We start from the raw sequence: 44,218 nt of genomic DNA on the forward strand, positions 1-44,218 counted from the left end.
GGGCATCGGAAAATGAAAAACTCAAAGTTACCGTTACCGACCACGGTACCGGGTTTGATTACAACAACCTTCCCGATCCCACCAATCCGGAGAATCTCGAAAAGCCGAACGGACGTGGCGTATTTTTGATGCGCAACCTGGCCGACAACATTGAGTTTTTTGATGAAGGCCGTACCGTACAGCTTGAGTTCAACCTGAAGGCGTAATATGCCCCCGCAACCGAAGCAGATTCTTTTCTTCTCAGACGGAATTCCCTTTGTGCTTCCTGCCAAGGCCGAAACCCGCGCCTGGCTAAACCGCATTGCCCGTAAGCATAAAAAGCAAATCGGGCAGCTTACGTATGTGTTTGTGTCTGATGAGCAGCTTTGGAAAATGAACAAAGACTTTCTGCAACACAACACCTATACCGATATTATCACCTTCGATTATTCAGAGAAGAACACGGTGTCGGGTGAGTTATATATCAGTATTGACCGTGTGCGCGACAATGCGAAAAGTTTCGGTGTGCCAGTGCGCGATGAGTTACACCGCGTAATGGCGCATGGCCTGCTTCACCTCTGCGGCTTTAAAGATAAATCCACAAAAGAAGCAGCAGTTATGCGTAAACAGGAGGAAATGGCCCTGGCGCTGCGTTAAGCTCTTTTTGCTTGTTGACGAGGTATGTTTATGCTACATTTACAATTACGCATAAACCAACACCCATGAAACACCTTCGCTCTCTTTTTGCCTCTACCCTGCTCCTCGCGGCCTTTTTCTATGCTAATGCTGAGCCTGCACAAACCGCAACAAAGCCCGTGCAAGCCACGCAACCTACGGCCAAAGCCAAGGCCCTTTATGGTACGTGGACATTCATCGGTTCCGAAACATTTTCTATGCCGCAGGATCCGAACGACAAGCAAAAGACCGATGTACTTGTGCTGAATGCCGATGGCTCATTCAGGTTCGTAATGGATGGTGTGGAGCATCAGGGCAAGTTTATCATTGATGCCGCCGCCACATGGATTACCCTCACCGATGCAACTACAAACGAAGTATTCAAACTCAAGGTGATTGAAAAAACCGCCACACGGCTTAAGGTCGATTATCGCGATAAGGACGATGTACACAATATCCTTATTTATCAAACGAAGTAATTACAACACCTAAATAAGTAAAACGCCGGACTATTGTGCACGGCGTTTTTATTGTGAGAATAAGTCGCTTTGTATGGGTTTTGTGTGAGGTTGATTTTGTGTATGCTCCTCCCCTGTTTCTTCTACCGGGTTTGAAAGTTTTCGTGTAATCCGCCGGGCTTCGTTTTTGTAATTTACTATAGCGCGTATAGCAGTGAGGCGTTGTTTAGCTTCGCGTAATGTGGTTTCGTGATTTACCAATGGTAATGGATATGTGTTGCCGGGTATGAAATTGTATTCTTTTTGTTCGATTTCTGTGAGCTTCCACGGTTCGTGAATGAGCTGAGCGGGTAATGCAGCAAGTTCAGGAACCCATTTGCGGATAAAGGCCCCATCGTCATCCTGCTCAAGCGATTGTTTAACTACGTTGTACATGCGCAGCGTATGTGTGCCTGTAATGGCAGCCTGCATTTGTATTTGCGGGTAATGAATACCCGGTTCATAATCAAGAAACTGACGGGCAAGGAAAATGGCGGCATCTTTCCAGTGCTGGTTGAGGTTGTGTACAAAGAACGATACAACCATGGCCCGCATCCTGAAGTTGATCCAGCCCGTAGCGCATACACAACGCATACATGCATCCACAAGAGGATACCCGGTTTGGCCGTTTTGCCAGGCTGTTATCCAGGCCTCATTCCGTGCAACATCATCATACACATATGCCCTGTTTACCGGGCGGTTTTCCATTTCACACTCCTGCTCAAACTTCTGTATGAAATGGCTCTGCCACCTGAGCCGTGTAAGGAAATTGCCCAAAGCGAATTTTGTAGTTGGATTGTCAATGATGTGCTGCTGAGTGTACTGATACACCATACGAACTGACAAACACCCATAAGCAATATATGGCGACAACCTGCTGCAGCTTTGCCGGCTTAATCCTGGTTTTGACAAATGCCGGGAGTAGTTTCTTGACCGAGTACGAAGAAACGATTCAAAGTATCTCCACCCATAGCTTTCGCCTCCGGGTTGAAACATAGGATTTATGCTTTTCAACTGTCGTATTAGTTCATCAGGTATTGCAAACGTCTCCTCTATTTCCTCATCAACAATAATATCCTTCCATCGCCCCTCTCCTATTATCAGCTGCGCATCGGCCATGAATGTGTCAAAAGCTTCAATCCAGCCATTCCTGTTTTTCAGCTTACGCGTAATAGGCAGTTGCCTCTCTTCTATCCAGGGCAATTGTTCCCCGTGGAACAATTTGGTTATTTCACGGTCACGCGCAAAGCTTAATGCATTTCCGGTTTCCTGATGTGAATACACCGCGACAACATTGTACCGCTTAAGTATCCATCCAAATACGTTTGCTGTTTTTCCACAACAGAAATACACCCGTTTTTGATATTTCTCTAGTTGCCTGTTGATATCTGCTATTGATTCATATATAAACCGGTGATGTCTGATGTCTGCATCTTCTGCCTCTATTAAGTCCGGGTCGATTATGTATATGGGTAAAACGGCTATTTCACTCTGCAGGGCTCTTGCCAGTGCATAGTTGTCGTGCAAACGCAGGTCGCGTTTAAACCACATTACCACTACCCTGCTTTTCATGCGCTAAATTTGTTCCGGCTGTTTGTTTGGTTTCGCATAGCTGTAGCGTGCTATGCGTGTTGTGGTGTGGTAACTGTCGAGGTTGCTGCTTGTAATGGTTTGTAATTGTTCAATGTCTATGTACCCGTCGTTCTTTATCGCCAGCTCATCAATCCACACTTCTTCCACTTTTCCAATTATCATTACAGTCCGGTTTAGTTTTATTTCTACTTCTTCAGCAAAACGGCAACCTATCCTCAAGCGGCTCTCGGCCACATACGGCGCATTAATTATTGGCGTATGCAATGGTGTTAACCCAACGGCATCAAACTCTGACGTGTTTCTGTTGTAGCGTGCAGCTGTTTGGTGCGCCTGTTGCGTAATTTCGGGATGTATATGGTTGAGGGTAAACCAGCCTGTTTCTTTAATATTCTCATATGTATGTCGTTCTGTTTCCGGTGGTCTAATAATCATTCCCACCAAAGCCGGATTAGCCCCGAGGTGAAACACCTGACTGAATATGGCAAGGTTTGTTTGCCCTGCTGCGTTCTGTGTGCCCACAAGGTTTACACTTTTAAATCCCCAAAGGCTGTTTACGAAGTTGGTGCGGAATTGCTTTTCGAATGCTTCTATTTCCTGTTGGTCTATTTTTCTCATACACTACATTAACCATCATTCACAGCCTATTGTTTACAGGTGTTTCACGTGGAACAGCATTTCACATTGCTATTACCTACCTTTGCATAATATTTCTAATTATCATGCTTCAGGATTATGATGTAATTGTGGTGGGGGCTGGTCACGCTGGCTGCGAAGCTGCTGCTGCTGCTGCAAATATGGGTTCGCGCGTGTTGCTGGTGACCATGAATATGCAAACCATTGCTCAAATGAGCTGCAATCCCGCTATGGGTGGCATTGCCAAAGGCCAGATTGTGCGTGAGGTTGATGCCCTGGGCGGTTACTCAGGCATTGTAAGCGATAAAACAGCTATTCAGTTTCGCATGCTTAACCGGTCTAAAGGTCCGGCTATGTGGAGCCCACGTGTGCAGAGCGATCGTTGGCGTTTTGCCGAGGAGTGGCGTCTTATGCTTGAACAGACTCCGAATCTTGATTTCTGGCAGGATATGGTCTCGCGCCTTTTGATTAAAGATAACCGCGTAGCGGGAATTGTTACCGGTATGGGTATTGAGATACGTGCAAAAGCAGTGGTACTCACTAACGGTACGTTCATGAACGGTATTATTCATGTGGGGGAGAAGCAGTTTGGTGGTGGTAGAATGGGGGAGAAGGCCTCCACAGGCATTACCGAACAGTTAATTGATATTGGCTTTGAGTCGGGAAGAATGAAAACCGGAACACCGCCGCGTGTAGATGGTCGTTCACTCGATTATTCGAAAATGGAAGAACAGCCTGGTGATGAAAAACCGGAAAAGTTCTCGTTTGATACAACTGTAGAGCCAATTACCACTCAGCGTTCCTGTCATATAACCTATACCAGTGATGAAGTACACGATATCCTGCGAACGGGGTTCGAGAAATCGCCTATGTTTCAGGGACGTATTCAAGGGCTTGGGCCACGTTACTGTCCTTCAATAGAAGATAAGATTAACCGTTTTGCCGATAAAGACCGCCACCAGCTGTTTGTTGAGCCTGAAGGATGGAACACCGTTGAGGTTTATGTGAATGGTTTTTCTACTTCGTTACCTGAAGAGGTACAGTACAATGCTCTGCGCAAAGTGGCGGGCTTTGAAAAGGTAAAGTTCTTCCGTCCCGGCTACGCCATTGAGTACGATTATTTCCCGCCCATGCAACTTGATTTAACGTTGCAGACTAAGCTTGTGGAGAACCTTTATTTTGCGGGTCAAATAAACGGGACTACCGGTTATGAAGAGGCAGCCTGTCAGGGAATAATGGCAGGAATAAATGCTCACCTGAAGATTAATGGAAGTGGGCCGTTTATTTTACAGCGTTCTGAGGCCTACATAGGCGTGCTGCTTGATGACCTGGTGACGAAAGGCACTGAAGAGCCTTACCGGATGTTTACCTCACGTGCTGAATACCGTATTCTGCTTCGTCAGGATAATGCCGATGTGCGGCTTACGCCTAAGGCGCATGAGATTGGTTTGGCAAGCGGGGCGCGTTACCAGCGTGTGCAGGAAAAAATTGCTAATTCACGGGCAATTACCAAGTATTTTAAAGATTACAGCATTGAGCCTGCCAGGGTAAATACCACACTGGAACAGCTTAATTCTTCACCTATTTCTCAGAAGGTTAAATTGTTTGGTTTGTTATCGCGCCCTGGGATTTCTGTGGCTGATTTAGCCGGGAGTGATGCAGAAGTGAAGGCCTTTCTTTCTCGGTTTGATGCGGAGACGATTGAGCAGGCCGAGATTCAGATGAAATACGAAGGCTACATTCAGCGTGAAAGCGAAATGGCCGATAAGCTCAGCCGGTTGGAACATATTCAGCTCGATAGCGACTTTAACTACAAGCAGCTTACCTCTTTGTCTATGGAGGCCCGCGAAAAACTGTCGCGTATCCGTCCGCTTACACTCGGGCAAGCATCGCGAATAAGCGGAGTAAATCCGTCTGACATTTCCGTTTTGCTCGTGTATTTAGGGCGCTAGGCAATTCCCCAGTTTTCTGATCAGGGCTTCTCATCATCGGGAGGCCCTGTTTGTTTTATGAGATTTCGTTTCACGTGAAACGCGCGGAGTAAATAACCAACGTTTTGTCAGGGCTTGCGTTCATCATTTTCCGCCTCTTGTCACCGTACATAAATCAGCCTTAATTTAAAAACGACTTGCCTATGGCTTATTTAGCCAGCTACTAACCCTTTTGTCGTTTCGCATTATTCAATCCTATTCAGTTTTCGTTCGTGCCTTCTGTTTTTATTAAACCCATTTTACAGTCAATTATTCCAGCCTATTTCTTTCCGGTCATCATTAGAATTTAAGCCCAAGCACCTCGTTTTTTTCTTTTTCGATTTTCACCCGACTCCCTTTTGAATAAATAACTCAGGCCCTCATCTTTTTGGCTTAATACCAACCGCTCGCCTGGGCCATAATTTCATAATCAGCCTTTTTCAGTTCTAACTGTTTCACGTGAAACCATATTTCAAAACTTATTTCGCACCTCAACCAGGCTTAAACCATCTTTTCAACAACAGCCTGTTCCTTGCTTTCCACCCCGGCATGTTCGAAACATGTATTCACGAGTCAGATTTCGAGCCAGCCAATCGAGTAGCTTTAGTCCTGTGCCTTAACGATACTGTCTGCTATATTTTGGAATTTATCAAATTGGCAAAAATTATGAAATACAGATAGTTACACTAAAATTAAACAACAATTTATGATAGAATCTGCCATATTTATGTTTCACGTGGAACAAATCAAATTTGTAGAACATCTTTGGACAATATTCTTCAATAAGAAAATCGTAAAACACTGAAAAACATAGATTAACAAAACTATTTAAAATATTGTTTCACGTGGAACAACAGAACAACATCAAAATAGAGGCTTGCCCGGTATGCGGTGGCCGCACATTTGCCGACATGATTGTGTGCAAGGACTACACCGTAAGCAAAGCCGAGTTTGCCATACAGCAATGTTCGTCTTGCGGCTTTGCATTCACCAATCCGCGCCCGGCAAACGAACACTTGGGCGCCTACTACGAGTCGGACGATTACATTTCGCATTCCAACACGTCGAAAGGGCTGGTGAGCAAAATGTATCAGCGTGTACGCAAATACACCCTGAAAAAGAAAGTGCAAATGGTAACCGCGCTGGCAGGCAAAACGGGCAACTTGCTTGATATTGGTTGCGGCACGGGCGACTTTCTGAATGCAAGCCGCGATGCAGGATGGAAAATCACCGGTATCGAGCCAAGTCCTTCGGCACGGCAAATGGCCAAAGCCAACCACAACCTCGACATTCTCGACGAGCCGTTGCTTGACACATTGCCCGGCCAGAGTTTCGACGTAATTTCCATGTGGCATGTGCTTGAACATGTGCCCGATTTGCCAGGCCGCATGCAAACACTTAAACGCCTGCTTGCGCCCGGTGGCACGCTCATCATTGCCGTGCCCAACCGCAACGCCCACGATGCCGCACACTACGGAAAATTCTGGGCCGCCTACGATGTGCCCCGTCACCTCTGGCATTTCCGCCCGGACGATATACGCGCACTGGCAAAAACGCACGGCTTCGAACTCACCGCAATAAAACCCATGGTGTTCGACGCATACTATGTTTCGATGCTGAGCGAGAAATACCGCAGCGGCAGCAACCGTTACCTTGCTGCTGCCTGGCGCGGATTTATTTCAAACCGCAAAGCCGGAACCGAACGCTGGTCGAGCCAGATCTACATTCTCCGCCACGCCAATTCATAATGCCATGCTCACCCGTCAGCTGCTTACCATTGGGTTGCTGGTGCTCTCCAATGTGTTTATGACTTTTGCCTGGTACGGCCACCTCAAGTTTCACGAATGGGGCTGGTTTACCCGCGCCGGACTTTTTGCCACCGTGCTCATAAGCTGGGGGCTGGCGTTTTTCGAATACTGCTTTCAGGTGCCCGCCAACCGCATCGGCTACCTCGAAAACGGGGGGCCGTTTAACATGGTTGAGCTGAAGGTGATTCAGGAAGTGGTGTCGCTTATTGTGTTTTCGCTCATTCTGGCATTTGTATTCAAAAAGCAGGAGCTCACGTTAAATCACCTCATTGGCTTTGGTTTTCTCATCCTGGCCGTTTACTTTGTATTCAAGAAGTAGCGCAACAACAGTCTGCTTTGCAACAACACGTTGCAATTAACACGGCAGGAGCGCACGATAAACAAAACAGGAAAAGCACACGTGATTGGTATTGTTATACAGCTTTTGTTGTCGTGGTTGTTGCTGTGGCTTATTGAAAAGAAAAGCCTGAGCGTACTCGGCTTTTATCCCACGGGGAAAAGGCTGCGACTTTTTTTTCTTTTTCTTTTTATTACGGCGGCCTTCTCCGCATCAGAATATCTTTTCAGGATGTGGCTGGCCGGGCAGCGATGGGCTTTAAATAACGAAGGCTCGAGCGCACAACTTATTTCAGGATTATGGTGGAATCTCAAATCGGTTTTGTTTGAAGAACTGATTTTCCGGGGTGCGCTTTTTTATATTCTGATAAAAAGAATCGGCATTCCGTACTCACTCATTATCTCATCATCAGCCTTTGGCATTTATCACTGGTTTTCGCACGAGGTGTTTGGCGATCCGGGACAAATGCTTGTGACCTTTATTATTACCGGAATTATGGGGCTGGTGTACGCCTATGCCTACACAAAAACGTTTTCCCTGCTTGTTCCGATTGCCATTCATTTTGGCTGGAACATGATAAAAAGCGTAGTGTTTTCCGATACCGTGATCGGCAAGCAGCTGCTCGTTATTCAGGAGCCGGTGCCCGTGGTAACAGTTTCGTACTTCGCGTATTTTTTCATCGGCTTCTTTCCAATTATCGGTTGTTGGGCGATGTGTTTTGTGCTGCTTAAAAAGCAGCGTCAGGAGCCATTGCCTTGAACCACGAGCAGCAAAAAGCCGCACCCTCATTTGTTGATGCACGGCAGCGCGCTGTATATCAAAAACAGGAAACTCCGCACCCGGTTTTGGTGTACTCCTGAAGGCGTGTTACTTTGTATTCCAATTGCAACAGAAAATGGACATCAGCTACATCCTCAATCACCTGGGCGAAGACCGCGAGAATTATTTCAACGCGGTAAACCCGCCTATGATGCTTACCACCAACTTCGCCTTCAGAAACGTGGCGCACATGCGCAACGAACTGGAACATGAGCTGGAAACGCCATTTTACACCCGCGGCTATAACCCAACGGTAGCGATACTGCGCCAGAAGCTGGCCGCGCTTGAAGGAGCCGAAGACGCGCTGGTGTTCAGCAGCGGCAGTGCTGCGGTGGCCGCCGCGGTGATGAGTGTGGTAAAAGCCGGCGGACATGTAGTAAGCGCCGAAAAACCCTACAGCTGGACACGCTCCCTGCTGGGAAGCTACCTTGCCAGATACGGCGTTACCGTAAGCTACGTAACCGGCCCCGATACAGCCGGCTTCGAAAAAGCCGTGCTGCCAAACACCCAGCTCATTTATCTCGAAAGCCCGAACTCACTCACGTTTGAGCTGCAGGACATTGCCGGCATTTGCGCCATGGCTAAACGCCACGGTATTCCGGTGGCCATAGACAACAGCTACAATTCGCCGCTTAACCAAAGTCCGATTGCAATGGGTGCCGATCTGGTTATCCATTCGGCCACCAAATACCTGAACGGCCACAGCGATGTGGTGGCCGGTGTAGTGGCGGGTTCAAAAGCACGCATTGCCAAAATGATGGCGGAGGAGTACATGACTCTCGGCGCCGTGGTGGGCGCGCATGATGCGTGGCTGATGCTGCGCGGACTGCGCACGCTGGAGCTGCGCGTGCAACGCTCGGCCGAATCGGCACAAAAACTGGCGGAGTTTCTGGCCGCGCACCCCAAAGTGGAGCGTGTATATTATCCGTGGCTGCACACCAATGCCGATTTTGCGCTGGCGCAGCAGCAGATGAAGCGGGGAGGGGGGCTGCTTTCGGTTTTGCTCAAGGCCGGTGAGGTAAAACAAGTAGAAGCTTTTTGCGACGGACTGAAGCGGTTTTTGATTGCCACTTCGTGGGGGGGGCATGAGTCGTTGTGCTTTCCGTTGTGCGCGTTGAAAGCCTCGGCCAGTTTTACAAGTCCGCTGCCGTGGAATCTGGTGCGGTTATATGTGGGGTTGGAGGATGCGGAGTTGCTGCGGGAAGATCTGGCGCAGGCGCTGGAGCGGGTGTAGGTTTTTGGGTGTTTTTTTCGCTTCGCGAAAATCCAGGTAGTATGTATGGGTTGGTGTTCTTTTCGCTTCGCGAAAATTCAGGATTGAGACAATGCCTGTTTTCGCTTCGCGAAAATGCGGCGTGTTGTGCGTCGGGATTATTTGCAATGATCCCGGCATACGTCCGCTTGAAAATGATGCACCCGCCGGGAAAGTGCTTTCTGTCCAAATAAAGCATCATTGCCCTTTCCCGGCAGATTTGTTTTTCGCCCCAGCCCAAAGCCTGCGACAGATTCCCGGATTAAAGCAGCTATTTTTGCCGTCGCCGCCTTTGGGCTTGTGCAAAAAACAAATGCCCGGACTGAAAAAGTCCGGGCGTGCATCGCTTTATCGTGACTCCGGAGGGATTCGAACCCCCAACCAACAGAACCGGAATCTGTCATTCTATCCAGTTGAACTACGGAGCCGTAAATTCAGGGGCAAAGATAGCAACCTGTGGCGGATTTCAAGGGTTTTACACAATAAACAAACACAAACAGAGTTAACAGGCTGTGACAAACGCATAAATTTGTACTGATGCGACTTTATTCTACTCTTCAGAAAACGATTCTTCTTTTTCTTCTCGCGGTATTAACTACGGGGCAGCTTGCTGCACAACAGGCGCAGGCGCTTGGGTCGTGGCGCGTGCATTTGCCTTACAAAAAAGGACGGTTTGTGGCTGGTGGACCGGCTGCGGTGTGGTGTGCTTCCGACTTTGGCCTGTTCAGAACAAACCGGGCCGATGGTAGCGTGCAACGCATTACCAAAGTGGAAGGACTTTCAGACCTTTCGTTTTCGGCGCTTGAATATGCTCCGGATAATGATGTGCTCGTTATCGGGTATAAAACCGGAAACATCGACCTGCTTTACAACGGACGCGTGGTAAACCTGCCCGATATACGCCGCTCTACCATTATCGGCAGCAAAACCATCAACAACATTACCGTGGTAGGCTCGCTGGCTTACCTCTCGTGCGGATTTGGCATCGTGGTGCTCGACCTGAATCGTGTGGAGGTGAAAGACACCTACATTATTGGAAACAACGGGACCTACCTCGAAGTGTTAGATGTAACCACAGATGCGAACCAGATTTATGCCGGTACCGCACAAGGACTTTATTACGCCTCACTCACCAATCCGTTCCTTTCAAGCTTTACCAGCTGGACACGTTACACATTCCTGCCATCCACCAAAATAAACGCGCTGGCATTATTCAATAATGAAGTTATTGCCAACTACCGCCCTTCCAACACGGCATTAACAGACGTAATGATTCACCTCGATCCGGTAAGTCTGCTGTGGGATACGGTGCCTAATTTTGGTGGTGGTCGTTTTGTGAGCGATATTGATGTGCGGAATAATGAAATGTTTGTGGCCGATATTTATTCCGTGCCGGTGCTTACACCCGCGTTTGCCGAAACCCGGCTTTACCTTGCGGCGGCCAGCGGTCCGTTGTTTCCCAATTCAATTTTTGTGGATCAGACGCACCCCTGGGTGGCCGATAACGAACGCTCGTTGATTCAATCGACGGATGTGTTTAATGGTGTGGTGTATGCCCCCAACGGACCTTCGTCGGTAGATGTGTTTGCCATGACCGTTTCGCAGGGCGAACTGCTGGTGGTGCCGGGCGGACGCGATGATGCGTGGAACAATATTTACAGCCGCGAAGGTGCATCAAAGCTAAATAACGGCCTTTGGACAAACTACAACCGGAACACGCTTCCCATGCTGGTTGATTCAACCTACGACCTGATTTGCTGTGCCATTGATCCTACAAATTCCAACCACTTTTTCTTCGGCTCGTGGGGCGAAGGGCTGGTGGAAATGAACGGCAACCAGATCACCACCATTTACGATCAGAACAACAGCATCCTGCAATCGCGCCCTGCTTATCCGTGGTGCGGCGTAAGCGGACTGGCATACGACGAAAGCAATAATTTGTGGGTGGTAAACTCACACGTGCCGCAATGCCTTAAAGTGCGTACGCCAAGCGGCCAGTGGCGGTCGTTTGATTTCTCCGGCTTAGTGGCAGGCGAAAATGTGGTGGCTCATCTGCTCATTACACAAAGCGGCCAGAAATGGATGATTTTGCCCCGTGGTGGCGGCATGCTGGTGTTTGACGACAAAGGCACGCTGAACACCACCAGCGACGACCGCAAGCGTAAATTAGGCTTTACCACTGGCGTAGGCAAAATTCCGGGTAACGAGGTGCTGTGCATGGCCGAAGACGACGATGGCGAAATTTGGGTAGGCACCAACGACGGAGTGGGCGTTTTTTACGCACCCGAAAATGTGTTTAACGCAAGTGGTTTCGACTGCCAGCGCGTGCTTATCAACCAGGACGGCACCTTGCAGGAACTGTTGAAAGGACTTGAAGTGACTTCAATTGTAATTGACGGCGCCAACCGTAAATGGATTGCCACACGCGGCGGCGGCGTGTTCCTCATGTCGGCCGACGGCACAACTGAAATCCTTCACTTCACCGCCGCAAACAGTCCGCTGCTTTCAGACAATGTAGAAACCATTGCCATAAACGACGCCACCGGCGAAGTATATTTCTCGACCGATAAAGGCCTCATTTCCTATGTAAGTGATGCCGTGGAAGGTGGCGACAAAAACGAAGACGTAATGGCCTATCCCAATCCGGTGCGCCCTGAGTACACCGGCCCCATTGCCATTCGCGGATTAGTAAAAGATGCCGATGTGAAAATTACCGACGTGCGCGGCAATGTGGTGTTTAAGACCAAGTCGCTGGGCGGACAGGCTATTTGGGATGGCAACAACTTTGCCGGCCAGCGCGCAGCTACTGGTGTGTATCTGGTGTTTATCACCAACGACGATGGCTCGGAAACAGCCATTACCAAGATTTTGTTTGTGAATTGAGGTAAAGTACTCCGGTGGCTTCGATCTCCGCAGGCATGCGGAGACTCTGCCGCCGGGAGCAAAATACTCCGGTGGCTTCGATCTCCGCAGGCATGCGGAGACTCTGCCGCCGGAAGCAAAGTACTCCGGTGGCTTCGATCTCCGCAGGCATGCGGAGACTCTGCCGCCGGGAGCAAGGATTCTTCGCGGCCAACGCACCACAAAGTCACCGTATCTTTGCCGCATGCTACACAGCACGCGGGGCATTGTGTTCCACACCATTCCGTATTCCGACAGCCGGCTCATTGCGCGTATTTACACTGAGCAGTTCGGGCTGCGGAGTTACATTGTGTCGGCCTCGCGGAGTAAAACGGGCAAGGTGCGCAGCCGCTTGCTTCAGCCGCTCATGCATCTGGATCTGGTGGTACAGCAGCGCGAAAAAAACACGCTGCACAGCATCAAAGAACTGAGCTGCCACGCGCCTTACCGCCACCTGCACGAAGACATTGTAAAAACCACCGTGGCGCTGTTTGTGGCCGAAGTGCTGCACAAAGCCGTGCGCGAAGAAGAGCCCGACCAGCCGTTGTATGATTTCATCTGCTCCTCGCTGCAGGTGCTTGATCTTTTGCACGAAGGCACGGCTAATTTTCACCTGGCCTTTCTCATGCAGCTTACGCGCTACCTCGGCTTCTATCCGCAAAGCAACAACAACGGCCCGCAAAGCGTGTTTGATCTGCGCGACGGGATTTTTCGTCCGCACATTCCCAATCATCCGCTCTTTGTGGATGCGCCTGAATCGCGCCAGCTGGAAGTACTGCGCGAACTGAGTTTTGCCAACCTCGCCACACTTAAACTCAACGCCGAACAGCGCCGCCTTTTGCTGGTACACCTGCTGCGCTACTACGAGCTGCATGTGAGCAATATGCAGGGCATAAATTCGCACGAAGTGCTGAGTGTGGTGTTGGGGTAGATTGTTATCTTTATTTCGTCAGACATCATCATAGTATTAACCCCATTATCCACATCCATGCGTATTCTTAGCCTTGCCGGTTTGGTTGCTTTCCTGATGCTTGCTTTTACCACATGCAAAGAGAAAAAAACACCGGAGGAACTTTTGTGTGAGCAAAACACCTATGAGCCATATTCAGTGGAACTTTTCGAATTCAAAACTACGCCGGACACAACGATGGTGATTTATTTTAACCGCGAAGTGTCTGAAGAAGATGTCCCTCTTGAGGTGGTGTTGTACTTTGGTGTTGACTCCAGCTCAAGAACTCAAAAAGCGGCCTATATTCAGCTACCATTGAAAAAAACCAAGGGTCGAAAACTCAGCTACAAAATCCCGCTTAACGAGCCTGAAATAGACAGCTTAAACACCTATGCCAAAAGAGAGTTGTTCAATGTTTATGTCTGGGTTTCGGCAAATAATAAATTAAGTTATAAATATGGCTCTATCAGACCAGCAAAATACGCCGGAGAAACAACAGAATTTTATCCTGACAGTACGCGGTCTTTTTCTTATAGAGGGATGAAACAATTAACAAGAGCAACCGATTCGTTATTGCGAAAAAAGCTGTGTTTTGCAGACAATGAAATGGTGTATTTATGGCTTACAGATAATTACAGATACTACAGCGGCAAATACAACGATTCGGGGAAAAAACATGGACATTGGAAGTGCTTTTACAGCAATGGAAAAACAATGTTTGAAGGAGAGTTTAAGGATGGAGTGCAAATAGACGTTTTTCTCAGATACAATTATTACGGCACACTTTGCGACACGGTTAAAGGTCCAATGTGGTGGTAACGGCAGGGGTATTTATAAAATATTGGCTTACAACGCCCCCTGTATTTCGCTAATTTGCGCGAAATAAATTACTCAACCCATGTCCACACTCCAAGACCAATTCCTGCTCCGCCCCGACATTACTTACCTCAACTTCGGCTCTTTCGGCGCTACGCCGCGGCCGGTGTTTGAGGCTTACCAGCGCTGGCAGCTTGAGCTTGAGCGCGAGCCGGTGCAGCATATCGCGGTGCGTGCGCCGCAGCTTTTGCGTGAAGCCCGCGAGGCATTAGGCAACTACGTAGGCGCACATGCCGACGATCTGGTGTTTACGCCCAATCCCTCGCAGGCCATAAACATTGTGGCGCGTAATCTTGAGGCCGTGCTGCAGCCGGGCGACGAAATTCTGAGCACCGACCTTGAATACGGCGCCATGGACCGCACATGGAACTACTACGCGCGCAAAAACGGCTGGGTGTATCGCCGCCAGCCTATTCCGCTGCCGCTTTCGGGGCAGGACGAGTTTCTGCAGGCATTCTGGGCCGGACTTACGCCGCGCACCAAAGTGGTGTTCATCGGCGAAATTACCAGTACTACTGCGCTCGTGTTTCCGGTGGAACAAATTTGCCGCAAAGCCCGTGAACTGGGGCTGCTTACCATTGTGGACGGCGCCCACGTGCCCGGGCATATTCCGCTAAACCTCACCGCACTCGATCCTGATTTTTACACCGGCGCCTGCCACAAATGGATGATGGCTCCCAAAGGCTGCTCGTTTTTGTATGCCCGCCGCGACAAGCAGCATATGCTTGATCCGCTCATCATCAGCTGGGGCTACGAAAGCGTGGCTCCCACGCACTCGCGCTTCATCGACTACCACGAAATGCAGGGCACCAATGATTTCAGCGCGTATCTGGCGCTGCCCGCCTGCATTGAGTTTATGAAACAGCACAACTGGCCCGAAGTAAGCCGCCAATGCCGCGAGCTTACGCTGCAAAACATTCCGCGCTTTGCCGCACTGCTGCGCACGGTGCCGCTGGCTCCGCTGAATAGTGGCATGTTCGGCCAAATGTGCAGCTTGCCGCTGAACTTCGTGAAACCGGTGGCTTCGATCCCCGCAGAAATTTGCGGGGACACAACCGCCGGTGGGAATGTCATTGCGGCGGAATCTGTTGCCGGAGCTGATGCCTCTTCGGCTGAGTCTGCCCCTCCGGCGACTTCGACAAGCTCAGTCTCCGGAGGCAATTTCGCGGCGGCTAATTCAGTCGCGGTGGCTGAGCTTGTCGAAGCCACCGCTGCCTCTGCCGCCGCGCTTAAAAAGCGCCTTTACGAGGAATTCAAAATAGAAATCCCTGTAATGATGCACAACGGACAGGCTTACTTGCGCTATTCCATCCAGGCATTCAACACACAGGCCGATCTGGACAGGTTGTATGAGGCGCTGGAGGCGGTTTTGTAGCAGAAAAGTTTTTTGCCCGCGCCAAGAATACCTAAAATTGGTATATTTAATGAACAAAGCAATGCAATGAACAAAAACACATCCATTACTCTTGGCGGTCATTTTGAGGAGTTTATTCAGCATGCGCTGCAGCAGGGCAGATATAAAAATGCAAGCGAAGTAATTCGTGCCGGATTGCGCTTGCTTGAGGAAGAAGAGAATAAAGTTCAGGCGTTGAAAATAGCTGTTCAGGAGGGTATTGATAGCGGTATTGCGGAAGACTTTGACCCCGAAAAACACATTAAGGCGCTTAAAGCAAAAAGGAAATAATGGGGAAGTTGAAATTTTCCCGGAAAGCACTTACCGATCTGGAAGATATTTGGGATTACACGGTTGAGAAATGGTCGGAAAAACAGGCAGAAAAGTACTATCGTTTCCTTCTGGATGCCTGTAAGGAAATAGCCGCAAATCCTAAAGCCGGCCGGAGTTATACTCAAATTTCACCCAATCTTTTTGGGGTAAATCCCGGACGGCACATTGTTTTTTATCAGTTGGATGAGCAGGGCGACACAGTAGTGCTCAGAATCCTGCATCAGCAGATGGATTTGAAACAGCGAATGGGTGAGTGATTTTTGAGAACAGAAGTTTATATAGTCGCTATTCCATTCGGGCATTCAACACACAGGCTGAGTTAGACAGGTTGTTTGAGGCGCTGGAGGCGGTTTTGTAAATAAAATCACGAAGACTCGGCAGTCAACGTTTCTAGTTCTTCCATAATCAGATATGAAGCAGGAGGAGAGCCCTGATTCACATGACAATCAACCCATTCGAAGAAATTAGAGTTTTTCATCAACAATGAAAATTCAGTGATGAGGTAGTTTTTAAGAGGTGGTTCGGAGTTTTTGATTTCAGACCATATAGAGATCCTGTTTTCCAGCACAAAAACAATGTCTTCAAAATCCTGACTGGTTCTGCCGTCCTTTCCTCCCCGTCCTTTGAACGCCTCCATTTTTGTAGCAAGAAAATAAGGCGCACTTAATATTCGTATGTCCAGTTTATCATCTAACATGTGTGTAGCCGAATTATGAAACCCATCGTGATACCAGATATTTTCAAAACCAATAAATGAGGCATCTTTTGTGGGCATAATGTCAACAGTAATACCTTGTATTTTATAACGGCAAACAACAGAAGAATCAATGTCGTTTACAAATCCTAAACCACGAAGTTTTTCTTCAAGTATTGTTCGGGCTTTATAGCTTATTAATTCAATAATTATATCAACATCATCAGTCGGACGCACATCATAGGTTATCAAATCTGAGTATAAAGAAAGTGTGGCACCACCCACAAAAACCACGTCAGGCCTCATTTCTTTCAGCGCATTGGCCACCACTTTTAACCGCAACAAATTATTACTATGATTCATTAAGAATTTGCTTTTTCAGTTCAGATACCGCAAAGGTAACTTCACGAACCCGCCCTACGCGAATAAGATCTACAAGCGCAAGCAAAAAATACAGCGTCTGGTCTTTTAACACTGCCGATGTTTGGTTTTTATATAACGGTTCTACTGCAAGTCCGCTAAGTGTTCCTTTCTGATCGGGCCACACATAATCCATTTCGCTTACAAACACATTTCGTACTGAGGGATGCGCATGAGCTGTGGGCACACCGCGCACAAGTGTTCCCGGTTGTTGCGGAAACACATATTTCAATCCGTGTTCAATAAACTCCATCAGGTTCATTCGCTTAACTGCTTTCTTTTTGTAATCAATAAGGCCGGCAGCAACACTTCTGTTCAGCGATTCGGATACTTCTGATACGCTTATCCCCAATTCGTTGGCAACGTCAATAAGCCGCCAGTTGCTGTTGTTCAGCGCAATTATTTTTAGAAGAATTACCACATCCTGTGGCCGCATGCCATTGTGTTTTCGCATAACACAAAAATACACATATTCTCATTTCGCAATTTGCGAAATGAGAATATGTATGAAAATACAAACACAAATTGTTGAATAACAGGCTAAAACGAATTATTGGAATCCCCTCACTTCTTCGGCGGCTTCTTCAAAAACACATACGGCATATTATCCAGAAAGCCCGGTGCGTGTATGGTAAGTGTTTTCACGGTACCATCGGCATTGAGTTCAAACTCGGAAGGGGAAATGCCCCAGATGGGCGAGTTGAACGTGCAGAGCATTTTTCCGTTGCCCATGTACTCGAGGGTGCCGCTCATTTGCGGGTGGTGCTGGAAACGCACAATGAGTTTGCCGTCTTTGTCCATGTCAATAGCCATGCGGCCGTACACAGGATGCCCGTAAAGGCCAATAAATGCAGAAAGCGCCACAGGCGGCTGGCCGGCGTTTTTCACCTCCTCGCGCCATTTGGCAAGGTCGGCATCGGCCTCGGCTTCGTCCTGCTTTGTATAGGGCAGCAGGCGCTGGCTGTAGTTTTTGTAGGGCTGGCCGCAAAACGCATCAATAAGCTGGTAGCGCAGGGCGGTAAACAGGCTGTTGTTGTCGGTGTTGGTGAGGATTACAAAGCCCACGTTTTCTTCGGGAATAAAGCATACTGTGGTAAGGAAGCCGCCCGCGCCGCCATCGTGCCAGATAATTTTGCGGCCGTGTATATCGGCCATAAACCAGCCTAAGCCGTATGCCTGAAAGTGCATACTCGGAAACAGCGACGAGGTGCGCGGAATAATGGTTTGCGGGGTGTAGGTTTTACGCAGTGCGGCGTAGGGCACCACTTCCTTACCACCAAAGCGGCCGCTGTCTAAGTGCATCTGAATCCAGTGCGCAAGATCGCTCACGCACGAGTTTATGCTGCCGGCGGGCCCCAGGTTGTCCACATTGTCGTAGGCGGGCAGCATGTATTGTTTGCCCTGCCAGCGTGTGTAGGGGCGGCAGGCGTTGGTATCATTCACAATGGCTTTGTGCGTGGTGCTGCTGCGTGTCATGCCCAGCGGCTTAAACAGGCGTTCGGTCACAAAATCGTCCCAGCTTTTTCCGCTGGCCGCCTGCACGGCCTGTCCGGCGGCGAGGTAAGCCGCATTGCAGTAACCGAATGCCGAGCGGAAGGCAATTTGCGGCTGGTGCTTGGCCATGAGGCCGATAATTTGTTCGCGGCTCAGGTCGGAGTCCCAGTGCACAAAATCGCCCTGAAAGGTTTGCAGCCCTATGCGGTGGCAGAGCAAATCGCGCAGGGTTACGGCCTTGTTGGCCAGCGGATCGTTAAGCTGAAAGCCCGGCAGCCAGCGCCGCACGGTATCGTCGAGCGAGAGTTTTTTCTCGTGGTCGAGCATGGCCACGGCGGTGCCGGTAAAGGCTTTGCTGCACGAGGCAATCTGGAAGAGTGTTTTGTCGTTTACGCGCCCCGGCTTGCCCACTTCGCGCACGCCGTAGCCTTCAGACACGACTACCTTGCCATCTTTCACTACGGCAATTGCGAGACCGGGCACATTCCACGCGGCCATTTCGCGGGTAATGTAGCGGTTGAGGCTGTCGGTAACAAAGGCGGGGAGTTTTTGGGCATGAAGGGAGGGGGCGGCAAGCAGCAGCCATGCGAGTATGCGGAAGCGGAATTTGCTCATGCAGCGAAGGTATTGTGGGGGCGGGTGATTTGCAAGCGGGGATTTACTGAGCGGTTTTTTGGGTGTGTGGTTGGGGGGGTATTGGGATGTGTGGATATAAACTTTGCGTAATGTGCGGATATTGGATAGTTTTTGGGTTAGTTTGTATGTAATCAGCAGGTTAGGGTTGTTTTTATTGGGTTTTTTGTGGTGGTTGAGTTGCGTATATTTGGGAGTTAGTAGCCATTATGACAGACATTAAGACCATACAAGTAATTGACAGCTGGGACTTAACCTCTATTGGAATGATTGCAGAATTGAAACATCATCTAAATGGGCTTCAGGGTGGTTTAATAATCAAGTCTCAATCGACAGGTGACGAGTGGAAAATTAAGCATCGAATTTTATTTAGCCACACTTATGGTAAACAAAAAACGTTTACTAATGAAGCGACTACTCATTCTTTTCTGAGTTTTGACAGTATCGAAAAGCAAATTGTTTCTGCAAAAAATATCCTTGACAAAGAAGAAGACAATATTTTTCAATATCAAGTGCAACCCATCGGACACAAATCAAAGCCGGTAAAAGGCGACAAACTTGTAGAACTGGTTATGCATAAGTTTGCATGCCCTTGCTGCGGCTACAAGACGTTTAGCCATAATCCTGACGGTTCATACGACATTTGTACAGCGTGCTTCTGGGAGGACGATCCAATACAACTTGCCGACCCAGACTATGAGGGCGGAGCAAACAGGGTTTCTCTTAGACAAGCGCAGAAGAATTTTCAAAAATTTGGAGCATGCGAAAAGCACATGGTGAAAAATGTTCAGACACCTAGTAAATACGAAGCAAGAGACGAAAATTGGAAGTGGCTGGAATAAATAACGGCTACTAACACGGGTTTTGCGTTAGTGGGCGGACTGTGCGAATAGAAACATTTGAGCAATTAATAAACTTTGGTGCTGGCAGACAGTTTTCGGTTTCAAAAGCCCACCAACGCCAAGCCCCGAAACCGTTGGCGGCTATTTTACAGACAACCAACAAGACTCATAACAATGGAAACAATTTTAGTTATAAACGGAGAAACATACTGGCAGGACTTTTTACCCGACTTTAAAGTTGAACAGAAGAAAATTCAGTCAACAGAATGGTTGCTTAAAGACAGTCAACTTTATGCAATTGACCAAAATGGTGTTTGTAAACCGGACAAAATTTTGTGGAGGGTTGGCGCAATTCGACCAAATACTAAACACAGAACAGCACTAGATATTATTCAACTATCAGGAATTCATTGTGTAAATTCCGCAAAGGTTTTAACAAAAGGCTTCGACAGACTTACAATGCTAAATGTATTAAAAGACTGCGGTCTTCCAGTAATTCCATTTAATGTAGCAACAACTTCAACACAACTAAAAAATATTGAAATTCGATTTCCATTTGTTGTAAAAGCAGGAAACTACCACGGCGGTTATGGAAAAGTTCTTGTTGAAAATGAAGAAAAATGGCAAGACATTAAAGACTTGCTTTTTATTTCAGAAGACTATATCACAATTGAACCTTTTATCAACTATGATAAAGATATTCGTTATTTAGCGGTTGGCGACAAGATTTGGGCAATGGCAAGAAAAGGTAAATTTTGGAAAGCTAATGTTCAGACAACAGACTTTATACTTATTGACCAAGAAGAAACATTAATAGAACAAACAAAAAAACTAAAAAATTTTTTGAAAGCGGATATTGTTGCAATTGACATTTTAGAAGATAAAGACGGCAATAAGTATTTTGTAGAATACAATGATATACCAGGGCTTTCGGGATTTCCAGACGAAGTGAAAATAGAACTTGCCAACTGCCTGAAAAACAAAAACAGCACGCATCAAGTATCTGTCCAGCCGTATTAAACAAGGCTGTTGTACAACACACAAGGGCATTCCCGAAAACAGCAAGAACGGTTGCCGCCATCGCACAAAACCAGTACAAACCATAAATACAGTTAAAACAGCTATCTTTCCGGCTGCATAATACGCGATGCACAGGTAGCATTGCACATGCACAACAACACACAACACGAATTGAAACTATGACAAGAATCCTGTCGCTGCTGTTTTTCTGCTCCGGCATTTCAGCCATCATTTACCAGATTGTCTGGCAACGGGTGCTGTTTGCCTCGTTCGGAACCGATATTGAATCCATCACCATCATCGTATCGGTGTTTATGCTGGGCCTGGGGCTGGGTTCGCTCATTGGCGGGGCCATGTCGAATGCTTCGGAGAAAAAGCTCATTAACTACTTTATTTTCTTCGAAACCTCCATCGGGCTTTTCGGGCTCATCAGTATTCCGCTTATCGAATACATCAGCCAGCTTACACTGAATTTATCGGGCGACTGGTGGTTGCCGTTTATTGTGTTTGCGATACTGGTGATTCCCACGTTTGCGATGGGCGCTACGCTGCCCGTGCTGGTAACCTATTTGTTTAAGCAAACCAAGTCGGTGGGCAATTCGGTTACGCGGTTGTATTACATCAACACGCTGGGCTCTGCATTCGGGTGTTTGATTACGGTGGGTATTCTGTTTGTGATCGGCACGCGCCAATCGACCATTTACATGGCGGCGTTTTTGAATTTTTTCATTGCGTTGCTCACGTTCATTTACTCACGTAAAAAACCGGCCACCGCATGAATCTCCGTCTCGCATTAATCATATCGCTGATTGCCGGTTTTGTGAGCATCAGTATGGAAATAGTGTGGTTTACCATACTTGGCTACATGTTTAAAGGCCACGCCTTTACGTTTGGTGCAGTACTCTCGCTGGTGCTGTTTGGTATTGCCTTTGGTGCCAAATACGGCTACCGCGCGGTAAACAAGCCGGGGGCCAATGTATTGCAGCTTATTTCAAAGTATTTGCTGGTGGGCGGCTTGTTTAATTTTCTCGGCTTTCCGGTTATTGCGTGGCTTATGACGTTTAGCAGTGTGTTTGCGGCGTTGCTGGCAATAAACGTGGTGGTGGTGGCCGGTTTGCTCGGATGCGTTTTTCCGCTGCTTTGCCACATTGCCGTGTCGTCGAAAGAGCAGAGTGTGGGCCGGCAAACGTCGCAACTGTATGCGGCAAACATTATTGGCGCCACCACGGGGCCGCTGCTTACGGGCTATGTGTTGTACAACTATTTCACGCCCGAACAAATTATTGCCGGCTTGTGCGTGGTGCTCTTGCTCCTGTCGGTTATTCTGCGGTTTTACGGAGCCGGCACCAAGCCCAAAGCCGCCAATTTGGCCGTTTATGCAATGCTCCTTGCCGGCGTGGTGCTGGGCCAGAAATTCCTTTACACGCACTTTCTCGAGCATATTCAGTATCAGTCGATATTTGATGAGAGCAAGGTGTACAAACACATCCTGCACAACCGCAGCGGCATTCTGGCGGTGGATCAGCAGGACCGTATGTTTGGCAGTGGTGCTTACGACGGCGCGTTTAATACCGATCCGGCCGAATACAACATTAACACCGTGGATCGTATGTACATGGTGGCCGCCATGCACCGCCAGCCGGAGCGTGTGCTGGTAATCGGGCTCAGCACCGGATCGTGGGCAAAAGTGCTGGCCAATTACGGACATGTGAAGGAAATGACCATTATTGAAATCAATCCCGGCTACCTCGATATTATTGCCAAATACCCCGAAATAGCCACGCTGCTCACCGACAAGCGCGTGAAGATTGTGATTGACGATGGCCGCCGCTGGCTCAAACGCAACCCGAACGAAAAGTTCGATATGATTGTGATGAACACCACGTACCACTGGCGGCAAAACAGCACCAACCTGCTTTCGGTTGAGTTTTTGCGCATGGCCAAAAACAACCTGAAGGAAAACGGGCTGATGTACTGGAACACCACCAAATCGCAGGATGTGGTGTACACGGCTGCGCATGTGTTTTCGCACGTAACCACCTACGGCACATTGGTAGCGGCAAGCGACAGTCCGTTTAACCTTTCGGAAGAAGAAAAGCGGGCCAACTTTCTTAAGTTCACCCGTTTTGGCGAGGTGCTGTTTACACAGGAAAACTACGTAAACCGATGCAACCAGCTTGTGCAGATGCCGCTCCCCGAACTGCACGACTCAATTCTGAAGCAGGATTTATGGCTCATAACCGATGATAATATGGCGGCGGAGTATAAAGCCGATATCTGGGCGATAATGAAGGATATTAAGCCGGTTGGGGCGGAGAAGAAGTAGGGGGGAGCGAATGGATATGCCGCCCGCACCAGCACAGAGCAAAATGCACAATACCCGTGTAGCAGCCACGCCAGCCAGATGAAGATTGAGAACACTGAGCGGTTTGAAGGCGTGACAGATGGAAATGCTGCCATTGGTTTCAGGCCCGTGCTGGTGTGGGAATAGCGCCCGCCGCCGGCCAACGATAATTTAATGGTGTATTGCCTCAACCAAAACGGCTTTGCTTTTTGCGGGTGGTTTTGGCTGACGTTTTTTTGTGTAGTGAGTTGGGGAATAGGGGTGAAATGCACAAGTGCGCATTTTGTGTATCTATTGAATGGATATACTAGATACGTATTATGCGCAGAATGGGTAGTTTGGGCGTAGTTTGCTGAAGCACAGTGTTATGTGTTGTTGTTGGCCGTTGATTTTTTATTGGGGTTGATTGCGTATATTTAGGAGTTATGGGCAAGGCTAAAAGACAGACACTGTGAAAGCAAAAGTATTCTCACATAGACAACTTATCGGAACGACTGAATTGCAAGTCGGTGACGAAAGTATGGGCGGAATATTCGGAGAATTTACCCCGACAGAAATATACTTTGACAAAATACAGAAATATGTTTGGGAATTTTGGCAGACCAATAAGCCAGACTATCAAAAGTGGTATTCTTTGCGACTAAATGTTCAATTAGAAAATGGAGTTTTTCTCTTTCCTCAAGGTGGATATACAATTGACGACATAATAGAATTACCTAACGAACCTAAACGTATTGACATAGCAGGAGTGGACAGTAAAATTCTACAAGACTTTTTACAAACTAATCCACCTAGACCATTTATTGAAGAACCTTGGAACGAATTGCAAATTGAACAGAAAATTGCTTTTGAAGACGAACTAAAAAAGGAATTAGGAATTGGTGATAAATCAATTTTCGACTTTTTAAAAGCATCTAAAAGACACATTCTTTATGAAAGTGAATTTTCTGCTTTCTGTCACGACCAAAGAAATGACGATGTTCTATTTGAAATTAGGAAACCTGAATTTGAAAAGCAATTTGCATTAGTTCATTTAACTTGGACAAGTAAAAAAGAAAAAGAAGATTATCCTAACACGACTTTTTATCAAGACTTTGATGAATTTAAATATTCAAGAATGTATGCCGATAAAGCTGAATGGGAAAACTAAAATAACGACTGAAACAAGAAGCCCAGCCCATAACATCGGTTTGGCAATATGGCGGCTGAAGTGCTTCTATGAAACATTTGTGCAAGGTTCAACAGTAGTAATTCTATTGAACTTTTGTGCTAAAAGTCCGCCACTACGCCAAGCCGAAAAACGTTAACTGCAATATCTCCTCGTGATAAAAAATAAGGTGTGGTTCTGTGGATTAATAATGATGTGCACAATTGTAGCGTGTGATCCTGTTTACGATATTTCTCTCGTGAATCAGTCTAAAGATACTGCTACAGTGCGTGCAATAGCAACAATACAATTTGGTCATCCTTCCTATCCTGACACATTCCCTTTTGTTTATGACTCCGTGGGCTACAGGGAAGTTCGATTCTTACTTGCTCCGGGAGCCGAAATGTTTTGTGGCCAAGCAATTGCAGAAATCGACAACGATTTACCATTTGAGAAAATTAGCATTCACTGTGGTTCCGATTCACTGATCGCTAATACAAAGGAAGAAGTAAAACAACTTTTCGATAAGAATGTTTTCGGATCACTGTCCACACCTTATAAGATCACCATTAAGTAAATACAGCTGTTAACAGCGCATTGGCTCCACGCGCTTTTCACGTACATTTATTCCAAGGAAAAGCGCGCGGCGCCAATCAGCAAAACGTTAGCGGTAATGGCAAGACGACACCAATTAGAAAAAAATGACCTTGACTGACCAATATAAAAATAATAGACCTTTGTTGAACTCAATTTTGACAGGGTTGTTTTACTTTCTTTTTTGTTGGTCACTTGACTTTGGAGACGGAACAAAAGGTTTGTTTATGACTTTAATGTTATTTCTACCTGGGCTGACATTTCCACTTACAACATGTTATTATAAGACTTCAGATCAATCTTACTCGGACATTCGGAGAGTAAGCCATTTGTTACTTTCAGTTGCAATTTATCACGGAAGTGTTTGGTTATTTTCTGGCGAAGGGCGAATAAAGTATATCACGGTATTAGCTGGACTTGTAGGCTCTTTAGCATTCCTCCTTGTGACAAAATACATATTGAAAAAGAATATTTCACTAATTCAAATTCTGTTGGCATCAATTTTAAGTGCACTTGCTTTCTTGCAATACGAATTAAATGGACGACAAGGTTTGTTTATGGGAATATCCGTTTTTCTTTGGACGATAATAAATGGACTAACTTTAAACATTGAGTATAGAAAAGCCACATACCGCTAACACGGGTTTTGCGTCAGGCGGGCTGACGTGCAAACTTGAAGCTTTGTGCTTCTATTAAACTTTAGATATAAATTGAAACTTTGTGCTCCGAAACCCGCCCGAACGCAAAGCCCGAAAACGTTATGTGTAACCATATGAAACCACAGCGACACCGAATAAATGACAAAAGTAACGACATACTTCTAGACAAAGAATTAAGAACTGGTGGTTTTTATGAACTTGCTATTCAAGTTTGTAATAGTTCAGACAACGAACCTATAAGACTTTATACTGACTTTATTTGGACTCTAAAAAACGTTGACGGACCGTTTGACGTAAATAATAATTCAATCCCAATCGACATTGTAAATATTCAACATATAGGAATATTGCACCTTGATAATTATGCAATTCCTTTTATGACTTATAATATAAGAGAAGACGAACCGATAGAAACTGGCTTTAATTGGTTTGACATTTGTTTTTACACAGCTGCAATAGAAAAGGTGTTTGGTTCTGAATACCAGACTTGGACTGAAAATCCAAAAGTTCCAGTTGAATTGAAAAAGTTCTTTTTATCAACACTGAAACAGCTATATAAAATTTACCCATTTCAACTAGCAATTGTTGACTTTGAAGTTTCAGGACAATATTACTTGGACAATTTGAAAACTCCTTTAATAAACGGTTGGACTCCTTCAAGTTTCTATGTTGGACAAGACAACTATGAGCATATTTCAAAAGACAACAGAAAATTTGTAACTAAAATTGAGGACATCACCAATGAATAAAGAATGGCGAACGCATAACAGCACCTACAAGAAATTGGCGGTTCAGTGATTAAATGAAGCTTTGTGCTTCGTATCAAGTTCAGTGGTGGCAGACAGTTTTGTGCTTCGAAATCGCCAACTTCTTGTAGCTGCAAACCGTTGTTAGCAGTAATGGTAACGCAGACTCAAAAAGACTAAACACTATCCGAACTTTAAATTCCAAGAAACAGAAAAATGACAACTGAAATAAAAATAAAACAATTTAAAAAAGGGACTGAAATCCTTCGAGCAGGAGAGGTATCTAAATATTGCTTTAAAGTGCTAAAAGGTTGTTTGAAAAGTTTTACAATTGACAAATCAGGCAAAGAAAATATCATACAATTTGCACCTGAAGAATGGTGGATTTCTGACTTGGATAGTTTTATAAATGAAAAACCTTCTGAACTTTATATTTCAGCACTTGAAGACACTGAGGTTTCCTATATTAATAAAGTTGATTACGAAAATTTCAAAAACTTGTCAAGTGCTGAATTATTTGAAGAAGTTAAAATTCTCACAAAAAATATTGTTTGGCAAAACAAACGGTTAATTCTTCTTTTAGGTTCTACGGGCGAGGAAAGGTATATAAACTTCATACAAACTTATCCCAAGTTGTATGAAAGACTCCCGCTAAAAATGATTGCTTCTTACATTGGTGTAACACCTGAACATTTGAGTAGTATCCGAAAACAACTTTCTAGTAAATAATTCTATTTCTTAAGATACCTTAAGTGTCATTCATTCTCTTGATTTTAATTTTGTATTTCAAATTTAAAATCAAAAAAATGAAACGATTTTTTATTACTTCAGTCATTGCTTTGACAATAATGTCTTGCAACAACAACAAAACAGAAAATATGGACACTAAAAAAGAAATCAGAAGTGCTGATTTAACAACCGAAAATCCCTTTTTTGGGAAAACCATTGTACACACATGGACAGAAGGTGCTTTTGCAGGTGGCACTTATCAGAACTCATATCGCAGTGACAGTACAGCTACTCTTCGTGGAACGGCTGGTGCAGAGAAAGGTATGATAATGGAGCAAAAAAACATTGCCTACAATTCACTTGGAAATGGTCTCTGGTTAGTATCTTTTCTTGAAGAAACTGGTTATACCGTATGTTTTGTATTTGATTTTCCGAATAAAAAAATAATTGGCTCTGTAGGTAAGCCAGCCAATGAATTTTACAATTTAATTGGTACGATTGACAGTGTAAACTAATCAACGTATAAAAAAGTGCCGTTTCTAGAGAAAAGTTAATGGTTATGGACAGAAATGATTTTCTTCAAAAATCAATTTTAGCATTTATGTCAATAAATACATTAAGCAGTTTAAAAGCTTTTACAGATACGCTTCCCATACAAGGGAAGCGTATGCCTGTATTGTTTACTTCGCATGGCGACCCAATGGATATTCCGCTTTCAAGACAGGAACGAGCATTTTGGAACGCACTATTTGAATTGGGAAAAGACTTGCAAAAAAACTTTGAAGTAAAAGCGGCATTAGTTGTTTCAGCCCATTGGTGTACGAGAGGAACGTTTGTAAACATATCGCCTGAACAAAAACAGATTTATGATTATTACGGCTTTCCTGAAAGTCATTACAAGGTATATTACCACGCCAAAGGTTCGCCTCAAATCGCAGACGAAGTAAATAAAATCATTCCATCTGTCAGTAAAACTACAGATTGGGGTTTGGACCACGGAGCGTGGCCTATGTTGATGCATTTGTTCCCCAATGCTGATGTTCCTGTTTTCCAGATGAGCATTGATTATTATGCAAAGCCTGAATATCATTACGAATTAGGGAAACAACTAAAATCTTTGCGAGAAAAAGGGGTGTTAATTATAGGCAGTGGTTCGCTCATTCATAATTTACAACTTGGAGCTCAGAAAATGCGTGCTAACGACATGACTCCTTTCGGTTGGGAAGCAGAGTATGACGTTTGGATAAAGAAACAAATTGACGAACGAAATTTCATTAACATCATCAATTACGAAAATAGTCACCAGTTAGGCAAACTAGCAGCTCCAACACCTGACCATTTTGTGCCTGTTCTGTACAGCTTGGGAATGTCAGACAATAAGGATAATATTCGTTTTTTTTACGAAGCAGCACCAACAATTCCGGCATTCAGTGAACGCAGTTTTATTATCAGTTAACACTTTGTAGAAACATACCGATTTGTAATTTGAAAAACCTAATACAAAATCAGTGTTAAGACGAGAACCACTACCGCTGACAAGGGTTTGCCCAAAATGGGGCTGAAGTGCTTCATTCAACATTTGTGCTTGTAATAAGCATTTTTGCTAAATTGAAACTTCGTGCTTCTAATTCCCCACCTTCGCAAAGCCGCAAAACGTTAGCAGAAATTTAAAAAAGAATGAAACAAGCAATACTGATAACAGCCTACAAAGAGATTGACTCTCTTCTTGACTTAATAAATCTGTTAGGGAGCGACTTCAATTTTTACATCCATATAGACAAGAAAAGCAAAATTGATTTTTCTATTTTATATAAAATTAAAAACGTTTTTGTCAGCAATTCATATAAAGTGAATTGGGGTGGATTAAATCACTTGAAAGCAATTCTGCTTCTATCCGTTGAATCCTTGAAAAATGAAGACAATTCTTTTTTTCATTTAATAACAGGAGAAGATTTTCCTTCCAAATCAACTGATAGTTTCTTAAGTTTAGATACTTCAAAAAATTATCTTGAATATTTTGAAATGCCTGCAGCCTGTTGGGCTGGGAATGGTGGTCTGGACAGAATTAACTACTTTCAACTATATGATGTATTTGATGCTAAAAAGAATAAACAGAAAGCATATATAAATAAAATAGTAAGCCTACAAAAAAAGCTCAATTTAAAGAGATCATATTCTGACAAATTTCCTGAAAAACTATATGGAGGGTCAACATATTGGAGTCTCAATAGGGACGCATTAAATTATGTTGTTAATTATTCTAATAAAGAATTATTAAAAAGATTAAAATTTACTTTTTGTGCAGAGGAAATTTATTTTCAAACAATACTTCTGAATTCACCTTTTGCGAATACTATTGTTAGTAACAATTTAAGATATATTGACTGGTCATCGGGAAGAGGTGGTTATCCTGCATATTTAGATGAAAGCGACTTCGATAGAATTATCTCATCTGACAACTATTTTGCAAGGAAAGTGAAGAGTGATTCTAAATTAAAACGGCTGCTAACAGCCGTTTACCACAATGGGGGCTGACGTGGTTAAATCAAGTGCAGTGCTTCTATCAACATTTGTGCTTGGTTGACAGTGAAGTGCTCCGAAATCTCCCGCCTTCAGCAAGCTGCAAACTGTTAGCGGTCATTGTAAACCGACAGCCTGAACAAATGAATTAACTATGCTAAACAATTTTTCTCATTGTTACTGATAGACAGAAAAAGTAGATACATTTACTACCATAGAAAGGCAAATTAGCAATAAGATGACTTTTTCTTTATGACATTCAACGATTTTAAAACAGAGCTAAAAAATTGGAAATTTACCAAATACAAGGCAATCAATTTTGCCATTGGAATTTCAGCGTTACTTATTTATGAGTTTGTTGGACGACCGATTTATCGACCATATATCTACAATAATAAAATAAATGACTTTCATATTGCTGACACTTTAGGTAATACATTTGGGACATTGCCGACAATATTTTTCTTAGTTGCAATTTTATCCAATAACACGACAAAAGGAAACTACTTAATAAAACTTGGAACGTTCAGTGTTGTTGTTTTTGAACTTGTGCACCCTTTGCTTGGAAAACCAATAGATATTTGGGACATTATTGCTACTATTTTGGCTGGACTTGTAAGCTATTTAATTTATAATGGAATATTTAAAGACAAATTAAATGAGCAGAAAACAAGCAACCGCTAACTCGTATTGGCAATAGCGGGGCCGATACATATAAACTCAACATTTGTAATTCTATCGGGCATTTGTGCTAATGTTGGGCTGTTGTTTTTCAAATGCCCCGCCATCGCCAATAACTTGCCGTTAGCGGTAATTATAGGCGACACTAAAACACGAATATTTAATTTTAAAATCAAAAATAGATATGCCATCAAAAGGACAAATTTTAATCAATCCAAACACTGGAGACATTTATGAATTTTTAGAAACAGCCAAAGACACCAATGGAGAAAGAGTTGTCATGAAAATGACACTTAAATCAAAAGGAGAACAGGTGCCTAATCATTTCCACGCATTACAAGACGAACATTTTGAAGTTGTTTCAGGTAAGCTGACAATCTTACTTGACGGCAAGAAACATGTTTTGACACAGGGAGAAAAAATGACGCTTCCGAAAAACAAACCCCATAATCATTACAATAATGACGATGAACCTGTAGTTTTAATTCAAACGATCACTCCTGCCCTAGACTTTGACTACTTATTAGAAAATATTATAGGGCTTACCATTGATGGAAAAATGCCAAATGGAAAAGCAGGCTTAATTCAGGAATTAGTCACGTTAAAATACTTGGACAGCAAAAGCTACCTTGCCAATATTCCACAAGGACTACAAAAATTCCTAATGAATATTGTAGGGCCAATTGGACGTTTATTTGGCTATAGAGCAATTTACAAGAAATATTCAGACATTGAAAAATAACTACCGCTAACACGGGTTTGGCAAAAGAGGCGGCTCATTGCTCCGCAGGCACTTTTGTGGTTAATCAAAGTTCGGTTCTCCGCATAAACATTTGTTCAAAAAGTCGCCACCTTCGCCAAGCGCCAAAACGTTATGCCTCACCCTAAAAGACGACATGACAGACATTAAGCGAACATAAAAAGACACAGAAAAAATGGAAAGTTTTGATCGCAAAAAACATTGGGAAAATATCTATCAGACAAAAGAGCTGAAAGACGTCAGTTGGTTTCAACCGACCCCAGAAACTTCATTGGACTTGTTTAAACAGTTCAACATGTTGACATCTGCAAAAGTAATTGACATAGGCGGAGGTGACAGTTTTTTAGTTGACCATTTGCTCGACTTAGGTTATCAAAACATTTCAGTTCTCGACATTTCGGCGGCAGCTATTGACAGAGCAAAACAACGACTTGGAGACAAAGCAAAAAATGTAAAATGGATAGTTGCAGATGCAGCGACTTTTAAACCTACGGAGAAATATGACTTTTGGCACGACCGGGCCGCATTTCACTTTCTGACAGACGAGCACGAAATTTCAAATTACTTGGAAACTGCAAGACAGAATATTAATCCGACAGGGATTTTGGTAATTGGGACATTTTCGGAACAAGGACCGAAAAAGTGTAGTGGAATAGAAATCAAACAATATTCTGAAAAAACAATGACTGAACGACTGAAGAACTTCTTCGAAAAAATTAAGTGCATAACGGTTGACCACAAGACTCCGTTCGACACCATTCAGAACTTTGTTTTTTGCAGTTTTAAAAAACTACAAACGTCTTGACACGACACGAAAAAACAGAAGGGCGAAGGCATAACACGGGTTTTGCGGCGGGCGGGGTGATTCCAAGACAAACCGGGGCAAACTTGTATCTAGCCAATCTTCATCACAAAAAACCAGACTCTCAATCACCATAAATTCCCTACATTAACAAGGCAAAACCCGACAAAACAGCATCCAATGAGCATAAAATCTGTTTTACTCCTCATTGCCCTCGTGTTTCCGTCGTTCTATCACGGCACACACGCCTTGTTTGGCCAAACGGTCTGGACAAAAGACGCAACGAATCCCGTACTCCGCCGCGATACGGTATATGCAAACCTGCCCAACGACATATTTGCAATAAGCGATGGCTGGGTACTGAAAGAAGGCGCTACCTACAAAATGTGGTACACCTGCGGAGGAATTAATTATCCGGCCGATACATTACTAAGGGCAAGGCAGTGTTATGCCACATCGGTTGACGGCGTTAACTGGACGAAATATTCAGGAAACCCGGTGCTTGATGTGTCTTATACCGGCGGGTGGGATTCGCTGGGTGTGGAAACGCCGGCGGTAATTATTGACAGTGCGGCGCCGGCAGCTGAACGTTATAAAATGTGGTATGCCGGGCATTACTTTAATTCGTACAGGTATGATATCGGCTATGCCTATTCGCCTGATGGAATAAGCTGGACGAGGCATCCGAATCCGGTGCTGCAGGTGGGGCTGACTGCTGAATGGGACAATGGCTTCCTGGAAGGGCCCAGTGTGATAAAGGAAGGTGGCATTTACAAAATGTGGTACTGCGGCTATGATGCCATTGGCGACGGAAGCGGAACCGATGGAAAAGCCAATATCGGTTACGCCACATCGCCCGACGGAATTAACTGGACAAAATACAGCAGCAACCCGATTTTTACCACGGGCATCAATACCTGGGACAGCATTTACGTGCAGGATCCGCATGTAATGAAGCAGGGCAGTTTGTATTACATGTGGTATGGCGGCGGGGCAGATCCGTCTTTTGGCCAGCAGGTTGGTTTTGCCACCTCGCCCGATGGAATTAACTGGACAAAATCAACCGCCAACCCGGTGCTTACAAGCGGAAATGCCGGTGAGTGGGATGCAAACACGGCCTCGTTTCCGTCGGTATTAAACGACGGCGGAATCTATAAAATGTGGTACACCGGGAAAGATGTGGATCCGCTTCCGGCCAATTCGTTAAACTACTATTGGGAAATTGGCTATGCCACTGCACCCATAACGGGCATAAGTGAACTAAGCAATAGCGGCACTGGTTTTATCACGCTATCTCCGAACCCCTTCACCACAACCACCACAATTGCCGCATCGAAAAATTTGCAAGGCGCTACGTTAACGGTGTATAATGTATTCGGGCAGAAAGTAATGGAAATGCAAAATGTTTCGGGAAACTCGTTTACACTTTCCCGCGACAATCTTACCAGCGGGCAATATTTTGTGTGGTTGATGGATGGCGACGGGGATTTGGCGGTGGCCAAAATGGTAATTGCTGACTGATAGGTTTTGTTGCCGGTTGGTTAAAGCGCAGAGCTGGATAGTAGCAGTGATTGATACTGTTGCTAGATTAACAGGCCGAATACATGCGAGTGTTTGTTGAGATATACCGAAAACCCGCGAGATAACGGTAGTTCGGCATTTATTGGCGATAATTAAAAAATCCGGAAGTGTAATTTTGAGATGAGTTCCAGCTGAAAAGTCAACAAACACAAAATGGCAATAAGCCACAAACGAGATAAAACAACAACATGGTAAAACTACTTTGTATTGTATTTCTGACAATTCCATTTTTAAGTTTCGCTCAAAAAAGCAATTCCGAATTAGAATTAGAAATCAAGGCACTAAAAGATAAGTCAGCAATAGAAAATTATTGGACAAAGATTCATGAAGACGATCAATCTGTTAGAGGCAAGGTGTCTGAAAAACAAAAGGTAACAGACCGGCAAAACATTAAAAAAGTGATACTCATGATTAAATATCATGGCTATCCAACAGGTTTTTGTTATGCCTGTAGTTCCAATAATTCAGGCAGTAAAAACAACTTTACGCCAAACATTGTAATAACCCATAATACCGTAAATGAGGTTAATGAATACATTTTCCCAATTTTAAAAAAGGCTTTTGATGAAGGAGTAGCAAATGAATTTTGGTACATACACAACCTAAGGGGAATGGTGAGAGCAAGATATGGCCGTGATTTTTACGAAAAAACACACGACAATATCCCTAAGTTTATCGAGAAACTGGAACCATTCATTAATGACTCTATTTCTTATGATTTAACTGTTGTTGACTCGTTGTTTAATAGTCATGACATTAACTTAAGGCTAATTATAACGGCCGAAAAAATATTCAGTAAGAAAGAAGGTCGAATCAGACATACTATTTATAAAACAAAGGAAGGTAAACTATACTGGCAAAAAGTCTATCCGGACGGCTCGTTTAATTTCCCGATTCAAATTTATTTTGACAGAAAAATCAATGCGTTGAAATACGTTTTGTTGGATGACGTAATTAGTAATGATGTTTTAGTAAAAAACAGTAAGCTAATTAGCGCGAAAAGCCCATAAATACGGCTTGCCAGCAAAGTATATCTGAAAGTAACCGCAGAAGTGCCAAATTGAAGAATTACGCTCCTTATTCTCAACAACAACACCCGATAAGGCTACTCCGAATAATAAAACCTCCCCAGCCGGTCCACATACCCGCTCTTGGGCACAGTCGCATCGGCGGCGGTGGCGGTGTTGTGTATTACAAAAGCCAGATCGAACAAAAAAGGCTCGGCGCGCACAAATACGTAGGGAATTACGGCTGTGCCGCTGCTGTCCACAAAACCAAAATACTTTTCGCCGAAGGCTAAGGCGCGGTTGCCCGAAAACTCGCTGAGGCGGCAGTAGGTGCATTCGGGCAAATTGTCCACAGCCACCAGCTTATCGAACTGGCTCATGTCTATTTTGCGGAAAGGCTCAAGTGTATCGCCGGTGTAACTGAGCGTGCCGGCCGAACTGTCGGTGGCCACTACGGCTACCATGTTGTAGTCGATCACCAGCAAATCGAAGTAGTTTGGCTTGAGCACAAATGTGCCGTCGAAACTTACCAGTGCTTTACGCGTGCCGTTGTACACAAGCAGCTCAACCGTGCCGAACGCGGCCTGACCGGGCTTGCCGTTGTACACCTGCACGTAGTTGCCCTTGCGGTCTATTTGCTTGAGCGTATCGTTCTCCACAATCAGCGCCTTGCCGTTTACAAAAGGAAATGCGCGCGTAAACTGCGGCTGAATGCGGATGTTGAAAAGCGAATCGACATAGCCCCAGCGGCCGGCGCTGTTAAACGGAATGAGTTCGGGCACCTGCGCAAGCGTGGCAAGCGGCAGCAGTATATACAGCAAAAGCAGCAGGCGGCGCATCATTGCGGCAACAGATAAGTATCAATCAGTTCGCGCACACAGGCATCGCCGCCTTTGCGGCTGAGCACCACGTGCACCATTTCCTTTACAGCGGCGGTGGCATCGGCCGGACAGGCACTGAAGCCCACGGCGCGGATAATATCTTCGTCGTTCAGGTCGTCGCCAATGAAGCATACCTGCGCGGGTGTAATGCCCAGTTCGCTGCACCAGCGGCTCAGCGTGTCGAGCTTGGGTACCTGCGATACTTCGATGAGCGAAATGTGCAGGCGCATGGCGCGGCTTTCAATCAGCTTCGTGTTGAAACCGTGACTGATGATGCCCGTTTTCACGCCGCGTTTGCCCAGCGCACGCACCGCAAAACCGTCTTTCGCATTAAACTTTTTAAACTCGTCGCCGCTTTCGGTATAATACATCCCGCCATCGGTCATTACCCCGTCAATATCCATCACCAGCAGCTTAATATCGCGGTTGCGGAGGTTTTCTTTTTCCTCCAGCAATTCGCCCAGCAGCAGGTTAGGCGTGATGTGGAAATGCGCCGCAACAGCAGCCAGCTGATCGGGCAGCGGGTGGCTGAGATCACGAATACCAAGCTGTTGCGCAAGATCAGCCGCAGCCACATTGTGGCGGTGCAGCAAATAGTTGAGGTTGGCGGCGTAGCGGCTCATGCAGCTTAGATGATTTGACGGCCAATAGCCGCAGCCACCGCTTTAAGCGAGCCGGTAAGCGCGCGGAACTCGTCGTGGTTGAGTTGCTGCGAAGCATCGCTCTTCGCTTCTTTCGGTGTGGGATGCACCTCAATCAGCAGGCCGTCAACACCCATTGCCGTGCAGGCGCGGGCCAGATCGGGCACAGCGTAGGCGTAGCCAATGGCGTGGCTCGGATCAAGAATTACAGGCAGGTTTGAATACTCTTTCATCCACGCCGCCCCGCAAAGATCGAGCGTAAAGCGTGTTTTGGTTTCGAACGTGCGTATGCCGCGCTCGCAAAGCATTACGTTGGGGTTGCCGCCGGCCAGAATAAATTCGGCACACTGCACAAACTCCTGCAACGTAGTACCGAAGCCGCGTTTGAGCAGCACCGGCTTGGTGGTTTTGCCGCAACGCTTCAGAATACCGTGGTCATACATCGACTTGGCACCGATCTGAATAATATCGCTGTATTCGATAATGTCTTCAATGTGCGTGGCGTCGCGCACTTCGGTAATGATGTTGAGGTTGTACTTCTCGCGCATTTTGGCCAGCAGTTTCAAGCCTTCGAGGCCGAGACCCTGAAACGTGTAGGGCGAGGTGCGGGGCTTGAATGCCCCGGCGCGGAGCGTGGAAATATTCAGCTCTTTCATAAGCTGTGCGCTCTGCTCAATCTGCGCTTCCGACTCTACCGAGCAGGGGCCGCCAATAAGCAGTGTGTTGCCGGTGTTGCCGCCAATGGTTACGTTGCCAATCTGCACCGTGCGCGTTTCCTTCTGCCAGGCGCGGCTGCTCAGCTGCATATCGTCGGCGAGCACGGTAAAGCGGTCGGTTTCGTTTTCAAACTGCGGGTCGAGCGTTTTCACCGAGGAGGAGGTGATAAGCACGTAGCGCCCGAGGTAATGAATGCAGAAAGCCTTTAACTGCTGTGCCATTTCCTGTGCACGGGCTTCCTGAACGGATGATTTGAGTTCGATAATCATAGTACGTTAGGCCTCGCCTTTTACGAGGTTGAAGAAGGTGAGTGCGCCGGTTACTTTGCCTTGTGCATTGGTAACAGGAAGATAACTCACCGGGAATTGTTTTGATTTGATAAGCCGCAGCAGTTCCACCACCGAAGCCTCTTCGCTCACAAACACCGGGTTGCGGTTCATGAGTTCGCTGTCGCTGAGCTGGTGCAGGTTGTGTACGTTGCGCAGAATGGCTTTGCGCACATCGGCGTTGCTCACAATGCCTTCGAGTATGCCATCGGCAGTGGTGCAGATGGTAAAGCCCATCTGCCAGTCTTCAATAGTTTGCAGCAACTGCTGAAAGCTGCGGCTGCCGGGCGGCGAAAGCGGAATTTCGTCGGTATTGAGCATGAAATCCTTCACCAGAAAGTGCGATTCATGCTCAAGTGTTTTGAGCGAAAGCAGCGCCATGCCCACACTCGGCCCTTTAAACAAAAACGAGCCCGACACCGAGGCATACACGCCCATGTTGCGCAGAATGAACGATACTTCGCCGTTCACACCACCATCCACATGAATGCGCTTGGCCGGATGGCGGCGACGGAACGCGCGTATTTTGCGGAAAATATCTTTGTTGAAGGCCCCGCCGCTTTTGCCCGGAATGGTGGCCATCATCAGAATAAAATCGTAATCGTCTTTCACCGCATCAAACACCTCAATTTCACTTGCGGCCGTAATGGCCAGCCCAAAGCGGGTGTGTGAAGCATGCGGCGGTTTTATGCCGCGCAGCGAGGCCGGAATATGCAGCGGCCCCGGCAGGTTTTCATGCTGAAAGGTGACAAACTCCACCGGCGTGGCTTCTAGCAGCGGGAAGTACTTTTCCGGCTCGGAGGTGATGATGTGCAGATCAACCGGCGTGGATGAAATTTCGCGGATGCGGCGTATATCGTCAAACACGCGCACCTCGTCGTTGCAGTCCACATGGAAAAGTTCAATGCGGTGTGCATCGAGTGTGCGGATCACCTCGTCGAGCGGATCTTGTGTGGAATAAATGGAGGCAGAAATTTTCATACAGCCGGGTGGCAGAATACCGGTGCAAAAGTACGGAGTTTTCGGGGAGGGAATGAAAAAGCGGCACATCGTGAATGGTGATGTGCCGCTTTGCGAAAAATCAGTCGCGTTTGCTGAGGTCGATGCCGCCGGTGTTTCCGGGCGGGGGCGGGGGAGGCGGAGTGTTTTGGGGGTTGGCGGGGGGAGCCCAGTTTTGCTGCGGTTGCGCCGGAGGCTGGTTCCAGTTTTGCTGCTGCGGATTTTGCCACGCGTTGGGGTTTTGCTGCGGCTGGTTCCAGTTCTGTTGCGGCTGCCCCCAGTTCTGGCCGTACTGCGCATCAATGTGTGCAAACTGTTCCCACGGGCCGCTGCGCTCGAGTTCGCTTTTTATTTCGGCCAGTTTAACCCAGTAAATAATGCGCATAACCAAACTGGCAAGTGCGCCCAGCGCACCAATAACCGGAATAATACCACTGAAGCTAAGTATGCACGACCAGAGGCCAAGCTGATAAAGCGGGCGGTCTTCTTTCAGTTGCAGTCCGCGACGGCGGTATTCGGCAGCTACAGAATCGGCAATGTGTGATACAAACAGAAACTGCCACACCAGATTAAACAGCGGAATAAGCAACAGCCAGCCGCCGCCTGGGCTCATGCGCCGGTTGTGCGGAGCAATAAGTTTCATGGTGCGCGATACGGTGAGTGCGAAGAAAATAAAAGGAATAAGGGCAACAGCTATCGCCACAAGGAATATCACAATCATCAAGGCGGCTTCGCCGCCCCGGAACTGAAGCATAATTTCAGGGGTAAACATATTTATCTTTATTTGTGTGAATAGAATGGATTTATTTCGAGTGATGAAGATAGCAATTATAGAAAGCCACGTGAACGATATGTCAATTAATGATTGCCCGGGGGCATAAACCGGGAGTAATCGTCAGTAGCTGTGGGGGGCGGGGTTTGTGGTGGTTGTGGCCACGGGTTGTTTGGCAGCTGATTTTGGCCGGTGTACTGATTTCCATAACTGCCTGCTGCCGCCTGGCTTTGTGTAGTTCCCGGTGGTGACCACAGGTTGTGTGTGTGGCCGGGATGGCTGTAATGGTGCGGGTTTACGGAGCCAAACTGCGAGAAATGCCCGCTCCGGATAAGCTGGTTTTTATACCCGGCAATCTGCACCCAATATACGACCACCAATACCAGATAAACGAGGGCAATGCCGATACCAAGCCAGTAAAGCAGGGGCACATGCGCCAGCTTGCCAAAGTTTCGCAGCAGGCCTCCGCAGCCGGCAATGCTCATGGCAAGGCCAACACCGTAGCCGGGGCGTGCTTCATTTACGGGCATACGGCGTCGCGCAAACTCGCCCGCCAGCGAATCGGCAATGCGGCTAACCACAATAAAATACCAGACTACCCCAAACAGCGGAATAAGCGTGAGCCACACCTGTCCCGGGGGCATTTTCCGGGTTTCGGGGCTGCATTGCTTTAAGGCATTGCCAAGATTGAGCAGAAAAAACACGGCGAAAGCCACCGCTCCGCCAATTACAATCAGTATAAAAAAGAGCAGGCCCCAGTCGGGCGTTACAAGTTCCATTTTGGGTGAATGTATTTGGGCTAATATTATTTTACCTCAACCTGCACTTCCGGTGTTGTTGAAGCAGCGTCAGCATCTTCACCGTCATCCGAAATACCGGTGAGGGTTAATGTCTTCTTGATTTCGGCAAGTTTTATCCAGTAAATTATATAGAGCACCAGACTTACAGCGGCTGCGAGTTTTGAGATAACGGGAATGAGTACGGCGAAGGCCACAGCACCGGCCATTAAGCCGGTTAAATAAAGCGGACGATCTTCTTTCAACTCCAGTGAACGGCTGCGGTATTCGGCCGCCAGCGAATCGGCAAGGTGGCCGAATAAAATAAACTGCCAGGCCAGATTATAAACAGGAATTAACAGCATGAAGCCGCCTTCTGGCTTCACTTTCCGGTTTTCGGGAGCAATGAGCAGTATTGTTTTTTTAATTGTGATTGCAAACAGATACACCGGTAATACACATGCAGCCGTAGCTGCTAAAACGCCCGAAAGCGCAAGCAGTACTTCGCCTGCAGTGTTTGCCCATAAAACCATAAATAAAGGGCTTATCATACTCCTTTCAGATTATTTGTTAATTACTCCCCGGCGGCATCCAGCGCGAAAGATCATTCGGGTCGGTGGGCGGCGGCGGAGGAGGTGGCGGTGTATTTTGCGCGGGCGGCTGCCACGGATTTTCCTGCGGTGGCGGTGTGTGTTGAGACGGTGGCGGCCACGGATTTGCGGGCGGCGGAGGCGGTGCAGTCCAGCCGGGCTGAGCAGGCGGCGGCCACGGATTGCCGCCGGGCGGAGGTTGGCTCCAGCCGGGCTGTTGCGGCGGGGCCGGCGGATAATGCGGGTTCTGCCACTGCTGCCCCATGCCCTGCCGCTGCCAGTCGTGTTGCGTGGTGCCTTGCTGCGGATTCCACTGCGGACCCGGCCAGGCTTGCTGATAATAAGGGTTTGCAGCGGCGGCATACTGCTGCCAGTGGCCCGATTGCTTGAGCTGCTTTTCAAATCCGGCCAGCTTTACCCAATACACAATCCAGCACGCAAGCAGCGCCAGCAAAAACACACCCGTTACCGCCTGAGCGCCCGAAAGCGAAATCAGCCGGTAAAGCACACTGGCCGAAGCCATTGCCATACCCAAAGCAAAGCCCGGACGCTCATCAAACTCCAGAATGCCACGCCGCTGCTGCTCAGCCCGCAGCGAATCGCCGATGCGGGTAATCAAAATAAAACTCCATACCAAACGAAACACCGGTATCAGCAGCAGCCAGGCTGTTTCGGGTTCAGCTTTGCGCAAATCGGGCGAGATGAGCCGCAATACACGCTGCACCTGAAGGATGTAGAAAATGTAGGGCAGCACAAATATCAGGGCATAACCTGTTAACACGCCCAGCAAATAGGGCACCCCGCGGTCGTCGGTAAACGTATCAAGTGTGAGCATGAGTGAAAAGCAGAAAGCAGCAGGTTATTTTTTTTCAGGCGGCATCCAGCGCGACAAATCATCGGGCGGCTGTGGCGGCTGATAGTTGGTGTAATTGTCGCTGGCGGGCGGCGGCCAGTTGTTTTGCGGCGGAGCCGGCCATTGCGGTGGTTGCTGTTGCGGCCATGCCGGTGGTGGCGGAGCGCCCCAGGGCGAAGGTTGCTGATACTGTTGTTGCGGCCACGCGGGCGGCGGCGGCGGCGGCATCGCTACATCGGGAGCCTCATCAAGCCGTTCACGAAACGCATTCAGTCGTTCAGAGTGGCGGTACATGGCCCCGCCAAGCACAATTGCACTTACAAAACTCACAAACGGAATGGCCGTGGTGAAAAAAGCCTGAAACTGATACAAACAGGCAATCACCACTGTCATGGTACCAATTTCAAAACCCGGCCGCGCTTCGTCGCTGTCCCACCCGCGCCGGCGGTATTCGCGCGCAAGTGATTCTGAAACCTGCGTGTTCACAATAAATCCCCACACCAGGCCAAACACAGGAATAAGTGTAAGCCAAACCTGCCCCGGCTGCCCCGTGCGTACCTGCCGGTGTACCTTGCCCAGCGCAGTGGCAATATTGTTCAGCCACCACACCGTAACACCAATTACCAGCGATGCTTCCAGCAAACGCATCAGAAAATACATCCATACAGGAAGGCCTTCGCTTGTAATTACTATGCCTTGAACAAACATGCGTGCAGGGTTAACGAAAACAAAAACAGTTACCGGATCAGCTCCGGACATGCGAATTTACAAACGACACGCAAAAGCAGCATCACCGCCCAATAAAAAAAGCCGCCGCACGTTTACTACCTTCGCAAAAGTTATGGCTCAACCCATTATTATTTATACCGACGGCGCATCGCGCGGAAATCCCGGCCCGGGCGGCTACGGCGCCATTCTCATGGCCGGCGATAAACGTAAGGAGCTCTCGCAGGGCTATCGCCTCACCACAAACAACCGCATGGAACTGCTCAGCGTAATTGTGGCGCTCGAAGCACTCAAAATACCCAACAGCCAGGTCACCATTTTTTCCGATTCGAAATATGTGGTGGACAGTGTGGAGAAAAAATGGGTGTTTGGCTGGCAGAAAAAAGGATTCGACGGCAAGAAAAACGCCGATCTCTGGGCCCGCTTCCTGCGCATTTATCCCAAGCATAAAATCGCTTTCCGCTGGGTAAAAGGCCATGCCGATAATCCCTACAACGAACGCTGCGACGAACTCGCCGTGCAGGCTGCTCTGGGCGGTGATCTGCTGATTGACAGCGGCTATGAAAATGATCCGGAGGTGAAAAACACCCTGCGTTTTTAAACGAACTAATTTTCAAACAAAACCCCGCCACAGAAGCTGTTCCGTGGCGGGGTTTTTATTTCCAGACGAAGAAATTTACTTTCCTCCGGCATTAATATAGCGGCGCATTTCGGCCTTTTCGCTGTCAAACTGCAAATCATCCACCACCTGATAGTAATCTTTCTGGTTGGTGCATTTTTTATACAGCATCTTGTACACCTTCATGCGCTCCTCGCCAAACGAAAACTCCATTCCAAGCGCGCGTATTTGTGTCACACTAAAGCAACGGTCTTTTGAAAGCATTTCAATGAGCGGCATTTTCTCCGAGGCAAAACGTTTATCCTGTACGTCTTTGAGCAACTTTTTAAACTCGGCATCCGTCACAAGGCAGGCCGCGGGCGGGGGCGTGAGGTAAGCCACAGCGTAGTTTGTCCAGTTTGTCTGCAGCTGTGTGGTTGAAAATAGCACAATGCCCGAAGTGTAGTGCTCCTGATCATACACCACCGGGAAAGTGGTGGTGAGTACGCGCATTTTGTAATCGTCGCTGCGGAAGAGCGAGGCCAGTTTCATGGCTTGTGCAAACGTAAGGCAGTTGCGGCTGGAGACATCCTGCACAGCTACATACTTTGCCTCGTCGGTAGGCTGTGTAAATACATTTTGTGCAGCAGTCATAAAAGAGGCGTCAGCCATTGCCGGGCCCGCACAGCCTTTTTTGCCGGTGTAGCGCACCGTATCGGGGTAGGCATAGTTGGGAAACGAAACCTGCGGCGGGGCAGGCGTGGTGACTACGGGCACAGAATAGTTTTCTACGAAATTGTATAAACGCAATGCGTTTGAAAATGAGCCGAAAGCATCATACACATCGTAAAAGTTGGCCGGGTCTGTGGTGCGCGGATATGCCGTTTTGCAAAAATCCAGTCGCATCGAATCGGCCGTAAAAAGCATGGCAATGGTTTTAACCTGCGCCGAAGAAAGGCATTTGTCGCCCACAAACCGGTTGGCGCGGATAAGCTTGTTCTGATCGCCCTGTGTAACGGCAATGGCGTTGAATCCGTTTTGAAATACAGATGCACTTACCGGCGTGGTACAGTTTTGTGCAAAGCCCGTTTTGGCTAATCCAACAACAAGCAGAAGGAGAGTAAAGAGGTTTTTCATAGTAACGGGATAATCAAAAGTGTTGCCAAAATGAAGCGAAAGACGCTTATCAGCTAATTGCATTAAGCCCAACGACTTTGGTGAACGAACTTACGCTTGTAGCACAAACGTAATTTAAAAACACGTTCACAGTGTATGAACCAGTGCTGGTGCAGGCTGTTAATAGGCATTTTTGTGCATTAGAGCAAAAAACACAGAAAACCGCTTGTGAATTTCAAAAACTTCGTATTTTTGCATCCCATCAATCACAAACGGGGGATTAGCTCAGCTGGCTAGAGCGCTTGCATGGCATGCAAGAGGTCATCGGTTCGACTCCGATATTCTCCACCAAACGGCTCCGGTATTCCGGAGTCGTTTTTGTTTTATGACCTATTATTGCTATATCATTTATTCTCGTCACCTTGACCGGTTCTACGTTGGCCATACGGAAGATCTCACAATTCGTGTTGATCAGCACAAATCAGGAGCATCCAAATATACCAGCAAGGCCACCGATTGGGAGTTGGTCTATAAA

General features: G+C 46.7%; 47 protein-coding genes and 2 tRNA genes (1 of these 49 running past the window's edge). 33 read left to right on the forward strand and 16 right to left on the reverse strand.

What is annotated here, in order from left to right:
* The 3 genes from IM638_03485 to IM638_03495 all read left to right on the forward strand — a co-directional run.
* Positions 1-206, forward strand: the 3' portion of a protein-coding gene (locus tag IM638_03485) for an ATP-binding protein (protein ID MCA6362072.1). It extends 202 nt beyond the left edge of the window; the window shows 206 of its 408 coding nt (coding positions 203-408); the start codon falls outside the window, past its left edge; it ends in the stop codon at positions 204-206.
* A 1-nt stretch (position 207) separates the two neighbouring features.
* Positions 208-636, forward strand: coding sequence for an rRNA maturation RNase YbeY (ybeY, locus tag IM638_03490; protein ID MCA6362073.1), 429 nt, complete (start codon positions 208-210; stop codon positions 634-636).
* A 65-nt stretch (positions 637-701) separates the two neighbouring features.
* The gene (locus tag IM638_03495; protein ID MCA6362074.1) at positions 702-1,133 is read left to right on the forward strand and encodes a hypothetical protein; all 432 of its coding nucleotides are present in this window, start codon (positions 702-704) and stop codon (positions 1,131-1,133) included.
* Positions 1,134-1,181: 48 nt separating this feature from the next.
* Here the strand turns inward: IM638_03495 and IM638_03500 are convergent, their stop codons facing one another.
* Entirely contained in the window at positions 1,182-2,723 is a 1,542-nt protein-coding gene (locus IM638_03500) for a deoxyribodipyrimidine photo-lyase (GenBank protein ID MCA6362075.1), read from the reverse strand.
* A 3-nt stretch (positions 2,724-2,726) separates the two neighbouring features.
* On the reverse strand, positions 2,727-3,359 hold the full coding sequence (locus IM638_03505) for a flavin reductase family protein (GenBank protein MCA6362076.1): 633 nt from the start codon (positions 3,357-3,359) through the stop codon (positions 2,727-2,729).
* 104 nt (positions 3,360-3,463) lie between these two features.
* Between IM638_03505 and mnmG the strand changes: the two genes are divergently transcribed.
* From mnmG to IM638_03530, 5 genes are all read left to right on the forward strand, one after another.
* Entirely contained in the window at positions 3,464-5,329 is a 1,866-nt protein-coding gene (gene mnmG / locus IM638_03510; GenBank protein MCA6362077.1) for a tRNA uridine-5-carboxymethylaminomethyl(34) synthesis enzyme MnmG, read from the forward strand.
* An 863-nt stretch (positions 5,330-6,192) separates the two neighbouring features.
* The gene (locus tag IM638_03515; protein MCA6362078.1) at positions 6,193-7,095 is read left to right on the forward strand and encodes a class I SAM-dependent methyltransferase; all 903 of its coding nucleotides are present in this window, start codon (positions 6,193-6,195) and stop codon (positions 7,093-7,095) included.
* A 4-nt stretch (positions 7,096-7,099) separates the two neighbouring features.
* On the forward strand, positions 7,100-7,474 hold the full coding sequence (locus tag IM638_03520) for a DMT family protein (protein MCA6362079.1): 375 nt from the start codon (positions 7,100-7,102) through the stop codon (positions 7,472-7,474).
* A gap of 81 nt (positions 7,475-7,555) precedes the next feature.
* Positions 7,556-8,251 (forward strand): CPBP family intramembrane metalloprotease, encoded by a 696-nt coding sequence (locus IM638_03525; GenBank protein ID MCA6362080.1) that lies wholly within the window; start codon positions 7,556-7,558, stop codon positions 8,249-8,251.
* Between the two features lie 136 nt (positions 8,252-8,387).
* A complete protein-coding gene (locus IM638_03530; protein MCA6362081.1) occupies positions 8,388-9,545 on the forward strand; it encodes an aminotransferase class I/II-fold pyridoxal phosphate-dependent enzyme in 1,158 nt (385 codons plus the stop codon).
* A gap of 372 nt (positions 9,546-9,917) precedes the next feature.
* Here the strand turns inward: IM638_03530 and IM638_03535 are convergent.
* Positions 9,918-9,991: transfer RNA gene (locus IM638_03535), tRNA-Arg, on the reverse strand.
* Between the two features lie 109 nt (positions 9,992-10,100).
* On the opposite strand from IM638_03535, the gene IM638_03540 reads away from it, so the two are divergent.
* The 6 genes from IM638_03540 to IM638_03565 all read left to right on the forward strand — a co-directional run bounded on the left by IM638_03540 (position 10,101) and on the right by IM638_03565 (position 16,272).
* The gene (locus tag IM638_03540) at positions 10,101-12,446 is read left to right on the forward strand and encodes a T9SS type A sorting domain-containing protein (GenBank protein ID MCA6362082.1); all 2,346 of its coding nucleotides are present in this window, start codon (positions 10,101-10,103) and stop codon (positions 12,444-12,446) included.
* 223 nt (positions 12,447-12,669) lie between these two features.
* Entirely contained in the window at positions 12,670-13,395 is a 726-nt protein-coding gene (recO, locus tag IM638_03545; protein ID MCA6362083.1) for a DNA repair protein RecO, read from the forward strand.
* A 57-nt stretch (positions 13,396-13,452) separates the two neighbouring features.
* Positions 13,453-14,232, forward strand: a complete 780-nt coding sequence (locus IM638_03550) for a hypothetical protein (protein ID MCA6362084.1) — start codon at positions 13,453-13,455, stop codon at positions 14,230-14,232.
* Between the two features lie 79 nt (positions 14,233-14,311).
* Complete coding sequence (locus tag IM638_03555) at positions 14,312-15,664, forward strand: aminotransferase class V-fold PLP-dependent enzyme (protein MCA6362085.1); 1,353 nt, start codon at positions 14,312-14,314, stop codon at positions 15,662-15,664.
* A 66-nt stretch (positions 15,665-15,730) separates the two neighbouring features.
* Positions 15,731-15,973 carry a type II toxin-antitoxin system ParD family antitoxin gene (locus IM638_03560; GenBank protein MCA6362086.1) on the forward strand — a complete coding sequence of 81 codons (243 nt, stop codon included), beginning with the start codon at positions 15,731-15,733 and terminating at the stop codon, positions 15,971-15,973.
* Entirely contained in the window at positions 15,973-16,272 is a 300-nt protein-coding gene (locus IM638_03565; GenBank protein ID MCA6362087.1) for a type II toxin-antitoxin system RelE/ParE family toxin, read from the forward strand. The genes IM638_03560 and IM638_03565 overlap by 1 nt, the downstream gene beginning before the upstream one ends.
* 107 nt (positions 16,273-16,379) lie before the next feature.
* Here the strand turns inward: IM638_03565 and IM638_03570 are convergent, their stop codons facing one another.
* The 3 genes from IM638_03570 to IM638_03580 all read right to left on the reverse strand — a co-directional run bounded on the left by IM638_03570 (position 16,380) and on the right by IM638_03580 (position 19,238).
* Complete coding sequence (locus IM638_03570; protein ID MCA6362088.1) at positions 16,380-17,072, reverse strand: nucleotidyl transferase AbiEii/AbiGii toxin family protein; 693 nt, start codon at positions 17,070-17,072, stop codon at positions 16,380-16,382.
* The gene (locus IM638_03575) at positions 17,062-17,565 is read right to left on the reverse strand and encodes a hypothetical protein (GenBank protein MCA6362089.1); all 504 of its coding nucleotides are present in this window, start codon (positions 17,563-17,565) and stop codon (positions 17,062-17,064) included. The genes IM638_03570 and IM638_03575 overlap by 11 nt, the downstream gene beginning before the upstream one ends.
* 128 nt (positions 17,566-17,693) lie before the next feature.
* The gene (locus IM638_03580; protein ID MCA6362090.1) at positions 17,694-19,238 is read right to left on the reverse strand and encodes a serine hydrolase; all 1,545 of its coding nucleotides are present in this window, start codon (positions 19,236-19,238) and stop codon (positions 17,694-17,696) included.
* 590 nt (positions 19,239-19,828) lie between these two features.
* On the opposite strand from IM638_03580, the gene IM638_03585 reads away from it, so the two are divergent.
* The 16 genes from IM638_03585 (at position 19,829) to IM638_03660 (ending at position 34,691) form a co-directional block, all read left to right on the forward strand.
* Positions 19,829-20,098 (forward strand): hypothetical protein, encoded by a 270-nt coding sequence (locus IM638_03585; GenBank protein MCA6362091.1) that lies wholly within the window; start codon positions 19,829-19,831, stop codon positions 20,096-20,098.
* Positions 20,099-20,272: 174 nt separating this feature from the next.
* Positions 20,273-21,118 carry an ATP-grasp domain-containing protein gene (locus IM638_03590; protein ID MCA6362092.1) on the forward strand — a complete coding sequence of 282 codons (846 nt, stop codon included), beginning with the start codon at positions 20,273-20,275 and terminating at the stop codon, positions 21,116-21,118.
* A gap of 179 nt (positions 21,119-21,297) precedes the next feature.
* On the forward strand, positions 21,298-21,897 hold the full coding sequence (locus IM638_03595; protein ID MCA6362093.1) for a hypothetical protein: 600 nt from the start codon (positions 21,298-21,300) through the stop codon (positions 21,895-21,897).
* Positions 21,894-23,444 carry a fused MFS/spermidine synthase gene (locus IM638_03600; GenBank protein ID MCA6362094.1) on the forward strand — a complete coding sequence of 517 codons (1,551 nt, stop codon included), beginning with the start codon at positions 21,894-21,896 and terminating at the stop codon, positions 23,442-23,444. Before IM638_03595 ends, IM638_03600 begins: the two co-directional genes overlap by 4 nt.
* A 469-nt stretch (positions 23,445-23,913) precedes the next feature.
* The gene (locus IM638_03605; GenBank protein ID MCA6362095.1) at positions 23,914-24,612 is read left to right on the forward strand and encodes a hypothetical protein; all 699 of its coding nucleotides are present in this window, start codon (positions 23,914-23,916) and stop codon (positions 24,610-24,612) included.
* A 256-nt stretch (positions 24,613-24,868) separates the two neighbouring features.
* Positions 24,869-25,186 (forward strand): hypothetical protein, encoded by a 318-nt coding sequence (locus IM638_03610; GenBank protein MCA6362096.1) that lies wholly within the window; start codon positions 24,869-24,871, stop codon positions 25,184-25,186.
* Positions 25,187-25,975: 789 nt separating this feature from the next.
* Entirely contained in the window at positions 25,976-26,611 is a 636-nt protein-coding gene (locus IM638_03615) for a hypothetical protein (GenBank protein ID MCA6362097.1), read from the forward strand.
* 213 nt (positions 26,612-26,824) lie between these two features.
* Positions 26,825-27,337: a Crp/Fnr family transcriptional regulator gene (locus IM638_03620; GenBank protein ID MCA6362098.1), complete on the forward strand. Its 513-nt coding sequence runs from the start codon at positions 26,825-26,827 to the stop codon at positions 27,335-27,337.
* Between the two features lie 77 nt (positions 27,338-27,414).
* Positions 27,415-27,852 (forward strand): hypothetical protein, encoded by a 438-nt coding sequence (locus IM638_03625; protein MCA6362099.1) that lies wholly within the window; start codon positions 27,415-27,417, stop codon positions 27,850-27,852.
* Between the two features lie 44 nt (positions 27,853-27,896).
* Complete coding sequence (locus IM638_03630) at positions 27,897-28,793, forward strand: dioxygenase (GenBank protein ID MCA6362100.1); 897 nt, start codon at positions 27,897-27,899, stop codon at positions 28,791-28,793.
* Positions 28,794-29,014: 221 nt separating this feature from the next.
* A complete protein-coding gene (locus IM638_03635; GenBank protein MCA6362101.1) occupies positions 29,015-29,872 on the forward strand; it encodes a hypothetical protein in 858 nt (285 codons plus the stop codon).
* 237 nt (positions 29,873-30,109) lie between these two features.
* On the forward strand, positions 30,110-30,541 hold the full coding sequence (locus tag IM638_03640) for a hypothetical protein (protein ID MCA6362102.1): 432 nt from the start codon (positions 30,110-30,112) through the stop codon (positions 30,539-30,541).
* Between the two features lie 181 nt (positions 30,542-30,722).
* Positions 30,723-31,280 (forward strand): cupin domain-containing protein, encoded by a 558-nt coding sequence (locus IM638_03645; GenBank protein MCA6362103.1) that lies wholly within the window; start codon positions 30,723-30,725, stop codon positions 31,278-31,280.
* 193 nt (positions 31,281-31,473) lie between these two features.
* Entirely contained in the window at positions 31,474-32,103 is a 630-nt protein-coding gene (locus IM638_03650; protein MCA6362104.1) for a class I SAM-dependent methyltransferase, read from the forward strand.
* A gap of 177 nt (positions 32,104-32,280) precedes the next feature.
* Positions 32,281-33,621 (forward strand): T9SS type A sorting domain-containing protein, encoded by a 1,341-nt coding sequence (locus IM638_03655; protein ID MCA6362105.1) that lies wholly within the window; start codon positions 32,281-32,283, stop codon positions 33,619-33,621.
* A gap of 248 nt (positions 33,622-33,869) precedes the next feature.
* Positions 33,870-34,691, forward strand: coding sequence for a hypothetical protein (locus IM638_03660; protein ID MCA6362106.1), 822 nt, complete (start codon positions 33,870-33,872; stop codon positions 34,689-34,691).
* Between the two features lie 95 nt (positions 34,692-34,786).
* Here IM638_03660 and IM638_03665 read toward each other — a convergent pair whose 3' ends face one another.
* The 9 genes from IM638_03665 to IM638_03705 form a co-directional block, all read right to left on the reverse strand.
* On the reverse strand, positions 34,787-35,530 hold the full coding sequence (locus tag IM638_03665) for a WG repeat-containing protein (protein MCA6362107.1): 744 nt from the start codon (positions 35,528-35,530) through the stop codon (positions 34,787-34,789).
* The gene (locus IM638_03670) at positions 35,527-36,192 is read right to left on the reverse strand and encodes an HAD hydrolase family protein (GenBank protein ID MCA6362108.1); all 666 of its coding nucleotides are present in this window, start codon (positions 36,190-36,192) and stop codon (positions 35,527-35,529) included. Before IM638_03670 ends, IM638_03665 begins: the two co-directional genes overlap by 4 nt.
* A 5-nt stretch (positions 36,193-36,197) precedes the next feature.
* Positions 36,198-37,196 (reverse strand): 3-deoxy-7-phosphoheptulonate synthase, encoded by a 999-nt coding sequence (aroF, locus tag IM638_03675; GenBank protein MCA6362109.1) that lies wholly within the window; start codon positions 37,194-37,196, stop codon positions 36,198-36,200.
* A 6-nt stretch (positions 37,197-37,202) separates the two neighbouring features.
* Positions 37,203-38,234 carry a CBS domain-containing protein gene (locus IM638_03680; GenBank protein MCA6362110.1) on the reverse strand — a complete coding sequence of 344 codons (1,032 nt, stop codon included), beginning with the start codon at positions 38,232-38,234 and terminating at the stop codon, positions 37,203-37,205.
* Between the two features lie 100 nt (positions 38,235-38,334).
* Positions 38,335-39,006, reverse strand: coding sequence for a hypothetical protein (locus IM638_03685; GenBank protein ID MCA6362111.1), 672 nt, complete (start codon positions 39,004-39,006; stop codon positions 38,335-38,337).
* Positions 39,007-39,110: 104 nt separating this feature from the next.
* Positions 39,111-39,803, reverse strand: a complete 693-nt coding sequence (locus tag IM638_03690; GenBank protein MCA6362112.1) for a hypothetical protein — start codon at positions 39,801-39,803, stop codon at positions 39,111-39,113.
* Between the two features lie 26 nt (positions 39,804-39,829).
* Positions 39,830-40,351 carry a hypothetical protein gene (locus IM638_03695; GenBank protein MCA6362113.1) on the reverse strand — a complete coding sequence of 174 codons (522 nt, stop codon included), beginning with the start codon at positions 40,349-40,351 and terminating at the stop codon, positions 39,830-39,832.
* Between the two features lie 19 nt (positions 40,352-40,370).
* Positions 40,371-41,225: a hypothetical protein gene (locus tag IM638_03700; GenBank protein MCA6362114.1), complete on the reverse strand. Its 855-nt coding sequence runs from the start codon at positions 41,223-41,225 to the stop codon at positions 40,371-40,373.
* A 24-nt stretch (positions 41,226-41,249) separates the two neighbouring features.
* On the reverse strand, positions 41,250-41,951 hold the full coding sequence (locus tag IM638_03705) for a hypothetical protein (GenBank protein ID MCA6362115.1): 702 nt from the start codon (positions 41,949-41,951) through the stop codon (positions 41,250-41,252).
* A gap of 133 nt (positions 41,952-42,084) precedes the next feature.
* Here IM638_03705 and rnhA point away from each other — a divergent pair, with 133 nt between their 5' ends.
* Complete coding sequence (gene rnhA / locus IM638_03710; protein MCA6362116.1) at positions 42,085-42,570, forward strand: ribonuclease HI; 486 nt, start codon at positions 42,085-42,087, stop codon at positions 42,568-42,570.
* 75 nt (positions 42,571-42,645) lie between these two features.
* Here rnhA and IM638_03715 read toward each other — a convergent pair whose 3' ends face one another.
* Complete coding sequence (locus IM638_03715; GenBank protein MCA6362117.1) at positions 42,646-43,704, reverse strand: DUF4476 domain-containing protein; 1,059 nt, start codon at positions 43,702-43,704, stop codon at positions 42,646-42,648.
* A 253-nt stretch (positions 43,705-43,957) separates the two neighbouring features.
* Here IM638_03715 and IM638_03720 point away from each other — a divergent pair.
* Positions 43,958-44,034, forward strand: a tRNA-Ala gene (locus tag IM638_03720).
* A 34-nt stretch (positions 44,035-44,068) separates the two neighbouring features.
* Positions 44,069-44,218: GIY-YIG nuclease family protein (locus IM638_03725; GenBank protein ID MCA6362118.1), on the forward strand; the 150-nt coding region annotated here is incomplete at its 3' end.

It is taken from the genome of Bacteroidota bacterium, assembly GCA_020402865.1.
GTDB lineage: Bacteria > Bacteroidota > Bacteroidia > Palsa-965 > Palsa-965.

Bases quoted from the DNA above. Each gene is read 5' to 3' on its own strand.
- ybeY (MCA6362073.1), top strand. From the start codon at position 208: ATGCCCCCGCAACCGAAGCAGATTCTTTTCTTCTCAGACGGAATTCCC.
- IM638_03495 (MCA6362074.1), top strand. From the start codon at position 702: ATGAAACACCTTCGCTCTCTTTTTGCCTCTACCCTGCTCCTCGCGGCC.
- IM638_03500 (MCA6362075.1), bottom strand. From the start codon at position 2,723: ATGAAAAGCAGGGTAGTGGTAATGTGGTTTAAACGCGACCTGCGTTTG.
- IM638_03505 (MCA6362076.1), bottom strand. From the start codon at position 3,359: ATGAGAAAAATAGACCAACAGGAAATAGAAGCATTCGAAAAGCAATTC.
- mnmG (MCA6362077.1), top strand. From the start codon at position 3,464: ATGCTTCAGGATTATGATGTAATTGTGGTGGGGGCTGGTCACGCTGGC.
- IM638_03520 (MCA6362079.1), top strand. From the start codon at position 7,100: ATGCTCACCCGTCAGCTGCTTACCATTGGGTTGCTGGTGCTCTCCAAT.
- IM638_03530 (MCA6362081.1), top strand. From the start codon at position 8,388: ATGGACATCAGCTACATCCTCAATCACCTGGGCGAAGACCGCGAGAAT.
- IM638_03540 (MCA6362082.1), top strand. From the start codon at position 10,101: ATGCGACTTTATTCTACTCTTCAGAAAACGATTCTTCTTTTTCTTCTC.
- recO (MCA6362083.1), top strand. From the start codon at position 12,670: ATGCTACACAGCACGCGGGGCATTGTGTTCCACACCATTCCGTATTCC.
- IM638_03550 (MCA6362084.1), top strand. From the start codon at position 13,453: ATGCGTATTCTTAGCCTTGCCGGTTTGGTTGCTTTCCTGATGCTTGCT.
- IM638_03555 (MCA6362085.1), top strand. From the start codon at position 14,312: ATGTCCACACTCCAAGACCAATTCCTGCTCCGCCCCGACATTACTTAC.
- IM638_03560 (MCA6362086.1), top strand. From the start codon at position 15,731: ATGAACAAAAACACATCCATTACTCTTGGCGGTCATTTTGAGGAGTTT.
- IM638_03565 (MCA6362087.1), top strand. From the start codon at position 15,973: ATGGGGAAGTTGAAATTTTCCCGGAAAGCACTTACCGATCTGGAAGAT.
- IM638_03570 (MCA6362088.1), bottom strand. From the start codon at position 17,072: ATGAATCATAGTAATAATTTGTTGCGGTTAAAAGTGGTGGCCAATGCG.
- IM638_03575 (MCA6362089.1), bottom strand. From the start codon at position 17,565: ATGCGGCCACAGGATGTGGTAATTCTTCTAAAAATAATTGCGCTGAAC.
- IM638_03580 (MCA6362090.1), bottom strand. From the start codon at position 19,238: ATGAGCAAATTCCGCTTCCGCATACTCGCATGGCTGCTGCTTGCCGCC.
- IM638_03585 (MCA6362091.1), top strand. From the start codon at position 19,829: ATGCATAAGTTTGCATGCCCTTGCTGCGGCTACAAGACGTTTAGCCAT.
- IM638_03590 (MCA6362092.1), top strand. From the start codon at position 20,273: ATGGAAACAATTTTAGTTATAAACGGAGAAACATACTGGCAGGACTTT.
- IM638_03595 (MCA6362093.1), top strand. From the start codon at position 21,298: ATGACAAGAATCCTGTCGCTGCTGTTTTTCTGCTCCGGCATTTCAGCC.
- IM638_03600 (MCA6362094.1), top strand. From the start codon at position 21,894: ATGAATCTCCGTCTCGCATTAATCATATCGCTGATTGCCGGTTTTGTG.
- IM638_03615 (MCA6362097.1), top strand. From the start codon at position 25,976: ATGAAACCACAGCGACACCGAATAAATGACAAAAGTAACGACATACTT.
- IM638_03620 (MCA6362098.1), top strand. From the start codon at position 26,825: ATGACAACTGAAATAAAAATAAAACAATTTAAAAAAGGGACTGAAATC.
- IM638_03625 (MCA6362099.1), top strand. From the start codon at position 27,415: ATGAAACGATTTTTTATTACTTCAGTCATTGCTTTGACAATAATGTCT.
- IM638_03630 (MCA6362100.1), top strand. From the start codon at position 27,897: ATGGACAGAAATGATTTTCTTCAAAAATCAATTTTAGCATTTATGTCA.
- IM638_03635 (MCA6362101.1), top strand. From the start codon at position 29,015: ATGAAACAAGCAATACTGATAACAGCCTACAAAGAGATTGACTCTCTT.
- IM638_03640 (MCA6362102.1), top strand. From the start codon at position 30,110: ATGACATTCAACGATTTTAAAACAGAGCTAAAAAATTGGAAATTTACC.
- IM638_03645 (MCA6362103.1), top strand. From the start codon at position 30,723: ATGCCATCAAAAGGACAAATTTTAATCAATCCAAACACTGGAGACATT.
- IM638_03650 (MCA6362104.1), top strand. From the start codon at position 31,474: ATGGAAAGTTTTGATCGCAAAAAACATTGGGAAAATATCTATCAGACA.
- IM638_03655 (MCA6362105.1), top strand. From the start codon at position 32,281: ATGAGCATAAAATCTGTTTTACTCCTCATTGCCCTCGTGTTTCCGTCG.
- IM638_03660 (MCA6362106.1), top strand. From the start codon at position 33,870: ATGGTAAAACTACTTTGTATTGTATTTCTGACAATTCCATTTTTAAGT.
- IM638_03665 (MCA6362107.1), bottom strand. From the start codon at position 35,530: ATGATGCGCCGCCTGCTGCTTTTGCTGTATATACTGCTGCCGCTTGCC.
- IM638_03670 (MCA6362108.1), bottom strand. From the start codon at position 36,192: ATGAGCCGCTACGCCGCCAACCTCAACTATTTGCTGCACCGCCACAAT.
- aroF (MCA6362109.1), bottom strand. From the start codon at position 37,196: ATGATTATCGAACTCAAATCATCCGTTCAGGAAGCCCGTGCACAGGAA.
- IM638_03680 (MCA6362110.1), bottom strand. From the start codon at position 38,234: ATGAAAATTTCTGCCTCCATTTATTCCACACAAGATCCGCTCGACGAG.
- IM638_03685 (MCA6362111.1), bottom strand. From the start codon at position 39,006: ATGCTTCAGTTCCGGGGCGGCGAAGCCGCCTTGATGATTGTGATATTC.
- IM638_03690 (MCA6362112.1), bottom strand. From the start codon at position 39,803: ATGGAACTTGTAACGCCCGACTGGGGCCTGCTCTTTTTTATACTGATT.
- IM638_03695 (MCA6362113.1), bottom strand. From the start codon at position 40,351: ATGATAAGCCCTTTATTTATGGTTTTATGGGCAAACACTGCAGGCGAA.
- IM638_03700 (MCA6362114.1), bottom strand. From the start codon at position 41,225: ATGCTCACACTTGATACGTTTACCGACGACCGCGGGGTGCCCTATTTG.
- IM638_03705 (MCA6362115.1), bottom strand. From the start codon at position 41,951: ATGTTTGTTCAAGGCATAGTAATTACAAGCGAAGGCCTTCCTGTATGG.
- rnhA (MCA6362116.1), top strand. From the start codon at position 42,085: ATGGCTCAACCCATTATTATTTATACCGACGGCGCATCGCGCGGAAAT.
- IM638_03715 (MCA6362117.1), bottom strand. From the start codon at position 43,704: ATGAAAAACCTCTTTACTCTCCTTCTGCTTGTTGTTGGATTAGCCAAA.